Origin of the sequence: Marilutibacter chinensis, assembly GCF_021725675.1 — a bacterium.
GTDB lineage: Bacteria > Pseudomonadota > Gammaproteobacteria > Xanthomonadales > Xanthomonadaceae > Marilutibacter > Marilutibacter chinensis.
This window is the reverse complement of record NZ_JAKJPO010000004.1, coordinates 54261-108604: the sequence shown is the minus strand read 5'-3', so window position 1 is coordinate 108604 and position 54344 is coordinate 54261. Positions and strand designations below refer to the sequence as shown.

57 protein-coding genes and 1 pseudogene (1 of these 58 only partly in view) are annotated in these 54344 nt (G+C 70.1%); 26 read left to right on the top strand and 32 right to left on the bottom strand.

The window, feature by feature from the left end; translation table 11 throughout:
- Positions 1–77: 77 nt before the first annotated feature.
- From L3V18_RS08990 to L3V18_RS08980, 3 genes are all read right to left on the bottom strand, one after another.
- Positions 78–653: a nucleoside deaminase gene (locus L3V18_RS08990; protein ID WP_237054349.1), complete on the bottom strand. Its 576-nt coding sequence runs from the start codon at positions 651–653 to the stop codon at positions 78–80.
- Between the two features lie 29 nt (positions 654–682).
- Positions 683–1105, bottom strand: a complete 423-nt coding sequence (locus L3V18_RS08985; RefSeq protein ID WP_237054348.1) for a hypothetical protein — start codon at positions 1103–1105, stop codon at positions 683–685.
- A gap of 133 nt (positions 1106–1238) precedes the next feature.
- Positions 1239–3032: a glutamine--tRNA ligase/YqeY domain fusion protein gene (locus tag L3V18_RS08980; protein WP_237054347.1), complete on the bottom strand. Its 1794-nt coding sequence runs from the start codon at positions 3030–3032 to the stop codon at positions 1239–1241.
- 163 nt (positions 3033–3195) lie between these two features.
- Here L3V18_RS08980 and L3V18_RS08975 point away from each other — a divergent pair, with 163 nt between their 5' ends.
- The 4 genes from L3V18_RS08975 (at position 3196) to L3V18_RS08960 (ending at position 5711) form a co-directional block, all read left to right on the top strand.
- A complete protein-coding gene (locus tag L3V18_RS08975; protein WP_237054346.1) occupies positions 3196–3465 on the top strand; it encodes a putative signal transducing protein in 270 nt (89 codons plus the stop codon).
- A gap of 26 nt (positions 3466–3491) precedes the next feature.
- A complete protein-coding gene (locus tag L3V18_RS08970; protein WP_237054345.1) occupies positions 3492–4079 on the top strand; it encodes an adenine phosphoribosyltransferase in 588 nt (195 codons plus the stop codon).
- Between the two features lie 78 nt (positions 4080–4157).
- A complete protein-coding gene (msrA, locus tag L3V18_RS08965) occupies positions 4158–4823 on the top strand; it encodes a peptide-methionine (S)-S-oxide reductase MsrA (protein ID WP_237054344.1) in 666 nt (221 codons plus the stop codon).
- A gap of 168 nt (positions 4824–4991) precedes the next feature.
- Positions 4992–5711 carry an MliC family protein gene (locus L3V18_RS08960; protein ID WP_237054343.1) on the top strand — a complete coding sequence of 240 codons (720 nt, stop codon included), beginning with the start codon at positions 4992–4994 and terminating at the stop codon, positions 5709–5711.
- Between the two features lie 46 nt (positions 5712–5757).
- Here L3V18_RS08960 and L3V18_RS08955 read toward each other — a convergent pair whose 3' ends face one another.
- A complete protein-coding gene (locus L3V18_RS08955) occupies positions 5758–6459 on the bottom strand; it encodes a DUF2239 family protein (protein WP_237054342.1) in 702 nt (233 codons plus the stop codon).
- Between the two features lie 798 nt (positions 6460–7257).
- On the opposite strand from L3V18_RS08955, the gene L3V18_RS08950 reads away from it, so the two are divergent.
- Positions 7258–9504, top strand: a complete 2247-nt coding sequence (locus L3V18_RS08950) for a gluconolaconase (protein WP_237054341.1) — start codon at positions 7258–7260, stop codon at positions 9502–9504.
- Positions 9505–9624: 120 nt separating this feature from the next.
- Here L3V18_RS08950 and L3V18_RS08945 read toward each other — a convergent pair whose 3' ends face one another.
- The 3 genes from L3V18_RS08945 to L3V18_RS08935 form a co-directional block, all read right to left on the bottom strand.
- Positions 9625–10068, bottom strand: coding sequence for a BON domain-containing protein (locus tag L3V18_RS08945; RefSeq protein WP_237054340.1), 444 nt, complete (start codon positions 10066–10068; stop codon positions 9625–9627).
- A 278-nt stretch (positions 10069–10346) separates the two neighbouring features.
- Positions 10347–10781 (bottom strand): VOC family protein, encoded by a 435-nt coding sequence (locus L3V18_RS08940; RefSeq protein ID WP_237054339.1) that lies wholly within the window; start codon positions 10779–10781, stop codon positions 10347–10349.
- A 208-nt stretch (positions 10782–10989) separates the two neighbouring features.
- Positions 10990–11625, bottom strand: a complete 636-nt coding sequence (locus L3V18_RS08935; protein ID WP_237054338.1) for a hypothetical protein — start codon at positions 11623–11625, stop codon at positions 10990–10992.
- 158 nt (positions 11626–11783) lie between these two features.
- On the opposite strand from L3V18_RS08935, the gene L3V18_RS08930 reads away from it, so the two are divergent.
- Positions 11784–12587 carry a helix-turn-helix transcriptional regulator gene (locus L3V18_RS08930; RefSeq protein WP_237054337.1) on the top strand — a complete coding sequence of 268 codons (804 nt, stop codon included), beginning with the start codon at positions 11784–11786 and terminating at the stop codon, positions 12585–12587.
- A gap of 93 nt (positions 12588–12680) precedes the next feature.
- Entirely contained in the window at positions 12681–13124 is a 444-nt protein-coding gene (locus L3V18_RS08925) for a VOC family protein (RefSeq protein ID WP_237054336.1), read from the top strand.
- A gap of 94 nt (positions 13125–13218) precedes the next feature.
- Here L3V18_RS08925 and L3V18_RS08920 read toward each other — a convergent pair whose 3' ends face one another.
- The 3 genes from L3V18_RS08920 to ahpC form a co-directional block, all read right to left on the bottom strand.
- Positions 13219–14145 (bottom strand): LysR substrate-binding domain-containing protein, encoded by a 927-nt coding sequence (locus L3V18_RS08920; protein ID WP_237054335.1) that lies wholly within the window; start codon positions 14143–14145, stop codon positions 13219–13221.
- A gap of 141 nt (positions 14146–14286) precedes the next feature.
- Entirely contained in the window at positions 14287–15897 is a 1611-nt protein-coding gene (gene ahpF / locus L3V18_RS08915; RefSeq protein WP_237054334.1) for an alkyl hydroperoxide reductase subunit F, read from the bottom strand.
- Positions 15898–16201: 304 nt separating this feature from the next.
- A complete protein-coding gene (ahpC, locus tag L3V18_RS08910) occupies positions 16202–16765 on the bottom strand; it encodes an alkyl hydroperoxide reductase subunit C (protein ID WP_237054333.1) in 564 nt (187 codons plus the stop codon).
- Positions 16766–17038: 273 nt separating this feature from the next.
- Here ahpC and prmC point away from each other — a divergent pair, with 273 nt between their 5' ends.
- Positions 17039–17866, top strand: a complete 828-nt coding sequence (gene prmC / locus L3V18_RS08905) for a peptide chain release factor N(5)-glutamine methyltransferase (protein WP_237054332.1) — start codon at positions 17039–17041, stop codon at positions 17864–17866.
- A 57-nt stretch (positions 17867–17923) separates the two neighbouring features.
- Positions 17924–18865, top strand: coding sequence for a prolyl aminopeptidase (gene pip, locus L3V18_RS08900; RefSeq protein WP_237054331.1), 942 nt, complete (start codon positions 17924–17926; stop codon positions 18863–18865).
- Between the two features lie 256 nt (positions 18866–19121).
- Here the strand turns inward: pip and L3V18_RS08895 are convergent, their stop codons facing one another.
- The 3 genes from L3V18_RS08895 to L3V18_RS08885 form a co-directional block, all read right to left on the bottom strand.
- Positions 19122–19688: an NUDIX hydrolase gene (locus L3V18_RS08895; RefSeq protein ID WP_237054330.1), complete on the bottom strand. Its 567-nt coding sequence runs from the start codon at positions 19686–19688 to the stop codon at positions 19122–19124.
- A 60-nt stretch (positions 19689–19748) separates the two neighbouring features.
- Positions 19749–20651, bottom strand: a complete 903-nt coding sequence (locus L3V18_RS08890) for a 5'-3' exonuclease (protein ID WP_237054329.1) — start codon at positions 20649–20651, stop codon at positions 19749–19751.
- A 96-nt stretch (positions 20652–20747) separates the two neighbouring features.
- The gene (locus L3V18_RS08885) at positions 20748–21359 is read right to left on the bottom strand and encodes a nitroreductase family protein (protein ID WP_237054328.1); all 612 of its coding nucleotides are present in this window, start codon (positions 21357–21359) and stop codon (positions 20748–20750) included.
- Positions 21360–21498: 139 nt separating this feature from the next.
- Here L3V18_RS08885 and L3V18_RS08880 point away from each other — a divergent pair, with 139 nt between their 5' ends.
- Together L3V18_RS08880 and L3V18_RS08875 are read left to right on the top strand one after the other, a co-directional pair.
- On the top strand, positions 21499–23793 hold the full coding sequence (locus L3V18_RS08880; RefSeq protein WP_237054327.1) for a DUF1631 family protein: 2295 nt from the start codon (positions 21499–21501) through the stop codon (positions 23791–23793).
- Positions 23794–23932: 139 nt separating this feature from the next.
- Positions 23933–25081, top strand: coding sequence for an NAD(P) transhydrogenase subunit alpha (locus L3V18_RS08875; protein ID WP_237054326.1), 1149 nt, complete (start codon positions 23933–23935; stop codon positions 25079–25081).
- 48 nt (positions 25082–25129) lie between these two features.
- Here L3V18_RS08875 and L3V18_RS08870 read toward each other — a convergent pair whose 3' ends face one another.
- The 4 genes from L3V18_RS08870 to L3V18_RS08855 are packed head-to-tail and all read right to left on the bottom strand — an operon-like array spanning position 25130 to position 27010.
- On the bottom strand, positions 25130–25609 hold the full coding sequence (locus L3V18_RS08870) for a DUF3106 domain-containing protein (RefSeq protein ID WP_237054325.1): 480 nt from the start codon (positions 25607–25609) through the stop codon (positions 25130–25132).
- Positions 25609–26058 (bottom strand): hypothetical protein, encoded by a 450-nt coding sequence (locus L3V18_RS08865; RefSeq protein WP_237054324.1) that lies wholly within the window; start codon positions 26056–26058, stop codon positions 25609–25611. The genes L3V18_RS08870 and L3V18_RS08865 overlap by 1 nt, the downstream gene beginning before the upstream one ends.
- On the bottom strand, positions 26055–26660 hold the full coding sequence (locus L3V18_RS08860; RefSeq protein ID WP_237054323.1) for an RNA polymerase sigma factor: 606 nt from the start codon (positions 26658–26660) through the stop codon (positions 26055–26057). Before L3V18_RS08860 ends, L3V18_RS08865 begins: the two co-directional genes overlap by 4 nt.
- A gap of 11 nt (positions 26661–26671) precedes the next feature.
- Complete coding sequence (locus L3V18_RS08855; RefSeq protein ID WP_237054322.1) at positions 26672–27010, bottom strand: hypothetical protein; 339 nt, start codon at positions 27008–27010, stop codon at positions 26672–26674.
- A 151-nt stretch (positions 27011–27161) separates the two neighbouring features.
- Between L3V18_RS08855 and L3V18_RS08850 the strand changes: the two genes are divergently transcribed.
- Both L3V18_RS08850 and L3V18_RS08845 read left to right on the top strand, forming a co-directional pair.
- A complete protein-coding gene (locus L3V18_RS08850) occupies positions 27162–27485 on the top strand; it encodes an NAD(P) transhydrogenase subunit alpha part 2 (RefSeq protein ID WP_237054321.1) in 324 nt (107 codons plus the stop codon).
- Positions 27482–28933, top strand: coding sequence for an NAD(P)(+) transhydrogenase (Re/Si-specific) subunit beta (locus L3V18_RS08845; RefSeq protein WP_237054320.1), 1452 nt, complete (start codon positions 27482–27484; stop codon positions 28931–28933). Before L3V18_RS08850 ends, L3V18_RS08845 begins: the two co-directional genes overlap by 4 nt.
- 21 nt (positions 28934–28954) lie before the next feature.
- On the opposite strand, the gene L3V18_RS08840 is transcribed toward L3V18_RS08845, so the two are convergent.
- Positions 28955–29482, bottom strand: coding sequence for a hypothetical protein (locus tag L3V18_RS08840; protein WP_237054319.1), 528 nt, complete (start codon positions 29480–29482; stop codon positions 28955–28957).
- Between the two features lie 191 nt (positions 29483–29673).
- Here L3V18_RS08840 and pdxR point away from each other — a divergent pair, with 191 nt between their 5' ends.
- Entirely contained in the window at positions 29674–31128 is a 1455-nt protein-coding gene (gene pdxR / locus L3V18_RS08835) for a MocR-like pyridoxine biosynthesis transcription factor PdxR (RefSeq protein ID WP_237054318.1), read from the top strand.
- A 28-nt stretch (positions 31129–31156) separates the two neighbouring features.
- On the opposite strand, the gene L3V18_RS08830 is transcribed toward pdxR, so the two are convergent.
- Entirely contained in the window at positions 31157–31603 is a 447-nt protein-coding gene (locus L3V18_RS08830) for a hypothetical protein (RefSeq protein ID WP_237054317.1), read from the bottom strand.
- Positions 31604–31767: 164 nt separating this feature from the next.
- On the opposite strand from L3V18_RS08830, the gene sufT reads away from it, so the two are divergent.
- The 3 genes and pseudogenes from sufT to L3V18_RS08815 all read left to right on the top strand — a co-directional run bounded on the left by sufT (position 31768) and on the right by L3V18_RS08815 (position 34933).
- A complete protein-coding gene (gene sufT / locus L3V18_RS08825; protein WP_237054316.1) occupies positions 31768–32325 on the top strand; it encodes a putative Fe-S cluster assembly protein SufT in 558 nt (185 codons plus the stop codon).
- A gap of 484 nt (positions 32326–32809) precedes the next feature.
- Positions 32810–34570 (top strand): annotated as a pseudogene (locus L3V18_RS08820) (S8 family peptidase); the annotation flags it as partial.
- A complete protein-coding gene (locus tag L3V18_RS08815; RefSeq protein WP_237054526.1) occupies positions 34559–34933 on the top strand; it encodes a proprotein convertase P-domain-containing protein in 375 nt (124 codons plus the stop codon). The pseudogene L3V18_RS08820 and the gene L3V18_RS08815, both read left to right, overlap by 12 nt.
- 333 nt (positions 34934–35266) lie before the next feature.
- Here L3V18_RS08815 and L3V18_RS08810 read toward each other — a convergent pair whose 3' ends face one another.
- Genes L3V18_RS08810 through wrbA form a run of 3 tightly spaced genes read right to left on the bottom strand, consistent with a single transcriptional unit; the run spans position 35267 to position 36846 of the window.
- A complete protein-coding gene (locus tag L3V18_RS08810) occupies positions 35267–35752 on the bottom strand; it encodes an asparaginase domain-containing protein (RefSeq protein WP_237054315.1) in 486 nt (161 codons plus the stop codon).
- Positions 35753–35800: 48 nt separating this feature from the next.
- Positions 35801–36142, bottom strand: a complete 342-nt coding sequence (locus L3V18_RS08805; protein ID WP_237054314.1) for a DUF2069 domain-containing protein — start codon at positions 36140–36142, stop codon at positions 35801–35803.
- Complete coding sequence (gene wrbA / locus L3V18_RS08800; RefSeq protein WP_425493495.1) at positions 36139–36846, bottom strand: NAD(P)H:quinone oxidoreductase; 708 nt, start codon at positions 36844–36846, stop codon at positions 36139–36141. The genes L3V18_RS08805 and wrbA overlap by 4 nt, the downstream gene beginning before the upstream one ends.
- Positions 36847–36864: 18 nt before the next feature.
- Between wrbA and L3V18_RS08795 the strand changes: the two genes are divergently transcribed.
- The 3 genes from L3V18_RS08795 to L3V18_RS08785 are packed head-to-tail and all read left to right on the top strand — an operon-like array spanning position 36865 to position 39044.
- Entirely contained in the window at positions 36865–38133 is a 1269-nt protein-coding gene (locus L3V18_RS08795) for a YihY family inner membrane protein (protein ID WP_237054312.1), read from the top strand.
- 37 nt (positions 38134–38170) lie between these two features.
- Positions 38171–38770 carry a TlpA family protein disulfide reductase gene (locus L3V18_RS08790; protein ID WP_237054525.1) on the top strand — a complete coding sequence of 200 codons (600 nt, stop codon included), beginning with the start codon at positions 38171–38173 and terminating at the stop codon, positions 38768–38770.
- Between the two features lie 4 nt (positions 38771–38774).
- A complete protein-coding gene (locus L3V18_RS08785) occupies positions 38775–39044 on the top strand; it encodes an acylphosphatase (RefSeq protein ID WP_237054311.1) in 270 nt (89 codons plus the stop codon).
- Between the two features lie 54 nt (positions 39045–39098).
- Here L3V18_RS08785 and L3V18_RS08780 read toward each other — a convergent pair whose 3' ends face one another.
- The 6 genes from L3V18_RS08780 to L3V18_RS08755 form a co-directional block, all read right to left on the bottom strand.
- Positions 39099–39761 carry an NrsF family protein gene (locus L3V18_RS08780; protein WP_237054310.1) on the bottom strand — a complete coding sequence of 221 codons (663 nt, stop codon included), beginning with the start codon at positions 39759–39761 and terminating at the stop codon, positions 39099–39101.
- On the bottom strand, positions 39754–40452 hold the full coding sequence (locus tag L3V18_RS08775; protein WP_237054309.1) for a sigma-70 family RNA polymerase sigma factor: 699 nt from the start codon (positions 40450–40452) through the stop codon (positions 39754–39756). The genes L3V18_RS08780 and L3V18_RS08775 overlap by 8 nt, the downstream gene beginning before the upstream one ends.
- 282 nt (positions 40453–40734) lie before the next feature.
- Positions 40735–41502: a polyphosphate kinase 2 gene (gene ppk2, locus L3V18_RS08770; RefSeq protein ID WP_237054308.1), complete on the bottom strand. Its 768-nt coding sequence runs from the start codon at positions 41500–41502 to the stop codon at positions 40735–40737.
- Between the two features lie 41 nt (positions 41503–41543).
- Positions 41544–41912: a helix-turn-helix domain-containing protein gene (locus tag L3V18_RS08765; RefSeq protein WP_237054307.1), complete on the bottom strand. Its 369-nt coding sequence runs from the start codon at positions 41910–41912 to the stop codon at positions 41544–41546.
- Positions 41913–41916: 4 nt separating this feature from the next.
- The gene (gene moaB / locus L3V18_RS08760; RefSeq protein WP_237054306.1) at positions 41917–42435 is read right to left on the bottom strand and encodes a molybdenum cofactor biosynthesis protein B; all 519 of its coding nucleotides are present in this window, start codon (positions 42433–42435) and stop codon (positions 41917–41919) included.
- Positions 42436–42501: 66 nt separating this feature from the next.
- Positions 42502–43710 carry an alpha/beta fold hydrolase gene (locus L3V18_RS08755; protein ID WP_237054305.1) on the bottom strand — a complete coding sequence of 403 codons (1209 nt, stop codon included), beginning with the start codon at positions 43708–43710 and terminating at the stop codon, positions 42502–42504.
- Between the two features lie 387 nt (positions 43711–44097).
- Between L3V18_RS08755 and L3V18_RS08750 the strand changes: the two genes are divergently transcribed.
- From L3V18_RS08750 to L3V18_RS08730, 5 genes are all read left to right on the top strand, one after another.
- Positions 44098–45024, top strand: coding sequence for a WD40/YVTN/BNR-like repeat-containing protein (locus L3V18_RS08750; RefSeq protein ID WP_237054304.1), 927 nt, complete (start codon positions 44098–44100; stop codon positions 45022–45024).
- Between the two features lie 71 nt (positions 45025–45095).
- Positions 45096–46019: a beta propeller repeat protein gene (locus tag L3V18_RS08745; protein ID WP_237054303.1), complete on the top strand. Its 924-nt coding sequence runs from the start codon at positions 45096–45098 to the stop codon at positions 46017–46019.
- 220 nt (positions 46020–46239) lie between these two features.
- On the top strand, positions 46240–46569 hold the full coding sequence (locus L3V18_RS08740) for a hypothetical protein (RefSeq protein WP_237054302.1): 330 nt from the start codon (positions 46240–46242) through the stop codon (positions 46567–46569).
- Positions 46570–46683: 114 nt separating this feature from the next.
- Positions 46684–47274: a hypothetical protein gene (locus tag L3V18_RS08735; RefSeq protein ID WP_237054301.1), complete on the top strand. Its 591-nt coding sequence runs from the start codon at positions 46684–46686 to the stop codon at positions 47272–47274.
- Positions 47267–47653 (top strand): nuclear transport factor 2 family protein, encoded by a 387-nt coding sequence (locus L3V18_RS08730; RefSeq protein ID WP_237054300.1) that lies wholly within the window; start codon positions 47267–47269, stop codon positions 47651–47653. The genes L3V18_RS08735 and L3V18_RS08730 overlap by 8 nt, the downstream gene beginning before the upstream one ends.
- A 19-nt stretch (positions 47654–47672) precedes the next feature.
- Here the strand turns inward: L3V18_RS08730 and L3V18_RS08725 are convergent, their stop codons facing one another.
- The 4 genes from L3V18_RS08725 to hemA all read right to left on the bottom strand — a co-directional run bounded on the left by L3V18_RS08725 (position 47673) and on the right by hemA (position 52881).
- On the bottom strand, positions 47673–49391 hold the full coding sequence (locus L3V18_RS08725; RefSeq protein WP_237054299.1) for an O-linked N-acetylglucosamine transferase, SPINDLY family protein: 1719 nt from the start codon (positions 49389–49391) through the stop codon (positions 47673–47675).
- Positions 49388–50191 carry a GNAT family N-acetyltransferase gene (locus L3V18_RS19335; RefSeq protein WP_343226324.1) on the bottom strand — a complete coding sequence of 268 codons (804 nt, stop codon included), beginning with the start codon at positions 50189–50191 and terminating at the stop codon, positions 49388–49390. Before L3V18_RS19335 ends, L3V18_RS08725 begins: the two co-directional genes overlap by 4 nt.
- 250 nt (positions 50192–50441) lie before the next feature.
- On the bottom strand, positions 50442–51527 hold the full coding sequence (gene prfA / locus L3V18_RS08710) for a peptide chain release factor 1 (protein WP_237054298.1): 1086 nt from the start codon (positions 51525–51527) through the stop codon (positions 50442–50444).
- Between the two features lie 61 nt (positions 51528–51588).
- Complete coding sequence (gene hemA, locus L3V18_RS08705) at positions 51589–52881, bottom strand: glutamyl-tRNA reductase (RefSeq protein ID WP_237054297.1); 1293 nt, start codon at positions 52879–52881, stop codon at positions 51589–51591.
- Positions 52882–53111: 230 nt separating this feature from the next.
- Here hemA and L3V18_RS08700 point away from each other — a divergent pair, with 230 nt between their 5' ends.
- A protein-coding gene (locus tag L3V18_RS08700) for a tetratricopeptide repeat protein (RefSeq protein WP_237054296.1) crosses the window boundary here: on the top strand, positions 53112–54344 show its 5' portion. It continues 588 nt past the right edge of the window; 1233 of the gene's 1821 nt are visible here — the first part of the coding sequence; its start codon is at positions 53112–53114; its stop codon lies beyond the right edge, outside the window.

Genomic DNA, 54344 nt, shown 5'->3' with positions numbered 1-54344 from the left:
CGGAGTGACTTCGTCCAGGACGGCATCGCTCTCCCGTCCCTTGTCCGTGTTGATCCGCGCGGCTCCATGGTCTGCGCTCAGTACCGCGCGCCGCCGGACTCGCCATAGGCGCGCAGCACTTCGCGTGCGGTATCGCGATGGATGTCGCGGATCACGGCGATGCCCCGGCGCTCCAGTTCGCCGACCCAGTCGGCAGGCAGCGGGCCTTCGTCGAACTCGGTCAGCGACTCCACGTCCTCGGCGCGCGCGCCGATCAGCAGCCGGTCGATGCCGGCCCAGACGGTGGCCCCGTAGCACTGGCAGCAGGGTTGCGACGAGGTCGCCAGGGTGACCGGTCCGCAGGGACGATCGTCGGCGTCGCGATTCAGCCGCATCCGCTGGGTGCGCTGCTGGGCCAGCATGTAGGCCATGTTCTCGGCATGCGCGAGCGAGCAGGTGTGCGGTACCACCCGGTTCACGCCGACCGAGACGATGCGGTCGTCCGGTCCGAACACCGCGGCTCCGAACGGTCCGCCGGTGCCGGCCTCGACGTTGCGGCGCGACAGCTCGATCGCCAGCGCGACCTTGTCGGCATCGTCCGGGTAGGCGCGACCGGTGTCGACCGTCTCGTGCACCCACGCCGGCAGGGTCAGGTGGACCTGGGCATACAGCATTCGCGGGCGGCTCCTTGCTTCTTGGCTTCTTATTCGATGGCGGGCAGGGCGGCGCTCTGCGCTTCACAGCTGCCGTTGACGCACTGGCAGCCTTCGATCACCGGAAAGCCGCAGACGCTCGACATCCCGGATTCGGCGCAGGCGGCCTTCACTCCTTCCGGGTCGGTCGGACTGTTGACGTTGACGCAGGCCGGGTAGTAGCCGCAGCAGTTGCCGACGTTCTTGACCGTGCAGTCGGCGTCGGTCTTGCAGCTCCTGTCGATCTGGACCGGGCCTGTCGGCGACGCGGCCGGGGGTGCGGGTTGCTCGACGCCAGCCTCGGGCGGTTCGGCCGCCACGGCGCTGCCGGTGGTCGGCGGCGCCGCGCAGGCGGTCAGCGCCAGCAACGCGGCGGCGACCAGCGTTGCGGCGGAAAAGTGGATCCAAGCGCGGCCGATACGGATGTCGAACATGCGAACCTCCTTGGCGATGCCAGTGGATGCGACGGCGGGAGGAATCCCCGCCGGTCGGGGCAGAGTAGGACAGGTGCCCTGCACGCGGCCACAACCGCGGTGCGGGGCAGGGCCACCGCGCACTGCGCGCCAGTCAGGCCTTGCCAGTCCAGGTGTCGCGCAGGGTGACCGCGCGATTGAACACGGGCCTGCCCGCCGCGTGGTCGTAGCGGTCGGCGACGAAATAGCCGCTGCGCTCGAACTGGAACGCCTGCTCCGGGGCGGCTCCGGCAGCCGCCGGCTCCACGTAGCCGGTCACGACACGGCGCGAGTCGGGATTGAGGTGGTCCTGGTAGGTCTTCCCATCGGTGTCGTCGTCCGGATCCGGCACGTCGAACAGGCGATCATAGAGCCGCACCTCGGTCGCGACCGCATGCGCGGCGCTGACCCAGTGGATCGTGCCCTTGATCTTGCGGTTCGCGCCTTCCATGCCCGGCCTCGACTCCGGATCGAGCGTGCCGCGCAGTTCGACGACCTCGCCGGCGTCGTTCTTCACCACCTCGTCGCAACGGACGATGCCGGCGCCGCGCAAGCGCACCTCACCCCCCGGGATCAAGCGCTTGAAGCCCTTCGGCGGCACCTCGGCGAAGTCCTCGCGCTCGATCCACAGCACGTTCGAGAACGGCACCGGGCGTTCGCCGAATGCGTCGTCCTTGGGATGGTTCGGGAACGTTAGCGATTCCTCGTGGCCTTCCGGCAGGTTGGTGATCGTCAGCTTCAGCGGCTCGATCACCGCCATCCGCCGCGGCGCGACCGCATCGAGATCCTCGCGCAGGCAGCCTTCCAGTACCGAGTAGTCGATCACCGAGTTCTGCTTGCTGATGCCCAGGCGCTCGACGAACAGGCGCAGCGACGCCGGCGTGTAGCCGCGGCGGCGGATGCCCTGCAGGGTCGGCATCCGCGGGTCGTCCCAGCCGTCGACCAGCCCGGCCTGCACCAGCGCGGCGAGTTTCCGCTTGCTCATCACCGTGTAGTTGATGTTCGCGCGCGAGAACTCGATCTGGCGCGGCCTCGCCGCCTCCAGCGGCAGACCCTTGCGGGTCAGCGGCTCCAGCAGGTCGGGATTGCCGGCCAGGTCGACCTTCTCCACGCACCAGTCGTACAGCGGACGGTGGTCCTCGAACTCCAGCGTGCACAGCGAATGGGTGATGCCCTCGACCGCGTCGCCCAGCGAATGCGCGAAGTCGTACATCGGGTAGATGCACCAGCCGGCGCCGGCGATCGGGTGCGGCACGTGCTTGATCCGGTACAGCGCCGGGTCGCGCAGGTTCATGTTGCCGCTGGCCATGTCGATCTTCGCCCGCAGCGTGCGTGCGCCATCCGGAAACTCGCCGGCACGCATGCGGCGGAACAGGTCGAGGTTCTCCTCGACGCTGCGCTCGCGGTACGGCGAGTTGCGGCCCGGCTCGGTCAGGGTGCCGCGGTATTCGCGCACCTGTTCGGGGGTGAGGTCGCAGACGAAGGCATCGCCCTGGCGGATCAGCTTCTCGGCGGCGAGGTAGTAGACCTCGAAATAGTCCGAGGAATGCCGCAACGCGTTCCATTCGAAGCCCAACCAGCGCACGTCCTCCTGGATCGCGCGCACGTACTCCGGGTCTTCCTTCACCGGGTTGGTGTCGTCGAAGCGCAGGTTGCAGACGCCACCGAACTCCCGCGCGATGCCGAAGTCCAGGCAGATCGCCTTGGCGTGACCGATGTGCAGGTAGCCATTGGGCTCGGGCGGGAAGCGGGTGCGGATCGCATCGTGCTTGCCGCTGGCGAGGTCGTCGCGGACGATCTGCCTGATGAAGTCCTTCTTCTCGGCGGCGAGCTTCTCTGCGACGTGAGCCCCCGTTGCCGTGTCTGCGGTAGCGGCGGAAGGGGCGGGGCGTTCGGGCGTTGCGGACATGCGGCGCGGCATCGGCGGGGTGGGACCGTGCAGTTTAGCGGTTCGGGGACCTGGCGGTTCGGGAACATGGAAACCTCCGGCCGGCGCGCGGATGCGGCGTTGACGTCCAGGCCTTGACGACAGGCGTATCCTCGGGGGAGGCCATTGATGAAGGTGCCTGCCGATGAAAGTCGTCTACGAAGCCGCCAACCTGATCGATGCCCACCTGGTCAAACACGCGCTGGAGAGTGCCGACATCCCGGTGTTCCTGCGCGGCGAGGCCCTGGTCGGTGGAATGGGCGAACTGCCGCTGTTCGGCGTCGTTGCGGTCTGCGTACCGGACAGTGCCTGGCCCGAGGCCAGCGGGATCGTTGCCCGGCTGCCGTTGTCCGAACCACCGGTTGCCACGGCCGACGAAGACTGCGTCGGCGGCGGCGACTGGGTGCCCGCCTGATCCGCGCCCCGCACCTGGAAGCCCGCATGCCCTCTGCAGACGACGCCGGCCACGGTGTGACGAGCCGCGATCGCACGAGCGTGGGCGAGCTCGACGTCGACTCGTTGCGCGGATGGATCCGCGATGTCCCGGACTTCCCGTCCGTGGGCGTGCTGTTCCGTGACGTCACCCCGTTGCTGGCCGACGCCGATGCGTTCGGACGCTGCATCGACGCGCTCGCGGCCCCCTGGCAGGGCGTCGGGGTCGAGCTGGTCTGCGGAATCGAGTCGCGTGGCTTCATCTTCGGCGCTGCGCTGGCCCACCGACTGGAGGTCGGTTTCATGCCGTTGCGCAAGCCGGGCAAGCTGCCGCCGCCGCTGGCCGAGGTCGAATACGCGCTCGAGTACGGCCGCGACCGGCTGCAGGCCCGTGCCGGCACGCTGGCGCAGGGCCAGCGCGTCCTGATCGTCGACGACGTGCTTGCCACCGGCGGTACGCTGGCGGCGGCGCACGAACTGGTCGCCCGCCTGGGCGGGGCCACGGTTGGCGCCGGGGTGGTGATCGAACTGGCGGCGCTCGGCGGCCGCGCGCGCTGGCCGCGCGGGGTGCCGCTGCACGCGTTGCTGGACTACTGATCCGCCGACCCGTTCCCACGGGGTCGTTGGCCGCTCGGCGGCGCCGGCCACATCCATGCACCCACACAGGAGCCCGTCATGCACGGCATAGGAGCCTTCAAGCAGCGCCTTCCCGCACCCGGCGACGCATTGCCGGGACGCGATACGCCGATGCCCCTGCACAACGCCCACCACGTGCACGGCCGTCCGCTGCGCGATGCCTTCGAGGGCATGGCACGGCTGCAGGTCGGCATGGGCTGTTTCTGGGGCGCGGAGCGGATGTTCTGGTCGCTGCCGGGCGTGTTCACCACCGCGGTCGGTTATTCCGGTGGCTGCACGCCGAACCCGAACTACCGCGAAGTCTGCAGCGGCATGACCGGCCATGCCGAAACCGTACTGGTCGTCTATGAGCCGGCGCGGATCGCGGCCGAGGCCCTGCTCAAGGTGTTCTGGGAGGGGCACGATCCGACCCAGGGGATGCGCCAGGGCAACGACGTCGGCAGCCAGTACCGCTCGGTGATCTTCTGCGAGGACGAGCTCCAGTATGCCGCCGCGATCGCGAGCCGCGACGTCTTCCAGGCCCGGCTGGAGGCGGCCGGGTTGGGCACGATCACCACCGAGATCGCCGGCCCCTCGACGACGCCCCCGACGCCGCCGTTCTACTACGCCGAGGACGCGCACCAGCAGTATCTGTCGAAGAACCCGGCCGGCTACTGCGGACTCGGCGGCACCGGAGTCAGCTGTCCGATCGGCACCGTGGCGTAGGCGTCGGCGTCGGTATCTCGGGCCGGCCCCGGGCGGGCCGCGCATGTCCCCTGTCCACGGGATTTGCTGTCGCCGTCACGTCATGCCTGTGAAGCTTGGCCGCCCCATCCTTCGATGGCCATAGCCCGGCGAGTTGCCATGCGACCGTCGTGCCGGAGAATCCTGGTGATGCCCAGCCCCCACCCCTCGCCGCCGATGCGCATCGCAGGCCCGGCCCTGGTCCTGGCCGCTGCTGTCGCGGCCTGTCAGCCGCGCACGTCCGCCGATGCCGCCGCGCATGCCGCGACGATCGCCTCCGCGGACCGCCCGGTAGCGGCTGCAGCGTCCGCGGAGCGCCTCGTTCCGGCCAGGCGCGCCACCGGTCCCTCGTTCGACTGCGCACAGATCGTCGGCGAGGACGAGCGGCTGATCTGCGCCGATCCGGAGCTCGGTGCGCTCGACCGCCGCCTCGATGCGACGTATCGCGAGGCGCTGGACGCGGCCGGCGAGCACCGCGATGTCCTCAAGGCGACCCAGATCGGCTGGCTCAAGGGCCGCGGCGATTGCTGGAAGGCGGACGACAAGACGCGCTGCGTCCGCGAGGCCTATCTGACCCGGCTCGTCGAACTGCAGATCGGAGACGGCAGGGGGGTTCCACCGACGCCGGTCGAGTACGACTGCAACCACGACCGACCGGTCACCGCCACCTTCTACAACGGCATCGAACCGCGCGCGGCGGTGATCACCTGGGGCAACGACCAGGCGATCGCGTTCGCGCAACCGGCCGTCGGCGGGGTCCGCTACACCCGTACCGGCCTTGAGTTCCGCGCGCACCGGGGCGAAGTCACGGTCAGCTTCGATGGCGTGACCCTGGCCTGCAGGCCGGCTGAGCCGGCCGGCCCGTCTTGACGCTCGCGGCCGGAGACGCGCCCGCCGCAATCTGTGGATGCCCGGCTCAGCGGGCCGCGACGGCAGGCCCCGCCTGTCCGCCGTGCAGCGCCGTCGCCGCCAACTTCATCGCATACTCGCGGACGTCCCGCGGCCAATCGGCGGTATGCAGGGCGAAACCTTCGGCATCGCCGGCGAACAGCGTGCGATTGGCTTCCTCGTATCCCGGCAGATCACCGGCGAGGGTGGTCATGAAACGGTAGGCCGCCTCCTGGCTGCGACGCATTCCGTCCCTGCCTGCATGGGTCTGGCGGGCGGCTTCGACCAGCCGGCGCAGCGCCGCCGAGGCGCCGCCGGGTTGCTCGGCGAGCCAGTCCCAATGGCGCGGCAGCAGGGTGACCTCGCGCGCGACCACGCCCATCCGGGGCCGGCCGCGCGGGCGCCGGGCGGCTTCGGCACCGTCGCGGGCGCCGGCCGAGCCTCGTCCGATCTTTTCCAGCACGCCGCGACGACTCCCGGACGCGGGGGCGGGGACAGCGGGTGCCGCCGTGAGCCGCCGGCGGATGTCCTCGGCGGAGCCGCGGAGGTCCAGATCGATCACCCGGCCGTCGTCGTCGGCGAACACCAGTACCGGTGGCCCCGCGGCATCGCCGAGCCGGGCGCCGGCCGCGCAGGCGACCTCGGCGAGTGCGCCGCGGGCGACGATGCCGTCGCCCGCGAAGGCGGTATAGCGCGGGGGTGGGGTGGTTGCCGTGTCCGTCGTGTCCATGTGGTGGATAGCTCGATTGGGTGGGCTATATTTTGTCCGGGTAAATTTCAACAGTCAATAACACCCGGGTGATATCCAGCGCTCGGCGCGGATGATCAATCCGATGGCGCCCGCATCCGTGGCGGCGACAAGGTCGAGGCGTTCACTGCCGGCTCCGCTCCATCCGGCCGCATCAACCCGAAGGCGATCCGCTTCATGGCCGCGCTCGGCTACGACCTCAGCGCGCATGCATCCAAGTCGCTGGACGGGATCGATGGCGAGTTCGACGCGGTGATCACGAGGGGTTGCGGCGACAGCTGCCCCCCCGGGTGCCTGCAAGCGTCGCGAGGACTGGGGTCTGCCCGACCCACGCGACATGGACGACGACGGGTATCGCGCGGTGCGCGACGAGATCGGCGCGCGGGTCAGGGCGCTGCTTGAGTCGCTGCAGGAGGCCCCGCGGTGGCCGGAGGCGCGACCTCCACGCATGTCTGGCCGCCCACGGGCTGCTCGCCGAGTCCATCGGCACCGCGCTGCTGCTGGCGACCGTGGTCGGTTCCGGGGTCATGGGCGTGGCGCTGGCCGACGGCACCGCCGCTGTGACTGGGGCACTGACTGCAGCCCCACTCGCGCGCGGTACTGCCGCAGGCAGGGGACACTGCGATGGAACCCGGCCCTGACCGCAGGTTCCGCGGCTGCCTGCTGCCGTCCATCGCCGGTCATTTCGCGATCATGCCGATGGCATCCTTCCATGACGATCCGTAGTCTGGGCGCGGATGGCCGGTAATCCCGGCGGATCGGATTGGAGTCGGTAGCGACATGACGCATGACAGCCGGATGCGCGGGGCCCTGATATGGCTGGTCGCCGGCCTGACCGCCGCGGCGCTGGCCGCAACCTTCGTGATGGGACGTCCGCCTGCGTTGCCGCCGTTCGAGGAGGCCGGCCCGCCACGGACCCTGCTGGACTGGAGCGGCCGGGTTTCCCTGCTGGCCGGTGATGGCGTGCGCGGCGCCGACGATGGCCCTGGCGCGCGTGCCCGTTTCGCCGATCCCTGGGGCCTGGCGCTGTGGGAGGCGCCGGTACGCACGGGCACCGATCCGGGGCAGGCCGCCGACATGGCGGCCCACACCGCCAGGCTCTACATGACCGACGCCGGCGACAACAACAGGATCCGAATGGTGGACGGCGAAGGCCGCGTCGCGACCGTGGCCGGCGGCGGCGAAGGCTTCGCCGATGGTCCCGCTGCGACGGCACGCTTCGACACGCCGTCCGGCCTCGCACTCGATCTGGCCGGCAACCTGTACATCGCCGATACCGGCAATCACGCGATCCGCAAGCTCACCCCGGCAGGGCAGGTGAGTACCCTCGCCGGTACCGGCTCGCCCGGATTCCGCGACGGTCCGGGCGCGCAGGCGCAGTTCAACGGCCCCATCGGCGTCGCGGTCGATGCCAGCGGCCGCGTCTACGTCGCCGATACCTACAACGACCGCATCCGCATCATCCAGCCCGATGGAACCGTCGGTACGCTGGCAGGCGACGGGCGTCCCGGCGATTTCGACGGTCCCGGCCCGCAGGCGCGTTTCGACACGCCGACCGGGCTGGCGGTGAGCGCGCGTGGCGAGGTCTGGGTCGCCGATGCCGGCAACGGCCATATCCGCCATGTGTCGTCGCGTGGCGACGTCACCACCCTGCTGCGCGATGCGCCGACGACGCCGATCGGGCTGACGCGGACGCATGACGGCGTCCTCTACGCTGCCGGGGTGCGGCCGGCGATCGTGCTGCAGATCGCCGGTGACGGGCGCTGGCATGCGATCACCCGGGAGATGCCCGGCCGCTTCTCGCGCCCTGCCGGAGTCGCCGTCGATGCGCACGGTGCGCTGTACCTCAGCGACGCCGGCGCCTACCGTGTCCATCGGATCGCGTCGGCTGCCGCGCCCGTGCACGAGGCCGCCACCGCCGCACCGGTCGCGATGATCGCCACCGCCCATGCGCGGCCGGAGGGCGCGGAACACGATGCCGATGCGCTCGGGCCGTCAGCGTTGAACCCGTTGCCCGATACCGGGGGACGCTGGCCGCTGCACCCGCAGCTGGGCTGGCACGAGGTGGTCGGCACCCTCGGCGAGGTGCGTGGCGACTACGACGGCGAGAGCCGCCATCACCTGCACGGCGGACTCGACATCCGCGGCGATGTCGGCCAGCCGGTCGTCGCGATCGCCGATGCGAAGGTATCCAGCCCGTTCGCCGCGTGGGGCATGGGGCGCCTGGGCGAGGGTCTGGCGGTGGACACCATCCAGTACATCCACATGCGGGTCGGACGACTGCCGAACGGCGAAGGGATCGACCCCGCCCGCTTCGCGATGATCCTCGACGACGAGGGCGAGCCGCAGCGCATCCGCGTTCGCCGCGGTACCCGTTTCGCCGTGGGCGACGTGCTCGGCACGATCAACCGGATGGCGCACGTGCATCTGGCCGTCGGAGCCAGCGGCTACGAGGTCAACGCCGCCACGCTCGGTTTCGCCAACTACGCGGACAGCCAGCCGCCGCGGATCGACGGCATCGCCCTCGTCGACGTCTCCGACAGGCCGTTGCCCGTCCGGGACGGACGTGTGCAGGTCGCCGCCGATGCGCGCGACCTGAGGATCGTCGTCGACGCGTGGGACCAGGTCGACCGCAACCTGCCGCGGCGGCGTCTGGGCCTGTATGCCCTCGGCTACCAGTGGCTCGATGCGTCCGGCCGGCCGTTGCCGGGCCATGAATCGCCGCGGATCAGCATCGAGTTCGACCGCATGCCGATCGAGCCGCACGCGGTGAAGGTCGCCTATGCGCCCGGCAGCGGCATCACCGTGCATGGCAGCGCGGTCACGCGCTTCCGCTACGAGCTGACCAACACCCTGCGCGGCGGCCGTCTCGCGACCGGCTACTGGCAGCCGTCCGAACTGGTGCCGGGCGACTACCTGCTGCGGATCACCGCGCGCGATTTCAGCGGCAACGAGGCGGTCGCCGGTCGCGATCTGCGCGTGACGATCACCAGGCCGTCGCCGGCTACTTCCGCGATGGACGGCTGAAGCCGGCCGCCGTTCGTGCACCGCATGCGCAAGGGCCCCGCATTGGCGGGGCCCGTTCCGGGGTGAAAGGAAATCACGCCGCGGCTGGCGCGGAGGGCCGGATGCTGCGCAGGTCGCCGCCTATCGGGTGTCGGTGGTCGACACGGTCAGGCCGCTGGCATCCACCTCCGTCACGCCCTCGGTGGCGCGGGCGATCGCGACCGCCTTGTCGATCTCGGCCTGGCTGCCGAGGGTGCCGGACAGGTGCACCACGCCTTCGAGCGTGTCGACGTCGATCTCGCTGCCCTCGACCTCGCCCTCGGCCAGCAACTGGCTCTTCACCTTGGTGGTGATCCACGTGTCCTCGACCGGCTGGGTCGACTCGGCCTCGTTCACGGTCTGTGTCTCTTCCGGCTCCCCGGCCTGCGCCGGTGCGTTGGCGATCGCGTAGGCGGTGGCCGCCAGCAACATCGCGGCAAGGGCGGAGCGGGCGCCGAGCTGCCACAGGCGCCCGAATGCCATCTGCCGCGAGCGTGGGCCCGCGTTCCGGTCGTCGATATCGATGTGCGCGTTGTTCGTGGTCATTGGGGACTCCTTCTTGCCTGATTGCCATCCGGACGGGGGAGGGAGGATGGCTCGAGCCCGACACTACGCGGGCGGCGGTGAATGCCGGGGAAGCCCGGTGTTAGCGATGCGTCTGCGGAACGCAAGATTCGCGTTGCATCGGGCCCCGCGTCACGGTTCAGGCGCACCGCCGGCTGAACGTCCGGCAGGTGCGGGCACGTTGTTCAGCGCAGGGAGAGCCGGCCGGAGCCGTTCCATGCGACGTCATGGCGATGTTGCGGCTGCCATCCCGGTTGCCGTCAGGTCTCGAACGTGACCTTCACCGAATCCGCGCTGCGTTGCGCGGGACCGTGATGGACCGCCTCGATGTTGTTGCCGTCGGGGTCCAGAACGAACGCGCCGTAGTAGGCGGGGTGGTAGGGACGCAGCCCCGGGGCGCCGTTGTCGCGGCCGCCGGCGGCGAGCGCGGCGCGATGGAACGCATCCACCATTGCTTCGTCGCGGGCCTGGAAGGCCAGATGCACGCGACCGGTGAGTTCGCCCAGAGCGGCCGGGCTGTCGGCGCCGGAGACGACCAGCTCGTCGGCCCAGAAGAAGCCTTCGCCCTCGCCGCTGATCGGTATGCCAAGGACCTCCAGCACCGCCTCGTAGAAGCGCCGGCTGGCGTCGAGGTCGCGGACGACGAGCTGTACATGGTCGACCAGGCGACCGCGGTGCAATTCCATCGTTTCCATCACGCACTCCATGGACTGGGCGCCACGGGCGGCGCCGTTGCGGGTTTCATGCCGTTCGATCGGAAGTCTGGCAGCCGGTCTTTGATCCATGTTGCGGTCTTGCGGACCGCGACCACCGTCGTGCGCGGCATGCCGGTGCGCGGGTCAGCCTGTCATGCCCAGCCGGACGAACGCGTGATGCAACGACGACCGGGGCCGTGCTGAAGCCTCATTTCCTCTCGATCGAGCACGCGTAGATCACCTCGCAGGCGCCTGCCCCGGTGTCGGTACGCGAGGTCGAGCTGCGCCAGCGCCAGCCGTCCGCGGCCCGTGCTTCGACCAGCCAGCCGTCGATGCGGATGCGGTCTCCGGGCTCGACGGCCCGCAGTTGTTCGGCGACGTCGCCGCTGGCGGGAATCAGATGCATGTTGGCGCTGGAACTGGCGATCTCGCGCGGAGGCAGGGGCGGTTCGCCTTGCCAGCGGTAGTGATACCAGCGGCCGGACTGGCTGATCGCCAGACGTCCGAGCACCCGGTCGTCGGTCATCCGGCCCCAGCCCAGGGCAAGATCGGTCGGCGAGAGCCCGGCCTCGCGATCACGCCGGTAGTCGCGGCGCGACAGCACGCGGGCGTCGACGCTGAAGCCCGCCAGCGGGGTCAGCCGGGCAGCGGGCAGTTCTATGCCGGCGACCGGGCCCGCGATCGCGGTCTGCAGCGGCGGATCGCCCGGCGTCACCCGCGGCGGCGGCGGACAGTCCGCGTCGGCGGCGTAAGCGGTACCGTGATCGCGCGGCGAGTACGGCGAATGCCACCAGCCGATGCCCGCTGCGATCAGCAGCAGCCCGATCCATGCCCTCCGCCCCATCCGGTGTCCCCCTCCAGCGTTTGCGATCCGGAGCATAGGGCATGCCACCATCCGCCGGAATCGGCGCCGGGATGTCGCGGGCGGGCCTCCGGGCCCGGGCGGGCAACGCACCATCCGTCGTGGCAACGGGAGCGTGGCGACGGGTGTATCGTCCGCGCATGGTCCGCATCCAGCCAGGCGATCTGTTGCGACCCTACGTCGAGTCCCTGTGGGTCTCGGCCGGGAGCGCGGCGCGCACGTCCCGCGAACATTCGCTGCCGGGCGGGACGATGCACCTGGCGATCCGGCTCGATGCGCCGTTGCGGCTGCATGCCGAAGCCGGCGACGCCGCCGGCCAGGTGGTGTCCCGGGCGGTGGTGGCCGGGTGCCGGGCGCGCTACAGCATCAAGGACACTTCGGTGCCGACGCGTTCGGTCGGTGCGGTGCTGAGGCCGGGCGCGGCCCGGGCGCTGCTGGGCTGCAGCGCGATCGAACTGGAGGGGCGGCACGTTCCGCTGGAGCTGATCTGGGGTGCGGGCGCGGATCGACTGCTCGAGCGCCTGCTGGACGAGTCCGACCCCGCCCGCCAGCTGGAGCGGTTCGCCGCGGCGCTGCGCTCGCAGCTGCGGCCGGTCGGCTGCCTGCATCCGCAGGTCGCAGGAGCGCTGCAGGCGCTGGGCCGCGGTGGCAGCGTCGCCGATGCCGTGGCGACATCGGGCTGCAGCCATCGTCATTTCATCGCCCGCTTCGGCGAGGCGGTCGGGCTGTCGCCGAAACGCTATGCCCGGGTACGGCGCTTCCAGCGCGCACTGCAGCGGCTCGCCCGTGGCGATGCGCTCGCCGAGATCGCGTTGGCCACCGGCTACAGCGACCAGGCCCACTTCACCCGCGAGTTCCGCGAACTGAGCGGAGTGACGCCGCGCGTCTACCGGAGCGTGCGACCGGCCAGCGCACAGCACCTGCCGGTGGCTGATCCGGGCTGAACCGCCGGTCAATTTCGTTCAAGACCGTGGTCATGGACGGTGGCACGCTGGCCCCACCCGTTCGATACCAGATTGACAGGCAGGAGTGATGCGATGGCCGTGCACGAATTGTTCGCCTATCTATGCGTTGACGACGCCGGGAAGGCGATCGCGTTCTATCGGGATGCGTTCGGAGCGACCGAGCTGTTCCGCCTGGTCGAACCCGGCGGCCGCATCGGCCACGCCGAGGTCTCGCTGGGCGGCTGCACCCTGATGCTGTGCGAGGAGTACCCGGAGTATGGCATCCGCCGTCCCGATCCGGACGCGGCGACCAGCGTGACCCTGCACATCCACGTCGACGACGCCGATGCGGTCGTCGAGCGCGCGCTCGCCCACGGTGCGACCCTGCTGATGGCGCCGAAGGACATGTTCTACGGCGAGCGCTCGGGCGTGGTCCGCGACCCGTTCGGGCACCGCTGGAACATCGGCCACAGCATCGAGGAGGTCGCACCGGAGGAGATGCAGCGACGTTTCGAGAAGATCGTCGATCCGTGCTGAGCACGCCGGTCGGACGGCTGGGTATTGGTCGGCCTGCAGTGGATGACGTCATGCCCGGCCGCTGGCCCGTGCCGCACGAGGTCCGTGCGCGACGCTAACTACCCGCCGTCGGCGGCGACGGCGGTTGCAGCAGGGTGGCGGGGAGATGCCGGAACTCGTCGGCGAGCTTGTGCAGGAAGCCATCCATGGCCGAGCTCTTGCGCCAGACCATCGCGATCCGGCGGTGCGGCGCCTCGCCGTCGAACTGCAGCAGACGGATGTCCGGCGACGGCGGGACGGGCGGCTGCACCGCCAGCACCGGCAGCAGGGTGATGCCGACGCCGGATGCGACCATCTGCCGCAACGTCTCCAGGCTGGTCGCGCGAAAGCCGTCGCGCTCGTCGGCGCCGGCCATGCGGCAGACATCGAGCGCCTGGTCGCGCAGGCAGTGGCCTTCCTCGAGCAGCAGCAGGTGCTGGTCGTCGAGTTCCTCGAGCGCGAGGTGGTCGTGCGTCGCCATCGGATGCTGGCGCGGCACCGCGAGCAGGAACGGTTCGTCGAACAGCGGTTCGACGTGCAGCTGGTCGTCGTGGATCGGCAGCGCGAGCAGGCCGGCGTCGAGACGGCCGTCGCGCAGGCGAGCCAGGACCTGGTCGGTCTTCTCCTCGACCAGCAGCAGTTCCAGGCGTGGGAAGCGCTCGCGCAACTGCGGCAGTACGTGCGGCAGCAGGTACGGGCCCAGGGTGGGAAACATGCCCAGCCGCACCGAGCCCGCTTCGGGGTCCCGGCTGCGGCGCGCGATCTCCGCCATCTGTTCGACCTCGGCGATCACCTTGCGCGCGCGCTCGGCGATCTCGTGGCCGACCGGCGTCAGCATGATCCGCCGCGGCGCCCGCTCGACCAGGGCCACGCCGAGTTCGTCCTCGAGTTTCTTGATCTGGGTCGACAGCGTCGGCTGGCTGACGAAGCTGGCGGCGGCGGCGCGGCCGAAGTGCTTGTGTTCGGCCAGTGCGACGAGGTACTTGAGGTCACGCAGGTTCACGACGGTGTTCCTCCGATGACGGGGTCTGGACGACACGGATCCGTCGTGGCCGGCCGTGCGCAAGCTGCGCGGCGGATCCATGCGCCCTCGCGGGAGCGCGGGACGACGAAGGCCCGCTCCGGCGGGAACGGGCCTTCGGGATCATGCGGCTTCCATCTCGGGCGCCGCGGTCCTTGTCGGTACCGATGTGCGTATCAGGTGGTCGAAGGCGCTGAGCGCTGCGGTCGAGCCCGCGCCCATCGCGATCACGATCTGCTTGTACGGGACCGTGGTCGCGTCGCCGGCGGCGAATACCCCGGGCACGCTGGTCTGGCCGCGGTCGTCGACCACGATCTCGCCGCGCGGCGACAGTTCGACCGTACCTTTCAGCCATTCGGTGTTCGGCAGCAGGCCGATCTGCACGAACACGCCCTCCAGCTCCAGGCGGTGCAGCTGGCCGCTGTCGCGGTCCTTGTACAGCAGTCCGGCGACCCTCTTGCCGTCGCCGATGACTTCGGTGGTCTGCGCGCTGACGATCACGTCGACGTTGGGCAGGCTGCGCAGCTTGCGCTGCAGCACCTCGTCGGCGCGCAGCCTGCCGTCGAACTCGATCAGGGTCACGTGCCTGACGATCCCGGCCAGGTCGATCGCGGCCTCGACGCCGGAATTGCCGCCGCCGATCACCGCGACCCGCTTGCCCTTGAACAACGGGCCGTCGCAGTGCGGGCAGTAGGCCACGCCCTTGTTGCGGTACTCGTCCTCGCCGGGCACGCCCATCTGGCGCCACCGCGCGCCGGTCGACAGGATCACCGAGCGCGACTTCAGCGATGCGCCGGGCTTGCCGTCGGCGCCTGCGAGCCGCACTTCGATCAGCCCGCCCGGTTCCGTCGCCGGGACCAGCGCGGTCGCGCGCTGCAGGTTCATCACGTCGACGTCGTACTCGTGCACGTGCTGTTCCAGCGCGGCGGCCAGCTTCGGGCCCTCGGTGTACGGCACCGAGATGAAGTTCTCGATCGCCATCGTGTCCAGCACCTGGCCGCCGAAGCGCTCGGCCGCCACGCCGGTGCGGATGCCCTTGCGCGCGGCATAGACCGCGGCCGCCGCGCCGGCCGGGCCGCCGCCGACGACGAGGACGTCGAACGCTTCCTTGCGCCTGATCTGCTCGGCGGCACGTTCGCCGGCGCCGGTGTCGATCTTCGCGAGGATCTGCTCGACGGTCATGCGGCCCTGGTCGAACGGCTTGCCATCCAGCAGCACGGTGGGCACCGACATGATCTCGCGCGCCTCGACCTCGTCCTGGAACAGCGCGCCGTCGATCGAGACGTGGCGGATGTTCGGGTTGATCACGCTGATCGCGTTCAGTGCCTGCACGGTGTCCGGGCAGTTCTGGCACGACAGCGAGAAGTAGGTTTCGAAGTGGAACTCGCCTTCGATCGCCCTGATCTGTGCGATCACGTCGTCCGGAAGTTTCGGCGGATGGCCGCCGACCTGCAGCAGGGCGAGCACCAGCGAGGTGAACTCGTGGCCCATCGGCAGGCCGGCGAACCGCACCTGCACGTCGGTGCCGGTGCGGCGGATCGCGAACGAGGGCCGGCGCGCGTCGTTGCCGTCGCCCAGGTACTCGACCTTGTCGGACAGACCGGCGATGTCGAGTAGCAGGGCGTCGAGCTCCTTCGACTTGGCGCCGTCGTCGAGCGAGGCGACCAGCTCGATCGGATGCGCGACCTTTTCGAGATAGGCCTTCAGCTGGGTCTTGAGTGCGTCGTCGAGCATGGAAACGACTCCGGGAAGTGGGGTGGGGTGAACGCCGCGAGCGCCCGGGAGGGGGAGAGAGGGAGTGCCCGGGCGCCGCGACATTCGTGAAACGCGACGTTGTGAAGCGGGGAGGGCGTGCATCAGGTCCGGGTGTCCGCCGGGCGGAGCCGGAGGGGCGCCCCGGCACGAGCCGGCCGGGACGCGCCGTGCGGCACTTCGGGTTGCCGCGCCGCCCTTCGGGCGGGATGGGCGGCGGCTTCGCGCCCGCCGCCCGGGTACTGCTGGTGCCGCGCGCCGGACGCGCGCGTCGATCGGCCGCGGATCAGATCTTGCCGACCAGGTCCAGCGACGGCGCCAGGGTCTTCTCGCCTTCCTTCCACTTGGCCGGGCAGACCTCGTTCGGGTGGGCTGCGACGTACTGGGCGGCCTTCAGCTTGCGCAGGGTCTCGGAAATGTCGCGGGCGATCGCGTTGTCGTGGATCTCGAGGGTCTTGATCACGCCGTCCGGGTTCACGATGAAGGTACCGCGCAGGGCCAGGCCCTCTTCTTCGATGTGCACGCCGAACGCACGGGTCAGCTGGTGGGTCGGGTCGCCGACCAGCGGGAACTGGGCCTTGCCGACCGCCGGCGAGGTCTCGTGCCAGACCTTGTGCGAGAAGTGGGTGTCGGTGGTGACGATGTAGACCTCGGCGCCGGCCTTCTGGAATTCGGCGTAGTGCTCGGCGGCGTCCTCGACCTCGGTCGGGCAGTTGAAGGTGAACGCGGCGGGCATGAAGATCAGGACCGACCATTTGCCCTTCAGGCTGGCGTCGGTGACTTCGACGAACTCGCCGGCCTGGAACGCGGTGGCCTTGAACGGCTGGACTTGTGTGTTGATAAGCGACATCAGGAGCATTCCTTATGGTCTGCGGAGGGAGAATGCGCGGCCACCGTGCCGGCCGCGATAGGGAAAAGCTTAGGGATCGGGCTGAAATCGATCAAGTTGATTGATCGAATTGATTCAATAGGTTCTGACTATGTTCTGGCCGGGACGCCTCGGGCATGCGTGGCGCCCCCATCCTCCGCCGATGGCATGAAGGCTTCGCGACGCCATGGCGGCCGAAAGCGGGCGGAGCGGTAGGATGTGCAGCCGATCCGTACCCGATGAGGCCTGGCCCGGATGCCCCGCATCGACGAACTGCTGCGTGCCGCCCGCGGGCAGACCGAACCCGGCGACGCCGAGGCGCTGCTGGCGCATGCGCTGGGACGGCCGTCGAGCTGGCTTTTCGCGCACGGGGACGCCGAACCGGAGCCGCAGGCTCTGGCCGCCTTCGAGGCGCTGCTCGCGCGTCGCCGCGCCGGTGAACCGATCGCCTACCTGACCGGCAGGCGCGGGTTCTGGCGCTTCGAAGTGCGGGTCGGTCCGGCCACCTTGATCCCGCGCCCGGAAACCGAGCGCCTGGTCGAGCTGGCGCTGGAACGGCTGCCGCGCGACGTCGGTCTGGCGCTCGCCGACCTCGGCACCGGCAGCGGAGTGATCGCGCTGGCGCTGGCGCTGGAACGGCCACGGGCCCGGATCGATGCGGTCGACGCCAGTGCCGCGGCGCTGGCGGTGGCCCGCGAGAATGCGCGGGAACTCGCGCTGCCGAACATCCGCTTCCACCTGGGCGACTGGTTCACCCCGCTGGCCGGCGGTCGTTACGACCTGATCGCCAGCAATCCGCCCTACATCGCCGAGGACGACCCGCACCTGCAGCGTGGCGACCTGCGTGCCGAGCCGCGCGCCGCGCTGGCATCCGGGCCCGACGGGCTGGACGCGATCCGCGAGATCGCCGGCGGCGCCGTCGCGATGCTCAAGCCCGATGGCTGGCTGCTGGTCGAGCATGGCTGGGAACAGGCAGCGGCGGTGCGCGGAATCTTCGCGATGGCCGGCCTGGTCGACATCGCCACCGAGCAGGATCTGGAACGGCGCGACCGCGTCACCCTCGGCCGCCGCGCGGCAGGGTGAAGAGGACCTTTAACCTTGAGCCGTTAAACTTCCGCGACCTGCAAAGCGAGACACTGCATGCGCAAGCTCTATCCCGAAATCGAGCCCTTCAACACCGGAAGGCTCGAAGTCGACGACCGCCACACGCTCTATTTCGAGGAATGCGGCAACCCCGACGGCAAGCCCGTCGTCATCCTGCACGGCGGCCCGGGCGGCGGCTGCAGCGCGAAGATGCGCCGCTTCCACGACCCGGCCAGGTACCGCATCGTGCTGTTCGACCAGCGCGGTTCCGGCCGCTCGACGCCGCACGCGGACCTGGTCGACAACACGACGTGGGATCTGGTCGAGGACATCGAGAAGCTGCGCAGCCGGCTCGGCATCGACCGCTGGCAGGTGTTCGGCGGCTCCTGGGGTTCGACGCTGGCGCTGGCCTACGCCGAGAAGCATCCCAGGCGCGTCACCGAACTGGTGCTGCGCGGCATCTTCATGCTGCGTCGCTGGGAGCTGGAGTGGTTCTACCAGGAGGGCGCGTCGCGGCTGTTCCCGGACGCCTGGGACCGTTACGTCGCCGCGATCCCCGAGGTCGAGCGCCACGACCTGATCTCGGCGTTCCACCGCCGCCTGACCTCCGACGACGAGGCGACCCGCCTGGCCGCGGCCAAGGCATGGAGCGTGTGGGAGGGCGCGACCAGTTTCCTGCACGTCGACGACGACTTCGCCTTCAGCCACGAGGATCCGCACTTCGCGCTGGCCTTCGCGCGGATCGAGAACCACTATTTCGTGCACAGCGGTTTCTTCGAGGCCGACGACCAGCTGCTGCGCGACGCCGGCAGGCTCGCCGACATCCCCGGCGTGATCGTGCACGGCCGCTACGACGTGGTCTGCCCGGTGCAGAACGCCTGGGACCTGCACAAGGCCTGGCCGAAGGCGGATCTGGTGATCACCCCGGCCTCGGGGCACTCCGCGTTCGAGGAAGAGAACATCGACGCGCTGGTCGCGGCGACCGACCGCTTCGCCTGAGTCCGCGGAATCGCTCCGGACACGGACGGTCGTGGATGGAGGATGCGGATAGAGACCTGTGCTGGATCTGTTCCATCCGTGTCCAGAGAATTCACAAGGCAGGAGCGGTGTAGATCCATGGGCAGGTCGCGGCCGATCGCTTCAACCGAGCCGGGCGATCAGATTGGCCACGGATCAACACGGATCACACGGACAAAGCAATATCGAGATGCCCTGTCCGTGCTGATCCGCGTCAATCCGCGGCTGAAGGCGGGTTTCACCCGGCCGGTGAACCATCCGGATCCCGGTCGATCATCCACAGCCCGGCCCAGAGCTTGAGGTCGAGTTCATAGCCCTCGTCCTGCCTGGCCATCAACCAGGCCGGCGCCTGTTCGCGTGGCACTTCGTGGACGGTGATCGCCTCGTCGTCGACGCCGCCGCCGCTGCCGACGCGGGTCAGCCCCGTCGCGCGTACGAAGGCGATGCGTTCGCTGCTCATCCCCGATGAGGTCGGACCGACCAGCAGCACCTCGACCCGGGCCGGCTCCCAGCCGGTCTCCTCGACCAGCTCGCGCCGGGCGGCGGAAACCAGGGTGTCATTGGCGTGGTCGTCTCCGACCAGTCCGGCCGGCATCTCGATCGTGCGACTGCCCAGCGGTGCGCGGAACTGCTCCACGAACAGCACGTTGTCGTCGGGCGTGACGGCGATGATGATCACCGCCATGCCGTTGCCGTGGGTACGTTCGGCGAATTCCCAGCGGCCGCGACGGCTCAGTCGCAGCCACTGGCCCTCGTACAGGACTTCGGTCGATTCGATGTCGGTGTCGTCGGTGGCGGTCTCCATCCCGCGATCCTAGCGCGTCCGCATGACCGCCCGCGAATGGACCGTCCGCGCTCGCCGGGTTCAGCCGGAGGCGTACTCGAGGCCCGCGGCCTCGTGCAGGCGGCGCCGGGTCAGCGGCCCGAAGCGCAACGCCTCGCACAGCGCGATCAGCGCGTGGGCGTCGCCACGGCCGCGGGCGAAATGGGGGCGGGCGCCTTCGAGTGGCGCATCGAGCGCGATCGTGGTCAGTTGCCGGCACAGCAGGGCCTGTTCGCGATGCTCGCGCAGCTTCTTCGCCGTGCCCGCGGCGCCGCGTATGCGCAGGAACGGCACCTCGTCGATCCGTTCCAGCAGCGCGTCGAGGGTGCCGAAATGGGCGAGCAGCGCGGCGGCGGTCTTGGCGCCGATCCCCGGCACGCCGGGGATGTTGTCGATGCTGTCGCCGGTCAGCGCCAGGAAGTCGGCGATCTGGCGCGCCTCCACGCCGTGCCGGGCGGGCACGCCGGCCGCGCCCCAGCGCTGGTTGCGCGCGTAGTCCCACTGTTCGTCGCCGTCGCCGAGCAACTGCGAGAGGTCCTTGTCGGCGGACACGATCACCGCCTGGAAACCGTGGATGCGGGCGGCATGGACGGCGCTGCCGATCAGGTCGTCGGCTTCGTACCGGCCATGCGCGAGCACGTCCAGCCCGAGTGCTGTGCACAGTGCCCGGCAATGCGCGAACTGGCGCTTCAGCGCTTCCGGCGCCGGCTCGCGATTGGCTTTGTAGGCCGGATAGATCCCGTTGCGGAAACATGAGTCGAGCGCCTCGTCGAAGGCGATCGCGATGTGGGTGGGGCGCGCGCGTTCGAGCAGTTCGGCGAGGAAGCGGGCGAAACCGTGCACTGCATTGGTCGGCCAGCCGTCGGCGTCGCTGAACTCGTCCGGCATCGAGTGCCAGGCGCGGAATACGTACAGGCTGGCGTCGACGAGGTAGAGCGTCTTCATCCGCGTCAGTCTGCCCGAACGCCGGCCGCCGCGTCACCGTACGGACCCGCGGACGACGTGGCACGGGTGCCCGCCGGCGCGCGCGTGCGATGCCGGTCAGGCACGGTCGTCCACCCACTCGTCCAGCAATGCGGCCGGATCGGGGCGATCGCGTTCGGGAGGATCCATCTGCGGTGTACCGATGTGGATGAAGCCGGCGATGCGCTCCTCTTCCGACAGCCCCAGCCAACCGTGCACGGTCGCGTCATAGGCGGGCCAGCCGGTCAGCCAGGTCGCGCCGAAGCCCAGGGCCTGCGCGGCCTGCAGCAGGGCGAAACAGACACAGCCGGCGGACAGCAGGCGCTCCTGTTCCGGGATCTTCTCGTCCGGGCCGAGCCGGGCGATCACCGTCACCACCAGCGGCGCATGCGAGAAGCGCTGGCGATCCTTCTCGATCGCGGCCTCGCCAGCGTCGTCGTCGCGCTGCCGGGTCAGCGCGGCGAGGCGTTCGCCCAGCGCATGGCGGGCGTCGCCCCGGATCGCGAGAAAGCGCCACGGCACCCGCTTGCCGTGATCGGGCACGCGGCAGGCCGAGCGCAACATGCGCAGCAGGGTGGCGTCGTCGGGGCCGGGGTCGCCGAGCTGGCGGGCCGGTACCGAGCGGCGGTTGTCCAGCGCCTGGAGAAGGTCGATATCGGATGCGGTGGGACGCGGGTCAATGGGCGACATCAGTCACAGTTCGGGAAGGTCGGGTGCCGGGCGGTCACGAAGTGACTCATATTGCCACTATGCTGCGTTCTACGCCGGAATCCGGCGTTCTGCGTCACCAGCCGGCCCAGCGGGCGCCGGTCGAATAGGGGATCCGGGGATGAGTGTACTCACCCAATCGCACGCGACGCGTAGCGAACCGCTGCGCGTCCTTGAAGAGATCAAGCGGCAGGCGGTCGAGCAGCTCGGCGGCATCCCCGATAGCTTGTATCCCGGCATCGAGCAGGCGCTGTCGATCGCGCTGCAGTCCGGCGACGTCGGCCCGGGCCACTTCGAGGATCTGACCTCGTTGCGGATGCTGCGCCAGCAGGCGGCGACGCTGCTGATGCGCTATCGCCAGCAACTGGCCAAGGGCTTCGACGACTTCCGCGGCCTGCGCGTGCGCACGCGTGGCGATCTGCCGCTCGGCCTGATCGAGGATTCCCACCTGGCCTTCCATCTCGACGGCCAGCGCGTGGTCGAAGCGCTCGGCGGCCGCTTCGCCGAACCGCTGCAGGCGATGCGCCAGCGCCTGCATGCGATGGCGGAGGCGCTGGGCATGCCCGAAGTCGCCAATCCGGTCGGGCCGGAGCGGCTGGTCGCGGCGTTCGTCGAGTCCTTCCGCGAGACCGAGCCCACCCAGCACGTGCGCGATCTGCTGTTCCGTCAGTACGAGGGCGAGCTGACGCGCCGGCTGGGCGACTTCTATGGCAAGGCCAATGCCTTGCTTGCAGCGACGGGATACGGGCGGCCTGGCCCGTCCTCCCATACATCGACGCAGCACGGCTATCGGCACGAGACCGTCGAGGCCGTGCCTTACCGGGGACAGGGAGCGATGACAGGCATGGAGGCGATGCAGGGTGTGATGGGACAGATGGACGGATACGTCAATGGCAACGGATACGGCGGTGGCCACGCAGGCGCACCGGGCGGCTACGGCGGCGGTATGGCGATGCCCGGCCAGGACATGGCCGATCTGCGCACGATGTTGCGGATGTGGCGCGACGGTTCCCTGCAGACGCCGCAGGCCGGCGGCGCGGCGGCGCTGGCACAGGCGCCGGCTGCGAGGCAGGACCATGGCCTGGGCGTGCGGCGCGAACTGCGCGTCGACGAGATGCTGAGCGTAGTCAGCCTGTTGCAGTCGGAGCCGCCGGACGCGTTCGCGCGTGCGCTGGCCGGGCCGGGCCGGCTCGGCTCGGCGATACGGGACCACCTCAGCGATGGCGCGCGCCGGATCGGCGTCGATCCGTCCCAGACCCGTTTCAGTGCCGACGAGGAAGATGCGATCGACCTGGTCGCGCTGCTGTTCGATTCGCTGTTCCGCACCAATTCGCTGCAGGACCGCGCGCGCCGCCTGTACGGCCGCCTGGTGCTGCCCTACGTCAAGGTCGCGCTGACCGACGACGGCCTGTTCGTCCACCGCGAGCATCCGGCGCGCAAGCTGCTCGATGCGATCACCGAAGCCTGCGAAGGCAACCAGGCGAGCACGCCGCAGGAGCGCGAGCTGCTGGACCGCGCGGCCGCCGCCTCGCAGCGGGTGGTCGCCGAGTACAACGAGGACATCGCCGTATTCGAGCTGGCGCATGCCGAGCTCGACGCCCTGCTCGGCCAGCACCGCCGTCGCAGTGCGCTGCAGGAGGAGCGGCTGGTCAAGGCGACGCTCGGCCGCGAGCGCCTGGACCAGGCCCGCGAGACCGCCGACGAGGCGCTGATGAAGCGCCTGCGGACCACCCGCCTGACCCCTGCCGTCGCCGACTTCCTGGCGATGCCATGGCGTCATCACATCGTGCAGACCCTGCTGCGCGACGAGGACCCGCAGCGCCGCGAGGAAGCGATCGCGCTCGGCGATGCGCTGCTGCGCGCCGATCAGCTGGCGGCCGAGAACCGCGGCCGCGAACTGGCCGATCACCTGCTTTCGATCGAACCCCTGGTCCTGCGCTGCCTGGCCAGTTCCGGACTCGACGACAGCGCTGCCCAGCACGGCATGGCCGGCCTGGTGCGCGCGCTGGCCACTCCGGACGGTCCGCGCCGCGCGCAGACCGCCAAGCCGCTGGCGGGCGGTGAGACGGTGGAGTCCGGCGAGGAGCGTCGGCTGTGGCTGGCCGGCGGTACCGCCACCATCGGCCACGATCCGGCGATCGCCGAACGCATGCGCGCGCTGAAGGTCGGCGACTGGGTGCGGCTGACCGACGTGCACGGTGAGATCGTCGCCGCCAAGGTCGCCTGGATCAGTCCGATGACATCCCGCTTCCTGCTGGTCAACCGGCGCGGCCTGCGGGTGCTGGTCGCCTCCGCCGAGGAACTGGCGGTGATGCAGCAGGACGGCCGGCTGGTCGTCGGTTCGGAGCGTTCCGCCTTCGACGAGGCGATGCGACGCGTACGCGAGCGTCTGGACAACACCGCCGAGGCCGACTGAGGCATCGTATCGACGCGTCCGGGCGGATCGTCCGCCGGCTCCGCCGCGGACGATCCGTTGCGGGTGCCGCCGCGCGCGTCCGGCGCTTTGCTAGGATCGCGCAGATCGGGGCCGTGACGCCCCTTCGCGGAGTCCAGGCATGGCGGCAGAGACGGCAGGCAATCCGACCGATGGACCGGCAGGCGCGACGGTGAACGTCGGCGCGGTGCGCGAGCGGGCCGAAGGCGAACGCCGGGTCGCGATCACCCCGGAAACCTGCCGCAAGTTCGTCGCCGCTGGCGCGCGGGTGGTACTCGAACGCGGCGCCGGCGAGGGCGCCGCGTTCACCGACGACGCCTATGCACAGGCCGGCGCGACACTGCTCGACGATGCCGACGCTGTCTACGCCGCGGCCGACCTGCTGCTGTGCGTGCAGTCTCCCACGGCCGACGCGATCGCACGCATGCGCGAAGGTGCGGTGCTGGTGGGCCTGCTCGTACCGCAGGCCGACGAGGCCGGCGCCCGGGAGATCCGCGCGCGTCGCGTCGTCGCGTTCCCACTGCAGCGCCTGCCGCGCACGACCCGCGCACAGGCGATGGACGTGCTCAGCTCGCAGGCGGGCATGGCCGGTTACAAGGCAGTGCTGATCGCCGCGCAGCTCGCGCCGCGCTTCTTCCCGATGCTGACCACCGCCGCCGGCACGATCCGGCCGTCGAAGGTGCTGGTGGTCGGCGCGGGCGTCGCAGGACTGCAGGCGATCGCGACAGCGAGGCGGCTCGGTGCCCAGGTCGAGGGTTTCGACGTGCGCCCGGAAACGCGCGAACAGATCGAGTCGCTCGGTGGCCGCTTTCTCGACCTCGGCGTCAGCGCGGCCGGCGAAGGCGGCTACGCGCGTCAGCTCACCGACGAGGAGCGCGCCGAGCAGCAGCGGCGGCTCGCCGAGCATCTGAAGGGCATCGACGTGGTCGTCTGCACGGCAGCGGTCCCGGGCAGGCCGGCGCCGAAGATCGTCACCGCGGCGATGGTGGCCGGCATGCGGCCCGGAAGCGTGATCGTCGATCTCGCCGCCGAGACCGGCGGCAACTGCGAGCTGACCCGGCCCGGTGAGACCATCGACGCGCGTGGTGTGACCGTGGCCGGTCCGCTGAACCTGGCCAGCAGCGGCGCGGTCCATGCGAGCGAGATGTACGCGCGCAACCTGCTCAACTTCGCGGTACTGTTCCTGAAGGACGGCGCGATCGGCTTCGACTGGGACGACGAACTGCTGGCGAAGACGGTCTGGCCCGAACGGGAGAGCGTCGCGGGATAGCGGCGGGGCGCTGGCTGTCCGGCTGTCTCGCTGCCGGTCGGCGCTTCCTCACTCCTCCCCGCGCTGCCGCTCCACCCATTCGCGTCGCTGTTCGGGCGTCATCTGCCGCCATTGCGCCTTCAGCGCCGAGCGCTGTTCGGGGTCCATCCCGCGCATCGTCTGGAACAGGACGCGGGTCTGCGCGCGCTGCTCCGGGCTCATGTGCTCCCAGCGGTGGCGGCCATGGCGGGCCCGGCGGCGCTGCTCGGGGGTCAGTTCCTGCCAGCGGCGGGCATGCTCGAGCATGCTCTGGCGACGCTCAGGCTCGCTGTTCCAGCGGTCGCGGACCGGTGCGATCAGGATTTCACGCTGCTCCGGGGTCAGTTGCTCCCATGCCGGCGGCGGCGCGGACGGCGGACTGTCCGGCGGGTCGCCGGCCAGCGCCGCAGGTGCGGCTAGACATGCGAGCAGCAGGGCCAGACGGCGCCGCGGCGCGCGCGTGCGCGGTGCGTTGGGAAGCGGGTTGCGGGTGCGATAGCGGAACATCATCAGCGCTCCATGATCGACGGCAGGGCGTCATCGTTGGCGGCCAGCCACAGGTACAGGTCGGGATCTTCGTCGAGCGGCGCCATCACCGCTTCGACCTCGGCGGCGAGCAGGGCATCGCCGGCCGTGCTTTCGCCGGCATCGGTGGCGGCCTGCGCAACCTGCGCCGGCGCGGCGTCCGGCGATGGTTCGGTGCGCAGCCACGCCACGCCGATGGCGAGCGCGCAGACGGCCGCGGCGGCGCTCGCCAGGCCCCAGCCGAACAGCGGCGCGCGATGCGAGGCGGACAGCGCGGCCCGGCGGTCGGTACGCAGCCGTGCCAGGGTCGAGGGCGTCAGCTGCTGCAGCGACGCGGCATGCAGCTGCTGCATCGTCCGATCGAAGACGGCGTCGCATGCCGGTCCGGACGGGGGCTCGGTGCGTCCGCGATGGGTATCGTGCGTGGCGGTCATCGCCAGTCCTCCAGTTTCCGTTGCAGGGCCTCGCGGGCCCGCGACAGGTGTGTCTTCACCGCGCCTTCGCTGCAGCCCATCGCCCGCGCGGTGGTGGCGACGTCGAGTTCCTCCAGCACGCGCAGGGTGAATGCCTCGCGCTGGCGGGCCGGCAGGCTCGAGAGCGCCCCGGCGAGCCGGGTGTAGCCCTCGCGGCTGTCGTGCGCCCGCGACGGGTCGGGGCCCTCGTCGGCCCATTCGACCGTGGCGCCGTCCTCGTGCCGTGGCTCCGGCGACAGCCAGCCGAGCCGGAAACGCCGGCGCCGCTGCATGTCGATGACCCGGCGCCGCAGGATGCTCCAGAACAGCGGCGTCCATTCCACGGCCGGGCGTTCCCTGTAGGCCAGCATCTTCATCATCGCGTCCTGCACCGCGTCGAGGGCGTCGTCGCGCTGGCGCAACCCGGCCTCGGCGAAACGGAACGCACGCACGCCGATGCCGGACAGGAACTGCTCCAGCGACGCCGCTTCCGTTTGCCGCGCCGGCGCGTCCGTGCCTTCGGCGGCACCGGGGGCTGGCGTGTCGGGGGCGGCGTCGAGTTCGGTACCCACGCGTAGCAGCATACGACTTCGTCTCAGTGGCGGCGGTCCCAGCGTCGGTCGTGGCGCGCGCCGCGACGGTCGAGTCGCGCGTCGACGCGGCCGCCATGGCGGTCGAGCCGCGCATCGATCCGGTCGCCCTTGCGGTCCAGGTGTGCCGCCCGTCCATGGTGACCGCGAGCGTCCCACGCGGTCGCGCGCCGGTCCAGACGCGTGTCGATGCGGTCGCCACGCATGTCCAGACGGTGTTCGACGCGGTCGCCGTGGCGGTCGAGCCGGCGTTCGATGCGGTCGCCGGCCTGCGCGCCTGCGGCGGCGGTCAGCAGCAATGCGCCCAGCAGCACCGCGGGGAGCGTGGGCGGCGGATGCTTCATGGCGGTCTCCTCGATGGGCAGGTCGGCCCTGCGCGGAAGACAACGCTTGCGCCGGAGTACGGTTGACAGCCGCCGTGGCCACTGGACGGCGCCGGTTCATCGGCGGTTATGATGCCGGGGTCGATGACCGACCTTGCGCGGGGGATGGACGATGGCTGACGGGTTCGTGGCGCTGTACATCTTCATGCTGGCGGCGATCGCCGGGCACGTGATCATTTCGCGGGTGCCGGTGATCCTGCATACGCCGCTGATGTCCGGTTCCAACTTCATCCATGGCATCGTGCTGATCGGCGCGATGGTGGTGCTCGGCCATGCCGACACGACCGTGGAGAAGGCGATCGGCTTCGTCGCGGTGCTGCTCGGCGCCGGCAACGCGGCCGGGGGGTACGTGGTGACCGAGCGGATGCTGGAGATGTTCAAGAGCAGCCGCAAACCCGCGGGCCGCGACGCCGGCAAGGCCGGGGGCGGGGCATGAGCATGCAGGTGCTGCTGGCATCGTCCAGTTACTTCGTCGCCGCCACCCTGTTCCTGCTCGGCCTGCAGCGCATGGCCTCGCCGATGACCGCGCGCAGCGGCATCCGCTGGGCCGGCTGGGGCATGATCATCGCGACCGCCGCGACCTTCCTGCTGCCGGACCTGCACAACCTGGGACTGATCGTGACCGCGCTGGTGCTGGGCACGGTGCTGGCATGGGTGTCGGGCAAGAAGGTCGCGATCACCGACATGCCGCAGATGGTCGCGCTCTACAACGGCATGGGCGGCGGCTCGGCGGCGGCGATCGGCGCGGTCGAGCTGCTCAAAATGAGCGCCGGCGCCCATCCCCTCCAGACGGTGGTGGACCAGAACTTGTTCGGTGGCGATGCGACCCAACTGGCTTCACACACGCCTCTTCTCACGGTGATCGTCCTGGCCATACTCGGCTCGGCGATCGGTGCGGTGTCGCTGTCGGGCTCGGTGATCGCCTGGGCCAAGCTCGACGGCCGGCTCGACCGCCGCGTCGTGTTTCCGGGCCAACAGCTGTTCAACCTGCTGGTCGCGGCGGCGCTGGTGGTGCTCGGCGTGCTCGCGGTGAGCACGCTGTCGACGACCTGGATCGTCGCCTTCGTCGTCGTCGCGCTGGCGCTCGGCATCCTGATGACGCTGCCGATCGGTGGCGCCGACATGCCGGTGGTGATCTCGCTGTACAACGCCTTCACCGGGCTGGCGGTGTCGTTCGAGGGCTATGTGCTCGGCAACGAGGCGTTGATCATCGCCGGCATGATGGTCGGCGCGGCCGGCATGCTGCTGACCCGGCTGATGGCCAAGGCGATGAACCGGCCGATCCGCAACGTGCTGTTCGGCAACTTCGGCGCGGGTGGCGAGGCGCAGGAAATCACCGGTGCACAGAAGCCGATCGAGGCGGGCGATGTCGCCGCGATGATGGCGTTCGCCGAGCGCGTGGTGATCGTGCCCGGCTACGGCATGGCGGTGGCGCAGGCCCAGCACAAGATCTGGGAGCTGACCCAGAAGCTGACCGAGCGCGGGGTCAAGGTGAAGTTCGCGATCCACCCGGTCGCCGGGCGCATGCCCGGGCACATGAACGTGCTGCTGGCCGAGGCCGGAGTGCCGTACGACCTGATCGCCGACATGGACGACATCAATCCCGAGTTCCCGAACACCGACGTCTCGCTGGTGATCGGCGCCAACGACGTGGTCAATCCGGTCGCGAAGACCGACCCGGCCAGTCCGATCTACGGCATGCCGATCCTCGACGTGTCCGCATCGAGGAACACCATCGTGATCAAGCGCGGCAAGGGCACGGGCTTTGCCGGCATCGAGAACGCGCTGTTCTACGCCGACAACACCCGCATGCTGTACGGCGACGGCGCGGAGATGGCCAGCGCGCTGGTCTCGGAGCTCAAGGCGCTCGACGGCGGCCACTAGCGCCGCCGTCGGGCGGCTGGTTCAGTGCCGTCCGCGCGCCAGGCACAGTTCCCCGGTCACCTCGGTGGTGATCACGCCGTCACCGGACTTGGTGCCGCTGACGAAGAAATGGCCGCTCGCACCCTCGAAGCGGCCGCTGCCGTGGTCGATCCGCTGGTAGGCGGTGACCACGGCCGGGTCGGTGACGCCGGTTTCCCGCATGAACAGCGTGCCATGCGCCGTGCGGTACTCGAACGCGCCGCCGTAGGAGATGAAGCCGGGCGATGTCGAAGGCCCGGTCGCGGCGCTGTCGGACTTGAAATGGGTGGTGCCGTTGAGGCCATGGTTGCCGTCGACCTCGCCGAGGAAACATGAACCCAGGCCGGGGTTGCAGCCTTCGGTCGCACTGACCTCGACCAGATCGGCGCGGATGCGCTTGCATTGCGCGTGCGCGGCAGGATCCGCCAGCGCCGGGGTCGCGAGCGCTGCGGCGAGCGGCAGGGCGACGGACAGGACCAGCCGGGCACGATGCGCCGGCGATGGGATCCGCGGGGACCGGGCAGCTTTCATCGGGAACTCCTTGTCTTGTTCAGTGGGGACCGGACCGTCCGGGGGAGGGGGAGCGGTCCGGTCGTCGCAGCATCGCTCCGCATATTGGTTCCATGAAGAGCCCATACTTGCTACCTTGGTGGTGCCAATGGAAGCCGGTCCTAGGGCCGGCCCCGCACGAGGAGGACGCGGCATTGCTCCTGCATCTGCAAATGGATGGACATGGCCCGCTGCATTCGCAGCTGACCCGCGCGCTGAAGGCGGCGATGCTCGAAGGACGGATGGCCGCGGGCGAACGGTTGCCGCCGACGCGGTTGCTGGCGCGCGAGCTGGAGGTGTCCCGCAACACCGTGCTGGCCGCGTACGAGCAGCTGCAAGCCGAGGGGTTCCTGCGCGGAAAGGTCGGATCCGGCAGTTACGTCGCGCCCGGGCTGCAGGCGCAACGGGCAGTGGAGGGCGAGCGGGCCGTCCCGCCCGCGGGGAGCCGCGTGCTGCCGCCGCAGTCGGTCCACGCGGGTCGCCTGCGCCGTTTCCATGATCACGCCCGCATCCCCGGCCGTACCGTGCCGGGTACCCGCTACGCATTCCAGTACGGCGTGCCGATGACCAATCCGGCACTGACCAGTGCCTGGGCGCGGGAGCTGTCGCGGGCCGCCCGCTATACCGCGCCGTCCTATCCGCCGAGCCAGGGGCTTCCGGCGTTGCGCGAGGCAGTGGCGGGCTATCTGGGGCGTCGGCGCGGCGTGCAGGTTGCGGCCGACGACGTGCTGATCGTCAACGGCACCCAGCAGGCGATCGCGCTGACCGCGCGGGTCCTGCTCGACCCCGGCGCCGCTGCCGCGATCGAGGAGCCCCAGTATTTCGCGATCCGCGAGGTGCTGCAGATCCACGGCGCGAGGTTGCAGCCGGTGCCGGTGGACGGCGAAGGCCTGCGGGTCGACATGTTGCCGATGCCGGCCCCGCGGCTGGTCTGCGTGACGCCCTCGCATCAGTTCCCGACCGGCGCGGTGCTGTCGCTGCCGCGGCGGCAGGCGCTGCTGGACTACGTCCATGCGCACGACGGCTGGATCTTCGAGGACGATTACGACGGAGAGTTCCGCTACGACGCTCGGCCACTGTCGGCATTGCGGTCGCTCGACCGCCGCGGCCGCGTGGTCTACGTCGGCAGTTTCTCCAAGGCCATGTTCCCGGCGCTGCGGCTTGGCTACCTGGTGATGCCGCCGGGGCTGCGCGAGGATTTCATCAGCGCGAAGTGGGCGGAGGACTTCGGCTCCTCGAGCGTGGAGCAGGCCGCGTTGGCGCGTTTCATCGATGACGGCGGCTTCGAGCGTCACCTGCGGCGGACCTCCAAGGCGTTGCGCGAGCGGCGCGCGGCGCTCTTGCAGGGGCTGGCCCGGCGCCTGGGCGAACGCATCGAGATCGCCGACTCGAACGCCGGCATGCATCTGGTCGCGTGGCTGCGCGATGCGACCCCCGCGCAGGGTGAACGCCTGATTGCGACCGCCGCGCGCCGCGGCCTCGGCCTGCACCCGATCGCGCCGTTCTACCTGCAGCCGCCGGCCCGCCAGGGGTTGTTGATGGGCTATGCCGGCATGCCGCTGGCCGAGATCGACGCGGCGCTGCAGTTGTTCGCCGAATGCATGGACGAGGCGGTGCCGGCACGCTGAGGTCCCGCCGCCGGTCCAGGAGGCGGGCTCAGCGCGAGGCCAGCACCGCCACGAGCGCGGCGACCACGATGCAACCCAGCTCCCACGGGCCGTTGGCGAGACGGGCCAGGGTCCACGCATGGTGGATGCCGAGCTTGAGCGCCGACTCCAGCGGCGTGAGCCCGATCTGCGCACCGATCTGCGTGGCGATGATGAACCACTGGGCCACCACCACCACCAGCGCCGTGGCGGCCAGCCCGACCAGTGCGCGTGCGCCGCCGCGGCGCCATCCACCGAAACGCAGCATCCAGGCCAGGTCGAGCGCGGCGACCACGGCCATCCAGCTGTGCAGGTGCCCGGTATACAGGTTCAGCAGTACCCACAGCATCACCAGCGCGACCACGCTCAGCAGGATCAGCAACCCTCCCCGGAGCTGCTGCTGCAGGCGGCTGGGCGTGGTCTGTTCGGGCGGGGACTGGCGGACGCTGGCGGGCATGGGCAGAAGGCAGGCACACAAGCCGGACAGCATAGCGGACGGCAGCGTCGGCTTTGATACGGGCCCACCCCCGCATGCCCCCCGGCACGAACGCGCGCGCTGCCGCCCGCGCCGGTAAAATGGAAGGTCCTTGCCTCCCGCCCCGGCACCCCAATCTTTCCGGCATGTATTCCCGAAGCAGCGAACCCGTCCGCCTCGAGCGCGACTGCGCCGCCGTCCTGGTGCCCCAGGGCGAGCACGTCAACCTGCCTGCGGGCAGCATCGGCTATATCACCCAGGCGCTCGGCGGCAGTTACACCGTCTTCATCGAGGGCAACCTGTTCCGGATCGCGGGCAAGGACGCCGATGCGCTGGGCAAGGAGCCGCCGCCGCCGCTGGAGTTGCCGGAAGGCGCCGACGACGAAGCGGTCGAACGCCTGGTCTGGCAGCAGCTGCGCACCTGTTTCGACCCGGAAATTCCGATCAACGTGGTCGACCTTGGCCTGATCTACGAGGCCAACGTGAAACCGCATGCTTCCGGCGAAGGACAACGCCTGATCGAGGTCCGGATGACCCTGACCGCACCCGCCTGCGGGATGGGCGACATCCTGGTCGACGACGTGCGCAGCAAGCTGGAGATGATTCCGACCGTGGCCGAGGCCGACGTCGAGCTGGTCTTCGACCCGCCGTGGAGCCGCAACATGATGTCCGAGGCGGCCCGGCTCGAGACCGGAATGCTCTGAGCGGTGGAGCCGTCCGGCTCGCAGCGCAGGTCCCGGCGACGCGGATGCTGCGGTCCTGCCTGCCGATCCCGAATCCCAAAGCCGCGGCCGTCGTCTTCTTCCCGGCGCCCGCGCTCCCGCTGACTCCGCCCCGGGTCCTCCGCTGGCCGGCCCCCATGCCGCGCCCCGCGCATCACCCCGTCCGCGTGATTCACGTCACGTATCCGAGATCTCCTGCCTGTCGAGGTAGGGGGGTGCGGCTTTGCCGACGTTGGCGCTTCTAGGTCGTCTGAATGAGGCCTGACTCCGGACGGTGCCGGCCGCCCGGGTCGGCAGTCGCGACATCCGTTCATCCTTGCCCGTCCTCGCGAACCCATGACGCGGGAGCGGGCACCGAAGCCCCCGGGTGTCGCCTCGCCGCGGTTTCGCGGCCCGGCAGTTGTTCCCATCCGTCGTCCGGCCAGATCCGGCGGCGCACACAACAACGCTACTCTTTGGGGGTTACATCAGCATGTCACGCAAACAACGGTCCGTCCGCCTGAATGCACTCGCTGCAGCCACGGTGATCGCTCTGTCCTCGTCGTTCGCCGTTTCTGCGGCCGACCGCGTCAATATCGCCACCGTGCAGTCGGACGGCCCGAACGACCGCTTCATCGTCAAGTACCGCGACGGCGCCTCCGCCCAGGCGACCACCGTGCAGAACGCGCTCAACCGCGCCGCCTCCAGCTCCGGCCTGCGCGGCAACGGCAAGGGCCTGGGCCTGCAGCGGCTGCGCCGGATGAGCATGGGCGCCGACATCGTCCGCGCCGACCGCCGGCTCGACCGCGCCGAGGCCGAAACCCTGATGCGCCAGATCGCCGCCGACCCGAACGTCGAGTACGTCGAGGTCGATCAGCTGATGAAGCCGCTGATGACGCCGAACGACACCCATTACGCGACCTACCTGTGGGGCCTTCAGGACGGTACCGGCGGCATGAAGGCCAACCAGGCCTGGGACAGCGCCGACGGCACCGGCGTGGTGGTCGCCGTGATCGATACCGGCATCGCCCCCCATAGCGATCTCGACGCCAACGTCCTGCCCGGCTATGACTTCATCAGCGATTCGTCGATGGCGCGGGACGGCAACGGTCGCGACAGCAACCCGAACGACGAGGGCGACTGGTATGGCGCCAACGAGTGCGGCGGCAGCCACCCGGCGGCCGATTCCAGCTGGCACGGCACCCACGTCGCCGGCACCGTTGCCGCGGTCGGCAACAACAGCAAGGGTGTGATCGGTGCCGCCTACAACGCCAAGGTCGTGCCGGTGCGCGTGCTCGGCAAGTGCGGCGGCTATACCTCCGACATCGTCGACGGCCTCACCTGGGCGTCGGGCGGCAGCGTCTCCGGCGTCCCGGCCAACGCCAACCCGGCCGAGGTGATCAACATGAGCCTCGGCGGCGGCGGTTCCTGCTCGACCACCTACCAGAACGCGATCAATGCCGCGGTCAACCGCGGCTCCACCGTGGTGGTCGCGGCCGGCAACAGCAACGCCAACGTCGCCAACTTCAGCCCGGCCAGCTGCTCGAACGTGATCAGCGTGGCGGCGACCAACAAGACCGGCGGCCGTGCCAGCTACTCCAACTACGGCAGCCTGATCGACGTGGCCGCACCGGGCGGCGACAGCCCGGACTGCACCACGCTGATCGTGTCCACCGGCAACGCCGGCACCACCACGCCGACCAGCGAGAACTACAAGTGCATGGCCGGCACCTCGATGGCGGCCCCGCACGTGGCCGGCGTGGTCGCGCTGATGCAGTCGGTGGCGTCGTCGCCGATGACCCCGGCCGAAGTTGAGTCGACCCTGAAGAGCACGCTGCGCGCGTTCCCGTCGAACCCCGACCAGACAATCGGCAACGGAATCGTCGACGCCAAGGCCGCGGTCGACGCGGCTGCCGGTGGTAGCACCGAACCGCCCCCGACCGGCAACACCCTGACCAAGGGCGTGCCGGTGACCGGGCTGTCGGCCAGCAGCGGCAACTGGGTCCATTACACGATGGAAGTGCCCTCCGGCGCGTCGAACCTGAGCTTCACGATCTCCGGCGGCACCGGCGATGCCGACCTGTACGTGAAGCACGGCAGCCAGCCGACCACCTCCAGCTATGACTGCCGTCCGTACAAGGGCGGCAACAGCGAGACCTGCAGCTTCGCCTCGCCGGCGGCTGGTACCTGGCACGTGTCGCTGCGCGCGTACAGCAGCTTCTCCGGCGTCAGCCTGGTGGGCGATTACAGCACCGGCGGCGGTGGCGGCGCACAGACCTACAGCAACACCACCGACTACACGATCAACGACAACGCCACGGTCGAAAGCCCGATCAGCGTGTCCGGTCGCAGCGGCAACGCGCCGAGCAGCGCCTCGGTCGACGTCGACATCCGCCACACCTACAAGGGTGATCTGAAGGTCGACCTGGTCGCGCCGGACGGCAGCACCTACAACATCCACAACCGCAGCGGCGGCAGCGGCGACAACGTGATCGGCACCTACACGCTGAACCTGTCCAGCGAACCGCTCAACGGCACCTGGAAGCTGCGCGTGAACGACAACGCCAGCCAGGACACCGGCTACATCAACAGCTGGAGCGTCACCTTCTGACGGGCGGCAGGACGTCGCTGTCAGTTGCCGTCATGGAAGGCGGTGCGGTGGGGTGATCGCTTCGGCGGTAGCCCCACCGGGAAGCCGGTCCGGGCAGAGGAGATCGCCATGCAGTCAGCACACGGACGTGCGGGCCGGACTTCCGCAATGCAGGACGCGATACCGGAAGCATTCGCCGGCCCTGCCCAGGCCGATCGACCCGGATGTGGGCCGGCGCGGTGCTTCCACCGGTATTTCCATCGTCTCTCTCCACCAGACTTCGGTGGGCGAACCCCGGTCCAGGCCGGGGTTCTTTTTGAAGAGACTCCGGCCGTGCCGCGTCGCGGGCTGGGGTCAGATCGCCTCGAAGCGGTTGGCTTCGACGTTCTTGCGGACGCGGGTCGGGTCCCAGATACGGCCGTTCATGGTGATGTAGACGCCCGGCGGCAGCGCCTGCACCGCCCCCACCGCACAGCCGACGTTGAACTCCGCATCGGAGCCGCGGAAGCGCGCCGGGCTGAGCGCACCGGTCAGCACGATGGTCTTGTCGGTCAGGCTGGCGAGCACCTTGGCGGTCGCGACCATGGTGTCGGTGCCATGGGTAACCAGCACGTGCCGGGCCGGTTGCGCGGCGATGGTCGCGCGGATCAGTTCGCGGTCGTCGTCGCTGATGTGCAGCGAGTCCTTGCGGAGTATCGGGATCACGTTGAAGCGGAACGCGACTCCGAGCTCACGCAGGATACCGCCGATCTGCGGCTCGCCGATCTGGTAGTCCGACTTGTCGTCGAAGTAGATCTTGTCGATGGTGCCGCCGGTGGTGACGATGCAGAGCTGGTCCATGGGGTGTCGGGAGCCGGGAGAAACGGGTTGGCGCGGATTATAAGGCGCTCAGTGCCCGCGACCGCGGCCGAAGCGCGCGCGCAGGCCGGGCAGGCTGCCGGCCACGATGATCGCGACCGACAGCACGATCACCGCCCACGCCCACAGCGCCTGCTCGCGGTGCGCCCACGCGATCATCACGCCGTGGCAGAACCAGCCCAGTCCGAACACGCCCGACCAGAACACCGCATGGCGGCTGCCGCGCCAGCTGCCGATGGCGAGCAGCAGCGGCGGCATCGCGAACAGGGCCATCGCCACGGACCGGTGCGCGTCGTCGCGGAACCAGCCCGCATAGACCAGCGCCAGCGCCAGCAGCAGGCCGGACAGGCCGCGCCTGGGCGTCGCGGTCATGACGTCAGCTTCCGTGCGATGACCGCCAGCCGCCGCCCGAGCGCACGCGCCAGCGCCGCTTCCTCGTCGCTCGGCTGCGGGTCGTCATGGCTGCCCGAGACATGACTGGCGCCGTACGGAGTGCCGCCGCCGCGGGTGCTGCTGAGCGCCGGCTCGGTATAGGGAATGCCGACGATCACGCAGCCGTGGTGCAGCAGCGGCACCTGCATGCTCAGCAGCGTCGCCTCCTGGCCGCCGTGCATCGTCGCGGTCGAGGTGAACACCGCTGCCGGCTTGCCGACCAGGGTACCGCTCGCCCATTGCGCCCCGAGGCCGTCGAACCAGTGCTTCATCGGTGCGGCCATGTTGCCGAACCGGGTGGGGCTGCCGAACGCGAAGCCAATGCATTCGTCGAGGTCGGACGCCTCGACGTAGGGGGCGCCGTCTTCCGGTACCGGCGGCGCCGCGGTCTGGGTCACCGCCGCGACCGGCGGTACCGTCCGCAGTCGCGCCGACATGCCCTCGACCTCGCCCACGCCCCGGGCGATCTGGCGGGCGAGACGGGCAACCGAACCGCCGCGGCTGTAATACAGGACGAGGATCTCGGACATCGGTGGCGGCGGCCTTGGGCGTCGGAACGGGCGGCACAGGATAGCGCGACCCCGGCGATCGCCGCCGCCGGATGCGGCGCCCGCCGTCGTGTCGAGGCGGCCTTGCGCCGCCATCGGTTACCCTCACGGTCCATGGAGCCACTGGATTCCCTGAACCGGCTGGGCGAGCGCCTGCAGGATCGCGCCCGCAACATTGCCTTCCTCAAGTACGTCGGCCGCCGGGTGCTCGACGACAACCTGTTCCAGGCCGCCGGTGCGCTGGCCTACACCACCGTGTTCGCGCTGGTGCCGCTGTCGATGGTGGTGTTCGGCGTGCTGTCGGCGTTTCCGGTGTTCTCGGAATGGAGCGACCGGCTCACCGACTACGTCTTCACCAACTTCGTGCCCAGCGCCGCCAGTTCGGTGGCCAAGTACCTGCGCCAGCTCTCCGACAACGCGGGCCAGCTCACCGCTGCCGGCGTGATCGCCCTCGTGGTTTCGTTGCTGATCACCCTCAACGGCATCGAGGCGACCTTCAACCGGATCTGGCGGGTCCAGTCGGCGCGTCCGCAACTGACCCGCTTCATGATCTATTGGACCGTACTGACCCTCGGCGCGATGCTGGCCGCCGCGAGTCTGGCGCTGTCGGCGCGTTTCTTCGCGTTGTCGATCTTCGCCACGGAAACCGGTCACGTGCTGCAGGGGCTCGCGCTGCGGCTTTCGCCGATGCTGATCGAGCTGTTCGCCTTCACCACGATCTACCGCGTCGTACCGCACCGCACCGTGCACTGGCGGCACGCATTGGCCGGCGCGTTGATCGCGATGCTGCTGTTCGAGGCGATCAAATGGGGATTCGGTCTGTATCTGGGGAGCTTCAACGCGTATTCGAGGATCTACGGCGCGCTGGCCTTCCTGCCGATCTTCCTGCTGTGGATCTACCTGGGCTGGCTGTCGGTACTGCTGGGGGCTTCGGTCGCCTCGGCCGTGTCCGCGTTCCGCTACCAGCCGGTCAGCCTGCGGCTGCCTGAAGGCTATGAGATCTACGGCCTGCTGCGCCTGCTCGGCCGCTTCGAAGAGGCGCGCAGGGACGGCCGCGGCCTGCACAGCGACCAGATCCTCGCACTGGAGCCGATCCTGACCGACGATCTGGTGCAGCAGATGCTTGGCCAGCTCGAAGCGATCGGCGTCGTGCGCCGCTCCGAGGAAAGCGAATGGCTGCTCACCCGCGACCTCGACCGCCTGAACCTGGCCGACCTGTATGCGGCCTGCCAGCTGCGCATTCCGGTCGCCGAGGCACACCTTCCGTGCCGCGACGACGCACTCGGCCGCTCGGTCATCGCCGCGATCGACGATCTGCGGATGCCGTTGCGGGACCTGTTGAAACGCCGCGTGGGCACGATCTACGCCGATGAAGAGGACTGAATCGATGTACGGATGTTTTTCCCGTTTTCGCACGTGGATGCCGCCGCTGGCCCTGCTGGCCGGCCTGCTGCTGCTGGGTGCCTGCCAGCGCGCTCCGGAACCGGCCACGGACGACGGTGCGGCCGCCGTGGCCGACGAAGAACCGGCCGTCTCCGATCCCGGTGCAGACGACGTTGCCGGCGGCAACATCACCGTCGAGCGCCCGGAGCTGAAGGGTGTCGCGGTCGACGGCACGCCGTACGACCTGGCCGAACATCGCGGCCGCTGGGTGGTGGTGAATTTCTGGGCGACCTGGTGCAAGCCCTGCCTGAAGGAAATGCCGGAACTGTCGGCGCTCGACGCGATGCGCGAGCACATCGAGGTGGTCGGCCTGGCCTACGAGGAAATCGAGGTCGCCGAGATGAAGGCCTTTCTCGAGAAGCACCCGGTCGTGTACCCGGTCGTGATCATCGACACCTACGATCCGCCCGCCGACTTCGAGACGCCGCGCGGCCTGCCGATGACCTACCTGATCGCGCCGGATGGCCGTGTCGCCGACCGGTTCCTCGGTCCGGTCACCGCGCAGGACATCGAATCGGCGATCGGCCGTATCGGCCAGGCGGTCGACGCCGGGTCCGGCAGCGGCGGAGGAAGGTAGGCGCATGGCCGCGGCGCGCTTCTGGATCGAAGGCCAGGTGCAGGGGGTCTGGTTCCGTGCCTCCACCTGCGAACAGGCGCAGCAGCTCGGTCTCCGCGGGCATGCACGCAACCTCGCCGACGGCCGGGTCGAGGTGCTTGCCGTCGGAGACGCCGGGGCGATCGACCGGCTCGATCACTGGCTGCAGCACGGGCCGCCGCTGGCGCGGGTGGCCTCGGTCCGGCGCGAGGCGGCCGGAGAAGACGAGGCGGGCGCCGGTTTTACCGTCGGTTGAGGGGACCGTCCGGTCGCGCGGGCGCGCGTGGATCGATGAACGACGACGCGACCGTCACCGCGGCGCGTAGCCGATCCAGGCGAACAGGCGGCGGCTGAACACCAGGCTCAGGCCACTCAGCACCGCCACCATCCCGAAATGGAACAGCAGCACCATCAGCATGGTTTCGCCGGCATGGATCAGGCCGACCCCGGCCGAGGCCAGCGCCGCGGTGCTGAGGGTGGCGAGGGTGGCGGTGATCGCCGGGCGCACCACGCCGGCATGACGTACCAGCAGCAGCATCACCAGGCTCAGCGGCAGGCTGGTCAGCGCGATCGCCTGGGCGCATTCGGCGCTGCCGGCATGGAGGGCGAGCGCCGCCGGACCGAGCCGGGCGACCTCCTGCAGGCAGCCCCAGCCCATCCCGCCCAGCCACAGCGCCAGTGCCGGCAGCGGCAGCAGCGCCCAGCGCGGCGAGCGCCCGGGCACGCTGACCTGGAATGTCGCATATGCCGCGAGCACGCCGACCAGCACGCTCGCGATCCACTCCAGCCGTGGCGCCGGAGCCCGCAAGGCCTGCAGTGCGCCCGGGTGGAGTCCGCCGACGGCCACGATCGCCGTCAGCACCAGCGCCGCCAGCGTCAGCCACAACAGCGTCCGTCGCAGCGGCGAGGCCAGCGGCCGCACGCGCGTGCCGCGTGATGCCAGGTGGTCGATGAGGCGATCGGTGTCAGTCATTCCGGCGGCCTGCATTGCTGGGGGTGTCGTCCTGTTTCCGATCGTGGTTCCGGTCCGGTGCTTCGCCGGTATTTCCGAGCGTCCGGCGCAGCGATTTCAGTGCGCGGTGGTATGCGACCTTCAGCGCACCGGTGCTCTGCGCGCTGTGCTCGGCGGCCTCGCCCAGCGACAGTTCCTTCAGACGCAGCAGGCGCACCGCCTCGCGCTGCCGTTCCGGCAGGGCGTCGACCGCTTCGCGTAGCGCCCGCGCCGATTCGGCGCGGCTGGCCGCATCGAGCGGCGTGGCGGCATCGTCGTCCTGCCGGGCGAGCAGATGTTCGGGTAGCGCGTCGAAGTCGTCGAACTCGTGTCGCAGCCGATGCGTGCGCTTGCGCAGCAGGTCGATGCAGCGACGGCTCGCGATCGTGCCCAGCCACGGCTTGAACGGGCGCCCGGGCTCGTAGGTGTGACGGATGCCGTGGACGACCATCAGGATCTCCTGCACCGCGTCCTCGGTGTCCTCGCCCGCGCCGAGATGGCGGCGGGCGATCGCGCGCACGTAAGGCACGATCGACTCCAGCAGCGCGTGATAGGCGGCGCGGTCACCGCCCTGCGCCAGCTGCATCAGCCGCTCCCACGGCACCGCATCGGCCCGCGGGTCGTGACGGTCGCCGTGCGGCCGGGTGCCGGTCGTGGTGGGCTCAGGGGACATCGAAGGCGGGGATGTCCGCGCGAAGGGAACGATGGTGCCCATGATGACGTCGTCGCCGCATGCCCGCAAAAACGTCTGCCGACGCGGGAATCCCTGCCGTCGCGATGCCTGCGGCGATGTCCGGTTTCTCCCTGTGGAGGCGGGGACGGCGGTTGTCCCGGTGCCGATGTTCACCGGTTCGGATGCGGGCGGAAAAGGTTACGCGCCATTCGCGGGCTGCCCGGCCAGTGCCTCGCCGGCGCCGGCATGGCTGCCGGCAGGCCGCCAGCGGGAGCGGGCGCATCAGTCCCCGTAATTGCGGATCGGCTTCAGCACCCGGTAGCGCTCTTCCAGCGGCGAATGGCCGAGAGGCGGGAACTCGATCTCCGGTACCGGAACCTCGCGTTCGTGCAGCCGGTCGAGCAGGTCGCGGATCAGGGTCAGGCGTCCGCGCTTCTGGTCGTTGAAGTCGACCAGCGTCCACGGCGCGTGCCCGGTGTGGGTCGCCGCCAGCATCGCCTCGCGCGCCTCGGTGTAGGCATCGTATTTCTCGCGCGCCTTCAGGTCGATCGGCGAGAGCTTCCAGCGCTTCAGCGGATCCTCCGCCCGCTCCGCGAATCGCTCCTCCTGCTTCTCCTGGTCGCAGCACAGCCAGTACTTGAACAGCAGGATGCCGTCGTCCACCAGCAGCTTCTCGAACACCGGTGCCTGTTTCAGGAACAGCTCGACCTCGGCGTCGCTGGCGAAGCCCATCACCTTCTCGACGCCGGCGCGGTTGTACCAGCTGCGGTCGAACAGCGCGATCTCGCCGGCGGCCGGCAGGTGCGGCACGTAGCGCTGGAAGTACCACTGGCCGGCCTCGCGTTCGCTCGGCTTGGGCAGGGCGACGGTATGGCACTGGCGCGGGTTGAGGTGGTCGCTGATCGCGCCGACCACGCCGCCCTTGCCGGCGGTGTCGCGGCCTTCCAGCAGCACCAGCAGGCGCTTGCCGGTGTGTCGCAGCCAGCGCGCGACGGTGGCCAGTTCCAGCTGCAGCGGTTCGAGTGCTTCCTCGTATTCCTTCTTCTTCATCGTGCCCTTCTCCTCAACGGCTGCGCGCGCTCCGGTCTCGCTCAGGATTTCTTCCTCGTGGCCTTGCGGACGGCGCGCCCGCGCGGCGACGGATGCCCGGCCATCCCGCGTGCGACCTCGAGCAGGGCGCCCTGCTGGCGGGTGTTGAGCGCCCGGTAGGCGGCGAGCAGGTCGTGTTCGCCCGCCGTGCGCGCCGGGTCGAGGCTGCTGGCCAGCTCCGCCAGCAGAGCGCCGGCGGGTACGCCGAAGGTCCGCGCCAGCGCGTCGAGCTGATCCTGTCCGGGCAGCTTGTCGCCCCTCAGCCAGGCGTTGACCGTGTTGACGCCGGCGCGCGGGATCGCGGTCGCGATGTCGCTGACGCTCAGGCCACGGGCACGCGCCAGCAGGCGCAGGGTCTGGTCGATGGCCATCGGGCTACTCCTTCAGTCGTGGCTTCAGGTTCGCAAGGTTGCATGGACGGGTGCGGGCGTCGAGCTGTGCCTTGATGATCCTTTCCCAGCCGGTGCGGCAGGCCGAAGTCGAGCCGGGCAGGGCGAACAGGAAGGTGCCGTTGGCGAGCCCGGCGAACGCGCGCGACTGCAGGGTCGAGGTGCCGATTTCCTCGAAGCTGAGCGCCCGGAACAACTCGCCGAATCCGTCCATCCGCTTGTCCAGCAGCGGCAGCAGCGCTTCGGGAGTGGAGTCGCGGCCGGTGAAGCCGGTGCCGCCGGTGACCAGGATCCCGTCGACCCCGGCATCGGTGATCCATTGCGAAACCGTGGCGCGCAGCCGGTACTTGTCGTCCGGCAGCAGGGCGCGTCCGGCAAGCCGGTGGCCGGCGTCGGTCAACGCCCGGGCCAGATAGTCGCCGGAAGTGTCGTTGGCGGACGTGCGGCTGTCGGACACGGTCAGCACGCACAGCGAGAGCGGGATGAAGTCGGGGGTGGCGGTCATGCGCCGAGCCTAACCGATCGGCGTGGGATCGGCGGCCCGACGGCAGCCCCCGGCGACCGGGCGGGGCTACCGGACGCCGCCTCCGGTATCGCGGCCCCGGGCGGTCGCGCGGGCTGCGGCGCTCTCCGTCTGCGTCGCGGCCTCGCTTCCGATCGCGATCGGCCGCACCGTCTCCAGCAGGCTGACCAGGGTCTTGCCCGGCTCCTCCCACGGCACCATGTGCGCGGAACGCTCGAACCAGATGCCGCGCTTGTACGGCGCTTCCACCGCATCCAGCCAGTTCGCGGTCGGCTGCGACGGCGTGGTGTAGTCGTGACGGCCCATCAGCATCACCACCGGGATCGGGAAGCGGGAGACGCCGCTGTAGTCGGTTTCCAGGAACGCGTCGAGGATGCGGCCGAGCGTGAACATGTTGCCGCGGTTGATCGCGCAGACGTCGGCGGCGTCGTACTCGGGCGACAGCCGGCCGGCACGGTAGAAATACAGGTTGGTCTCGTCGCGGAACGCGCTCATGCCGCCGTAGTGCTGCGCCCAGATCCGCGCGGTGACGATGCGATCGCGGGTCAGCGGAGTGTCGCCGGGGTAGGGTGCGATCGCCTCCAGCGCCCGCACCGCCTCGGCGTTGCCGTGTCTGCGGGCCTGCTCGAGCGCATAGTCGAAGCTGATCCGCTCGTTCTCCTGCACGTCGATCACCTGGCCGATGCCGACGTAGGCGTGGAACAGATCCGGCCGCTTCAGCGCCGCGCCCATACCGACGATCGTGCCCCAGCTGTGTCCCATCAGGATCAGCTTGCGCTTGCCGTAGCGGCTGCGGACATGCTCGGCGACCTCGATCGCGTCGTCGATGTAGCGCGGGATGCGGATCGTATCGGAGATCGGGTCCGGGTCGGAGAGGTTGAAGGTCCGCCCGGCCGCGCGCTGATCCCAGGTGACCATCGTGAAGTATTCCTCCAGCGGTCGCTGGAACTGCCACAGGCTCGGCGTCAGCGGTGATGCGGGCCCGCCGTGCACGAACAGGATCACCGGGTTGTCGCGGTCCTGGCCCCGGACATTGACGTACTGCTCGATGCCGCCGATTTCCGTTGCGTAGGACTCCTGCACGCCGTTCGGCGCGACGATCCGGGTCAGGTCGGCGATGACCTCGCGCGCGGGCTGGTACGGCGCGATGTCCGGACAGTCCTGGGCGCGGGCGTGGGAGGTAAGGGTGAGGGCGGCAAGCGCGAGGCTGAGCACGATGTTCTTCATGCCGGCATCGTAGTCGGCGCGCGGCTCCATGAACCCTGCGGGAGGTCACGGTGACCCGGATCGGTGCCCACGCCGGTTTGCCGGATGCGCGGCAGGAGAACGAAAGCGGGTGGACCGGCTGCACCTGCATGCGCGGAACCACGCGTCGCCGGTTGCGGATCGGACTTGATGAGGCATGCCCGGGACGCCTTGCGTGGCGCGCATCCACCATGGATGATCGCCGTTCGTCGTGGCATGCCGAGGATGCATGGCATGGCGCCATGGCGTCGGAACGCGACGGTGCGAACCGGTCTCGCCGAGAGCACGGGCGGCGCCGGCCATGGGGCCGGATCACCCGTCTCGGGTGGCCGCTTTTCTTTCGCTGGCGAGGCGCCGCTCCAGGATGTCCGCGGCCGCATGGTGCAGAAGGGATTTCGAATGACGCAACCGCAACCCTGGTCCAGGCTGTTCTCCCACGTGACCGGCGTGGTCCGCTATCACGACCTGGTCTACATCGCCTCGGTGTCCGACGAGACCCAGGCGCGAGGCGTGGCCCACAGCTACATCACCGAGTGGGACGCGGGCCTGTGGCGGGTCGGGGACGAAGGCGAAGACGTGCAGCCCTGGGCCGTGGTCGCCGCCACCGTGGTCCACGAACCGATCGAACAGGCACTGTTCATCGGCAACGGAGGCGAGGTCATCTGCATCGGTTCGGGCGATACGCACGAAGAGCGCCTGCCCTCCGGAAGGAATGGGGTCGGCGGCCGCGGTCCGATCCGCGGTGTCTGCGCGGTCGACGGCGTCGCCCATGCCTGTGGTGCCGGACGCCAGGTCTACCGCCGCCACGGCGTCGACGACTGGCGGGCGATGGACACCGGCGCCAGGCCGGCCGCAGGTGATACGCGCGTCGTCGGCTTCGAGGCCATTGCCGGCTTCGACCGAAAGGACCTCTATGCGGCCGGACTGGACGGCGAGATCTGGCACTACGGCGGCAAGCGCTGGGTCCAGGCCGACAGCCCCACCGACAAGATACTGACCGCGCTGTGCTGCGCGGGCGATGGCCATGTCTATGCCTGCGGCCAGGCCGGAACCTTGTTGCGTGGTCGTGGGAGGCGATGGGAGGTCATCGCGCATGGCGGCCCCGGCGACGATTTCTGGAGCCTGGCCTGGTTCCAGGACACCCTCTACGTCGCCAGTCACGGGGGGCTGTACACGCTCGATGACGACCGCCTGCAGCCGGTCGCTTTCGGCCGGCTGCGCCCCAAGAGCTGCTTCCATCTCAGCGCGGCCGATGGCGTGCTGTGGAGCATCGCCGCCAAGGACGTATTGGCGTATGACGGCCGCCGCTGGCGTCGCATCGACTAGCCGCAAGCCTGCCGGGGCGCGGCCCTGCGCGTATCGAACATTTACCCCGGATCGACTGGAGAGCGCTACCGATGGAAGGATTTCTCGAAGGCCACAGCATCATCGGCGGCGTGGTCCGCTACCACGATCTGGCCTACCTGCTGGCGACCGACGACGCGCTGATCGAGGAGGGGGTCGCGCACACCCGCGTGATCGTCATCGACCAGGGCGATTGGGGCGGGTACGACCTCGACTGGCTGGCCGGCTCGGCGGCGGTCTGCCAGTTGCCGGAAGAGAAGTTCGTGCTGATGGAACGCAAGGGAAGCGGCAGCTGGATGTGCGGCGGTGGAGAGATCTCGGGGGAGGTGTTCGACCCGGCCTTGCCGCCGCCGTCGACGCGCGGTTACATCCGTGAGCTGAGGGCGATCGCCGATGACGCATCGGGCGGCATGCTGTACGCCGCCGGCACCTGCCGCCAACTATATCGCCGCGATGCTCCCGGTCGTTGGACGCGCCTGGACATCTGGGGCGACGACGATTCCGATGAACTGCTCGAGCGCAGCTTCGAATCCGTTGACGGCTATTCGACCCGCGAGATCTACACCGTCGGCTGGGAAGGCGAGATCTGGACGTTCGACGGCATGCAATGGCAGCAGCTCGACAGCCCGACCGGGCGGGCGCTGTACAAGGTCGTGTGCGCGCCGGACGGCACCGTCTACGCCGCCGGCAGCGAGGGGGTCCTGGTCGCCGGGCGCGGAAACCAGTGGCGCCTGATCGACCATGGCGCGACCGAAGAGGACATCTGGGGGCTGGCCTGGTTCGAAGGCAGCCTGTACCTGTCGACCATGGAGATGCTGTACCGGCTGGTCGACGGGCGACTTGTGCCGGTCGACTTCGGTGATTGCGACATCCCTTCGACCTGCCATCACCTCAGCGCCGCCGATGGCGTGTTGTGGTCGATCGGTGCCCAGGACGTGCTGCGGTTCGACGGTACCGAGTGGACCCGCATCCATTGACGAAAGGCCGCACCCGAAGGGCCGCTTCCGCCTCGACGCCGGCATGCGGTGGCGAAGGAGATACCGGCAACGCGTCTGCCGGCCCGGCATCGTGCAGGAATATCGTGCAGGAATGATGCGCGATGGTGTCGTCTCCGGTCCCACGACGGTAAAGTCCGGTTCGGGCACGGCACGCGACGCGACCCGGACGCGCAACCATGAACAGCTCAGGGAGGACGTCATGACGACGCGGAAAGATCGGATAGGGATGACGGTGGGGCTGTTCTGCGCGATCCTCGCCGCGGCGGTTCCGACAGCCGCGACGCCGTACTTCGTCGGCGTCTACGACTCCTTCGGCGCCAGCCTGCCGGTCCTCACCCGCCTGCTTGTCGACCATGGCGCGGTGGTGTGGTTGCTGCCGGTGCTGGTGATGCTGGCGTGGTTCGCCCGGCCCGGCAGCGACCACCGTGGCAAGGCGCCGCTGCTGGTCGGGATGGTCGGCCTGTTCGCGGTCGTGCCGGTGACCGTCTATGCGTTGTATGTTCCGATCCTTGCGCTTGCCGCAGGCTAGCGCGAGCCGGAGGAATACCGGCATGGGGTCGCAGCGGGACGGCACGGCATGTGCCGCTTTCCGGCCGCCTGTGCTGTCGCGGGGCGGTGGGCCGGAACCACACGAGGAGGGGAAATGAGCAGAGAGGACTTCATCGCGGTCGCGACGCGGCTTTTCGCGGTCTACATCCTGTTCGTCACCATCGGCAACATCCCCGGGATGGTGGTCGGGATATCGCAGCCCGGCGGCGGCACCTGGTTCTGGTTGTACCTGCTGGTGGCCGCCTTCGCCCTGTGCATCATCGGCCTGCTGTGGTTCTTTCCGCTGACCGTCGCCCGCAAGCTGCTGCCGGTGATGCGCGAACCGCGTTCGGAGCAGGCGCTGGATGCGTCGACCGCGTTTTCGATCGGGATCACCCTGATCGGACTGTGGTTCCTGGCTACCGGGCTCGCCGATGGGGTGTACTGGCTGACGTTCTGGTTCAGGCTCGGGCAGATGGACGTCGTGGACGTCGAGTTGCTCGGCGAACACGTCGCCGGCATGGCGGCGACCGGTGCGCAGCTGTTGATCGCGATGGTCCTGATGCTCGGCAGCGGCGGCATCAGGAGGCTGATCTATCGCTACCGCTACGGCCGTCTCGACGATTACGCCGGCGGCAGCGATCATCCGCAGCGTCCGGCGGAGGTATCGGGGGAGCGCGACGGGAGCGGGCGGAGCGATGGATGACACCCGCGCCAGGCAGGCACTGATCGACCGCTACATCGCGGCCTACAACGCGTTCGACGTGGACGGCATGCTGGCCGTGCTCGCGCCGGATGTCCGGTTCGAGAATTTCTCCGCGGGACGGCTGACCGCGCAGGCGCACGGCATCGAGGCGTTCCGTCAGCTCGCCGGGCATGCCGCGGCACTGTTCAGCGAGCGCGAGCAGCGGGTGACCGCGCGTCGCGACCACGCGGATCGGGTGGTCGTGGACATCGCCTACCGCGGCGTGCTGGCCGCGGACATTCCCGATGGCCCGAAAGCCGGCACCGTGCTGGAGATGACCGGGCAGTCCGAGTTCGAGTTCGCCGACGGACGGATCAGCCGGATCGTCGACCGCAGCTAGCGGCGCGCATGTAGGCCGCTCAGCGCAGGACCGCGGTGCCGCGGTCCATCCCGGCCATCCGCCGCACCGCGACGGCGAAATCGGCCGCGAAACCGCCCATGTCGAACAGCCCGCCTTCGTCGCGACGACGCGCCACTTCGGCGCGCAAGGCGTGGAGCGCTTCCGGATCGTGGCCGAGCCGCACCGCGGCATCGACGAAGGCGGCGTCGCTGTCGGCGTTCATCGACGCCATCCCCAGGTGATGGTTGAGGCTGCCGGCGACGCGCGCGGCGAAGGTCCCGCCTGGGCGTGTCAAAACCGGACAGCCGACCCAGAGCGCGTCCGAAGCAGTGGTATGGGCGTTGTAGGGGCCGGTGTCGAGGAACAGGTCGGCCAGTTGCAGACGGGCGAGGTAGTCGGCGTGCGGCTGCTTGGGCATGAACACCAGCCGCGCCGGATCGATGCCGTTCGCCTGCGCATGCGCGCGCAGGCGCGCATCCGCGCGACCGGGCCCGGACAGCAGCCACAGCACGCTGCCCGGGACCCGTGCCAGCACCGCGAGGGCCCGGTCGACGCTGGCGGGGTTGAGCTTGTAGCTGTTGTTGAAGCAGCAGTAGACGATGCCGTCGACGCGACCGGAGCGGTCCGGCAGCCCGCACGCGGCGCGCGTCGGCGCCGGCGGAATGCCGCGGCGGGTATCGGAAGGCTGGAAGCAGCGCGGCAGACGCACGACGCGCTCGCTGAAATGCGGTTCCAGCGCCGATGGCAGCACGAAGCCGTCGGCGAGCACCCAGTCGATCCACGGCGCGCCCGACGTGCCCGGATAGGCGAGCCAGTTGACCTGCACCCGCGCCGGACGCATCGCCAGCACCTCGGGTGCGCCACCGCCGCCCCAGCCGCGCAGGTCGAACAGCACGTCGATGCCGGTGTCGCGGATGCGCCCGGCGATCTCGCGGTGGGCGAGACCGGCGACGTCGTGAAGGCGGGTCGCCGTCGCCAGACGCTGGCGGATCGCGCTGCCGTCGTCGCGGTTGAGTGCGAACAGGTGGACGTCAATATCCGGCTGGCCGGTGTTGATCGCTTCGAACAGCGCAACGGTCAGCAGCCCGGTCGGATGGGCGCCAAACCCGTTGGACAGGAAGCCGACGCGGACCGGACCATCGCCGGCGCGGGGCGGTGCCGGCGGCAGCGGGCGCACCTGGCGGGCAATCGTCGCGGCGCGCAGGCGCGCGCATTGCAGCTGCTCGGACGGGCCGGCGTCCTCGCTGAGAAAGGCGAACGGCTCGATCGCCGCGTGGCCCCGCGCGACTGCGGCGCGGACCTGCGACGCGAGGCGGTCGAGTTCACGCCAGTCGCAGAGCTTGCGGCGCCAGGCCAGCAGATAGGCGGCCAGCAGCGGCTCGTCCGGCGCCAGCGCGTGGGCGCGGGCGTAGGCGTCGGCGGCGGCTTCGGCCTCGCCGGTGTCCTCCAGCACATGCGCGAGCCAGACCTGGATACCCGGATGATCCGGCGCGGCGCCGGCGGCGGCGCGCAGGCTGTCGGCAGCCTCGCCGTGGCGGCCCAGCATCGATTGCGCGCGACCGAGTCGGGCCAGCGCCTCCGGATGTCCGGGCGCGAGTGCGAGCGCACGGCGGCAGGCGGCCTCGCCGGCGCCGGCGTCGCCGGCCTCCAGTTCCGCATCGCCGAGCAGGATCCAGCCGAGTGCATCGCCCGGGTTCTGCCGCAGTCGCTGCTGCAGGGCGGCGCGCGGATCGTTCATGCCGACGCCAGCGACGGGGCCGCATAGACCCAGGCTCGGGCGCCGGAAGCGAGGGTGACCTGCACGCGACGGTAGTCGTCGCCCTCGTAGGCATCGGCGTGGGCGAGCTCGGCTGCGCTCAGTCGGAGGCATTGCCCCGGTACCCGGTCCGAATCCGCACCGGTCGCATGGATGATCGGATGGCGGACGATGCCGCTGGCGGCGACCGCCGCCGGGTCGCGGACCTCGAGCCAGTCCAGCCGGTAGCCGGGCAGCGCATCGGGGCTGCCGGCGAGAGTGCGCCCGAACAGGCGCCGCTGCACCTGCGCATCCTGCAGCGTGCCATAGACGAACAGCGACTCGGAATCCGCATCGCTGTCGAAGGCCAACCCGTACCACTGTGTCGCCTGCTCGTGCCAGCCGGCCGCCGTGTAGAGCGCGCGCGCAGCGAGATTGTCGCGCGCGGTTTCCAGCACCAGCCCGGCGGCGTCGGACTCGCGGGCGAAGCGCTCGGCGGTTTCCAGCAGCGCACGGGCGACGCCGCGGCGGCGCGCGGCCTCGTCGACATAGAGGTCGTTGAGGATCCACAACCGCGCGGTGCGCACCGACGAGAACATCGGGTAGAGCTGGGCGAAGCCGGCCGGCGCGTCGTCGAGGCGCGCCAGCAGGATCGTGGACTCGCCATGCTTCAAACGCTGCTGCAGGAAGTCGCGGGCCCGTGCGAGGTCGCCGGGTTGGCCGTAGAAGCGCCGGTAGGCGTCGAACAGCGGGACTAGGGTGTCCAGCTCGGTCAGCGTGGCGCGGCGGATCGTCGTCGTCATGGGTGCAGCGGGGCGGCGGTCGGAGCCGCCATTGTAGAAGCGGCGATCCCGGGCTGCGCCCGGGCATCCCGAAGTCTGTTGCGTAACCCCGCGGGTCCCACCGTTGCGCCGCCACGCCTCCGTCCGCGACCCACGCCTCCATGGCCTGGGAGCGGCGTGAGCCGCGATGAGGTTTTCATGGAAGGCGCCAACCGCGGCTCACCCGCTCCTGCCGCTCCTGCACCGGGCCGGGTCGGGTCGGCGTGCGGGCTCAGGAGGCGGCGGTCAGGCGCGCGAGTTCGTCGGCCTGGTGTTCGGCCTGCAGACGTCCGATCAGCGCATCGAGGTCGCCCTCGACGATGTTCGGCAGGTCGTACAGGGTGAGCCCCTCGACGCGGTGGTCGGTGATCCGGCCCTGCGGGAAGTTGTAGGTGCGGATGCGCTGGCTGCGGTCGCCGCTGCCGACCTGCAGCTTGCGGGTCTCGGCCTGGGCGGCGGCGGCCTGCGCGGCCTGCGCCTCGGCCAGCATCGACTGCAATCGCTTCATCGCCTTGTCGCGGTTCGCATGCTGGCTGCGCTCGGTCTGGCTCTCGACCACGATTCCGCTCGGCAGGTGGGTGATGCGGATCGCCGAGTCGGTTTTGTTGACATGCTGGCCGCCGGCGCCGCTGGAGCGGAAGGTGTCGACCTTGAGGTCGGCCGGGCTGATCACGATCGGTTCGCCCTCCGGTTCGACCGGGATGATCGCCACCGTCGCCGCCGAGGTGTGGATGCGGCCCTGCGACTCCGTTTCCGGCACCCGTTGCACGCGGTGGGTGCCGGACTCGAACTTCAGCTTCGAATACGCGCCCCGGCCCTCGATGCGGGCGATCACCTCCTTGAAGCCACCGTGCTCGCCGGGGTTCGCGGACTCGACCTCGACCCGCCAGCCCTGGCGCTCGGCATAGCGCGAATACATCCGGAACAGATCGCCGGCGAAGATCGCCGCCTCGTCGCCGCCGGTACCGGCGCGGACTTCCAGGTACAGGTCGCCCTCGTCGCGCGGGTCCTTCGGTACCAGGTGCGCGAGCAGTTCGCGGTCCAGGCGCTCCAGGCGGGCGTTCGCCGAGGCGATCTCCTCCTCGGCCAGCTCGCGCAGCTCAGGATCGGCCCGCATGGCCTCGGCGGTGGCGAGGTCCTCGCGGGCGCGGGCCTCGTCGGCCAATGCGAGCGCGACCGGTTCGAGCTGGGCGAACTCGCGCGACAGCGAGCGGAAGCGCGTGGCATCGCCGATCACTCCGGGGTCGGCCAGCAGGCGCTCGAGCTCCTCGCGGCGTTCGACCAGGGCTTCGAGCTTTCGGCGGAGGGAGTCGAGCATCGTGGAAAAAAGCAGAATATGTGGAGGGAGCGGGAAACTGCCGGACAGCCTGGCAGGCCCGCTAATCCTCCCGCAGATCTTCGCTTTCCGCTCTTTCCCCGCTCGCAGGGAACAGTCTGTCGACCGCGCGGCCCAGGTCGGCGTTGCCGGTCAGCGCGGCCTCGCGCAGGGCGACAGTGGGCGCGTGCAGCAGCCGGTTGGTCAGGGTGTGGGCGAGATAGCCGAGCACCTCGTCGGGGTCGCCGCCGGCCGCCAGTTGCTGGCGGGCGCGGGCGAGCACTTCCACCCGGGCCGCTTCGCCATGCGCGCGCAGACGCTTGAGCGGTTCGGTGCGGGCACTGGCGGCAAGGTTCTCGACGTAGCGCGCGACCTGCAGGTCGATGATCGCTTCGGCCTCGTCGGCGGCCTCGCGGCGGCCGCGGCGGTTGTCCTCGATCGTGCGTTCCAGGTCGTCGACGGTGTACAGATAGACATCGGCCAGTTCGGCGACGTCGGCGGCGACATCGCGCGGCACCGCCAGGTCGAGCAGCAGCAACGGCCGGGGGTTGTGCCGGCGCCGGCGTCGCGCCAGCGCGGCGGCGACCTGCGGCCGGCGCAGGATCGGCTGTTGCGCGGCGGTGGCCGACAGCACGATGTCGGCCTCGTCCAGATGCCTGTCGAGTTCGTCCAGCGGCAGTGCGACACCGCCGTGGCGGGTGGCCAGCTCCTGCGCATGCGCGAGCGTGCGGTTGGCGACCAGCAGGCGCCGGGCCTTCGCCTGGGTCAGGTGGCGCGCCGCCAGCTCGATGGTCTCGCCGGCACCGACCAGCAGCACGGTCGAGTCCTCCAGCCGGGCGAACGATTCCTGCGCCAGTCTTACCGCGGCCGAAGCGACCGAGACCGGGTTGGTGCCGATCCGGGTGTGGGTGCGGGCGCGCTTGGCGGTCGAGAACGCATGCTGGAACAGCCGGTCGAGCTGGCCGCCGAGGCTGCCTGCGGCACGCGCGATGGCCCAGGCGTCCTTCACCTGACCGAGGATCTGTGGCTCGCCGAGCACCAGCGAATCGAGGCCGGTCGCGACCCGGAACAGGTGCCGCACGGCTTCGGCGTCGGCATGACGGTACAGATAGCCGTGCAGGTCGCCGGTGTCGTCCGGGTGGGTCGCCAGCCAGTCGGCCAGCGCGCTGCCGTCGCCGTCGGCGACCGCGTACAGTTCGGTACGGTTGCAGGTCGACAGCAACGCCGCCTCGCGCACGCCCGGCAGGCTGCGGACCGCGGCCAGCGCCGGCGCGATCGCGTCTCCGGCGAACGCGACCCGCTCGCGCAGCGACACGGGCGCGGTCTGGTGATTGATGCCGAGGACGAACAGGCTCACGGAATGGTTCTCGTACGGGATCGCGGACGCGGCATCGCCGGACTGCCGGACGGCGCGGACTTTCCCGTTCAGGTGCTTGCGATAAGCTGCTGGCTGCCGAAGACGGACATTCTACCGGGCCCGGACGGCTTCGGCTCGCCGCCGCGCCTTCTCCGTTCACCCGGACCGAGCCGTCCGCCACGCGACCCGCCCGTCCACCTGCCCGAAGTCACTGGGAGTCCGCCATCACGATGCGAACGAGCCTCGCCACCCTAGCCGTCGCGCTTGCCTTCGTCCTTTCCGGACCGACGGTGTTGTCCGCCGCTGAACCCGCGTCGTCGGGATCGCCTGCCGGCGCGGCCGGGCCGGTGCCGGAGCTGGCGTCGCCGGAAGCCAGCGACGATCCGGCGGTGCGGGCGCTCGAGCCGCTGCTGGCGGCCGAATTCGCCTTGCAGGCCGGGCGGTTGGACGAGGCCGCCGGCTGGTATCTGCAGGCCGCGCGCGATGCCCGCGCCCCGGCCCTGGCCGAACGGGCCACCGGCATCGCCCTGCTGGCCAAGGACGACGCCCGCACCGGAGAGGCGCTGGCGTTGTGGCGCGAGCTCGGCGGCGAGGACGACGAGGCGCAGAGGACCGGCGTGATGGCCGCCGAGGCCGCGTTGTCCCTGCGCCAGGGGCGGCAGCGCGCTGCGCGCCGCCAGTTGTCCGAGCTGTTGGCGATGCCGGGCCGCGACGGCTGGCGGCAGGCGTTCGGCGTGCTCGCGACCGGCGGCCACGATCCGCGCCTGAGCGCGGAGGTGCTCGAACACCTGGTCCGCCGCGACCGCATCCCGAGGGTGCTGGAAGCATGGATGGCATTCGGTGGACTGGCGCTGCGGCTGGATGCGCCGGAGCTGGTCGAGGACATCGTCGACCGGGTGATCGAGCGTTTCCCCGGCGAGCCGCGGGTGGCCCTGCTGCATGCCGGCCAGTTGCGCGAGGCCGGCAAGCCCGGGCAGGCGCGCGAAGTGCTCGATGGCATCGACGTCGCCGCGGCCGACCCGTTCCTGCGCCAAAGCATCGCCAACGAGTACGAACAGCTGGGCGACCTGCGCCAGGCCGAGCGCACGCTGGCCGAAGGTCCGCAGAACGAGCAGACCTACGCATTCCGGGCCTCGCTGCTGGCGCAGGCCGAGGACAAGCAGGCGCTGGGCGAGCTGTACGACGAACTGCGCCGCAACGCCGCCCGTCCGGATCCGCGCCGTCGCCTGCTGCTGGGGCAGATCGCCGAGTTCCTGGAACGTCACGACGAGGCCCTGGACTGGTACGCCGGCGTACCCGGCGGCCCCGCGCGCTGGCAGGCGCGCCTGCGCACGACCACCGTGCTGCACAAGCTGGGCCGCCGCGACGAGGCCTATGAGGCGTTGCGCGGCATCCAGGCCGACGCGGCCGCACCCGACGACACCCGTCGCGACGCCTATCTGCTGGAGGCCGCATTGCGCGAG

Bases quoted from the DNA above. Each gene is read 5' to 3' on its own strand.
- L3V18_RS08855 (WP_237054322.1), bottom strand. From the start codon at position 27,010: ATGAAGCATCCGCCGCCCACGCTCCCCGCGGTGCTGCTGGGCGCATTG.
- L3V18_RS08810 (WP_237054315.1), bottom strand. From the start codon at position 35,752: ATGGACCAGCTCTGCATCGTCACCACCGGCGGCACCATCGACAAGATC.
- prfA (WP_237054298.1), bottom strand. From the start codon at position 51,527: ATGCTCGACTCCCTCCGCCGAAAGCTCGAAGCCCTGGTCGAACGCCGC.
- L3V18_RS08790 (WP_237054525.1), top strand. From the start codon at position 38,171: ATGCCGCCGCTGGCCCTGCTGGCCGGCCTGCTGCTGCTGGGTGCCTGC.
- L3V18_RS08805 (WP_237054314.1), bottom strand. From the start codon at position 36,142: ATGACCGCGACGCCCAGGCGCGGCCTGTCCGGCCTGCTGCTGGCGCTG.
- L3V18_RS08960 (WP_237054343.1), top strand. From the start codon at position 4,992: ATGCCCAGCCCCCACCCCTCGCCGCCGATGCGCATCGCAGGCCCGGCC.
- msrA (WP_237054344.1), top strand. From the start codon at position 4,158: ATGCACGGCATAGGAGCCTTCAAGCAGCGCCTTCCCGCACCCGGCGAC.
- L3V18_RS08885 (WP_237054328.1), bottom strand. From the start codon at position 21,359: ATGTCGCCCATTGACCCGCGTCCCACCGCATCCGATATCGACCTTCTC.
- L3V18_RS08775 (WP_237054309.1), bottom strand. From the start codon at position 40,452: ATGTCCCCTGAGCCCACCACGACCGGCACCCGGCCGCACGGCGACCGT.
- pdxR (WP_237054318.1), top strand. From the start codon at position 29,674: ATGGATGGACATGGCCCGCTGCATTCGCAGCTGACCCGCGCGCTGAAG.
- L3V18_RS08750 (WP_237054304.1), top strand. From the start codon at position 44,098: ATGACGCAACCGCAACCCTGGTCCAGGCTGTTCTCCCACGTGACCGGC.
- L3V18_RS08870 (WP_237054325.1), bottom strand. From the start codon at position 25,609: ATGATGTTCCGCTATCGCACCCGCAACCCGCTTCCCAACGCACCGCGC.
- L3V18_RS08860 (WP_237054323.1), bottom strand. From the start codon at position 26,660: ATGCTGCTACGCGTGGGTACCGAACTCGACGCCGCCCCCGACACGCCA.
- L3V18_RS08865 (WP_237054324.1), bottom strand. From the start codon at position 26,058: ATGACCGCCACGCACGATACCCATCGCGGACGCACCGAGCCCCCGTCC.
- L3V18_RS08955 (WP_237054342.1), bottom strand. From the start codon at position 6,459: ATGGACACGACGGACACGGCAACCACCCCACCCCCGCGCTATACCGCC.
- ahpC (WP_237054333.1), bottom strand. From the start codon at position 16,765: ATGTCGCTTATCAACACACAAGTCCAGCCGTTCAAGGCCACCGCGTTC.
- L3V18_RS08830 (WP_237054317.1), bottom strand. From the start codon at position 31,603: ATGCCCGCCAGCGTCCGCCAGTCCCCGCCCGAACAGACCACGCCCAGC.
- L3V18_RS08945 (WP_237054340.1), bottom strand. From the start codon at position 10,068: ATGACCACGAACAACGCGCACATCGATATCGACGACCGGAACGCGGGC.
- L3V18_RS08935 (WP_237054338.1), bottom strand. From the start codon at position 11,625: ATGGGGCGGAGGGCATGGATCGGGCTGCTGCTGATCGCAGCGGGCATC.
- L3V18_RS08940 (WP_237054339.1), bottom strand. From the start codon at position 10,781: ATGGAAACGATGGAATTGCACCGCGGTCGCCTGGTCGACCATGTACAG.
- L3V18_RS08735 (WP_237054301.1), top strand. From the start codon at position 46,684: ATGAGCAGAGAGGACTTCATCGCGGTCGCGACGCGGCTTTTCGCGGTC.
- L3V18_RS08890 (WP_237054329.1), bottom strand. From the start codon at position 20,651: ATGAAGACGCTCTACCTCGTCGACGCCAGCCTGTACGTATTCCGCGCC.
- L3V18_RS08745 (WP_237054303.1), top strand. From the start codon at position 45,096: ATGGAAGGATTTCTCGAAGGCCACAGCATCATCGGCGGCGTGGTCCGC.
- ahpF (WP_237054334.1), bottom strand. From the start codon at position 15,897: ATGCTCGACGACGCACTCAAGACCCAGCTGAAGGCCTATCTCGAAAAG.
- L3V18_RS08975 (WP_237054346.1), top strand. From the start codon at position 3,196: ATGAAAGTCGTCTACGAAGCCGCCAACCTGATCGATGCCCACCTGGTC.
- wrbA (WP_425493495.1), bottom strand. From the start codon at position 36,846: ATGGCGGCGCAAGGCCGCCTCGACACGACGGCGGGCGCCGCATCCGGC.
- L3V18_RS08725 (WP_237054299.1), bottom strand. From the start codon at position 49,391: ATGAACGATCCGCGCGCCGCCCTGCAGCAGCGACTGCGGCAGAACCCG.
- L3V18_RS08880 (WP_237054327.1), top strand. From the start codon at position 21,499: ATGAGTGTACTCACCCAATCGCACGCGACGCGTAGCGAACCGCTGCGC.
- prmC (WP_237054332.1), top strand. From the start codon at position 17,039: ATGCCCCGCATCGACGAACTGCTGCGTGCCGCCCGCGGGCAGACCGAA.
- L3V18_RS08765 (WP_237054307.1), bottom strand. From the start codon at position 41,912: ATGGCCATCGACCAGACCCTGCGCCTGCTGGCGCGTGCCCGTGGCCTG.
- L3V18_RS08785 (WP_237054311.1), top strand. From the start codon at position 38,775: ATGGCCGCGGCGCGCTTCTGGATCGAAGGCCAGGTGCAGGGGGTCTGG.
- L3V18_RS08740 (WP_237054302.1), top strand. From the start codon at position 46,240: ATGACGACGCGGAAAGATCGGATAGGGATGACGGTGGGGCTGTTCTGC.
- L3V18_RS08780 (WP_237054310.1), bottom strand. From the start codon at position 39,761: ATGACTGACACCGATCGCCTCATCGACCACCTGGCATCACGCGGCACG.
- L3V18_RS08990 (WP_237054349.1), bottom strand. From the start codon at position 653: ATGCTGTATGCCCAGGTCCACCTGACCCTGCCGGCGTGGGTGCACGAG.
- L3V18_RS08875 (WP_237054326.1), top strand. From the start codon at position 23,933: ATGGCGGCAGAGACGGCAGGCAATCCGACCGATGGACCGGCAGGCGCG.
- L3V18_RS08925 (WP_237054336.1), top strand. From the start codon at position 12,681: ATGGCCGTGCACGAATTGTTCGCCTATCTATGCGTTGACGACGCCGGG.
- L3V18_RS08845 (WP_237054320.1), top strand. From the start codon at position 27,482: ATGAGCATGCAGGTGCTGCTGGCATCGTCCAGTTACTTCGTCGCCGCC.
- L3V18_RS08850 (WP_237054321.1), top strand. From the start codon at position 27,162: ATGGCTGACGGGTTCGTGGCGCTGTACATCTTCATGCTGGCGGCGATC.
- L3V18_RS08895 (WP_237054330.1), bottom strand. From the start codon at position 19,688: ATGGAGACCGCCACCGACGACACCGACATCGAATCGACCGAAGTCCTG.
- L3V18_RS08930 (WP_237054337.1), top strand. From the start codon at position 11,784: ATGGTCCGCATCCAGCCAGGCGATCTGTTGCGACCCTACGTCGAGTCC.
- moaB (WP_237054306.1), bottom strand. From the start codon at position 42,435: ATGACCGCCACCCCCGACTTCATCCCGCTCTCGCTGTGCGTGCTGACC.
- L3V18_RS08950 (WP_237054341.1), top strand. From the start codon at position 7,258: ATGACGCATGACAGCCGGATGCGCGGGGCCCTGATATGGCTGGTCGCC.
- L3V18_RS19335 (WP_343226324.1), bottom strand. From the start codon at position 50,191: ATGACGACGACGATCCGCCGCGCCACGCTGACCGAGCTGGACACCCTA.
- L3V18_RS08755 (WP_237054305.1), bottom strand. From the start codon at position 43,710: ATGGAGCCGCGCGCCGACTACGATGCCGGCATGAAGAACATCGTGCTC.
- L3V18_RS08840 (WP_237054319.1), bottom strand. From the start codon at position 29,482: ATGAAAGCTGCCCGGTCCCCGCGGATCCCATCGCCGGCGCATCGTGCC.
- L3V18_RS08985 (WP_237054348.1), bottom strand. From the start codon at position 1,105: ATGTTCGACATCCGTATCGGCCGCGCTTGGATCCACTTTTCCGCCGCA.
- L3V18_RS08970 (WP_237054345.1), top strand. From the start codon at position 3,492: ATGCCCTCTGCAGACGACGCCGGCCACGGTGTGACGAGCCGCGATCGC.
- L3V18_RS08795 (WP_237054312.1), top strand. From the start codon at position 36,865: ATGGAGCCACTGGATTCCCTGAACCGGCTGGGCGAGCGCCTGCAGGAT.
- L3V18_RS08980 (WP_237054347.1), bottom strand. From the start codon at position 3,032: ATGTCCGCAACGCCCGAACGCCCCGCCCCTTCCGCCGCTACCGCAGAC.
- ppk2 (WP_237054308.1), bottom strand. From the start codon at position 41,502: ATGAAGAAGAAGGAATACGAGGAAGCACTCGAACCGCTGCAGCTGGAA.
- L3V18_RS08730 (WP_237054300.1), top strand. From the start codon at position 47,267: ATGGATGACACCCGCGCCAGGCAGGCACTGATCGACCGCTACATCGCG.
- sufT (WP_237054316.1), top strand. From the start codon at position 31,768: ATGTATTCCCGAAGCAGCGAACCCGTCCGCCTCGAGCGCGACTGCGCC.
- pip (WP_237054331.1), top strand. From the start codon at position 17,924: ATGCGCAAGCTCTATCCCGAAATCGAGCCCTTCAACACCGGAAGGCTC.